Below are 57,671 nucleotides of genomic sequence, written 5' to 3'. Positions count from 1 at the left end.
TGACGACGTGGGTCAGCAGGTCGTCCAGCGTGTCGCCCAGCAGGGGCGGGTCGAGGGCGCCGGTGGTCAGCAGCAGCAGCGCGCCGGCGACGAGGCAGGCGCCGGCGAGCCGGGTGCGGGTGAGCGGTCGGTCGGGATGTGCGGACACGGCTCCTCCTCGGAAGGTCGGGGGCGGCCGGACGGCGGGCCCCGACCGGGACGCTAGGCAGCCGCGGGCGGCCGGGCGTCGCCCGCGCGGCGGAGCGGCCTCCCCCGCGTGGGGGAGGAGCGCGCCGCCTCCCCCGTCCGGGGGACGCCGCAGGACGGATGACGCGACGCCGGGAGCGGCCTACCGTGCTGTGCGTGTCCGGCCGGGTGCTGCAGCGGTGGGACGTCGCCCTGCCCCTCCTGCTCGCCGCCGCGGCGCAGGTGGAGCTGCACCTGCCTCACAGCACGGAGGCCGCGCCCGCCACGGCGGGTCACGCCGCGCTGCTCGCGGTGGTGGTGCTGCCGCTGATGGCCCAGCGCCGGGCTCCGCTCCTCGCTCCGGCGGCGGCCGCCGCGGCGTGGGCCGTGGAGCCGCTGTTCTTCCCCGTCGCCAACACCTTCGCCGTGCCCCTGGCCGTGCTGGGGCTGGCGCCGCTCGCGGCGGCGCGGTGGGCGCCCACGACGGCCCGCGCCTGGGCGGCCTCGGTCCTCGTCGTCGCGCTGCTCGCCCTGCAGGGAGCGACGCACGGGGTCTACGGCGTCGGGGGCAGCGTCGCCAACGCCGTCTTCGGCTCGGCCCTGGCGGTCGTCGGAGGGGTCTGGCGGCGCCACGCCGAGCAGCGCCGTCAGGCGGAGGAACGGGCCGCGGCCGAGCGGGTCGCGCGGGAGGAGGCGGACCGGGCGCTGGCCGCCGAACGCGCGCGCATCGCCCGCGAGCTGCACGACGTCGTCGGGCACGGCCTCAGCGTGGTGGTGCTCCAGGCCCGCGGCGCCCGGCGCGTCCTCGACGCCGACCCCGACCGGGCCCGGGAGGCCCTCGACGAGGTGGAGCGGATCGCCTCGCGGTCGCTGCACGAGATGCGGCTCCTCATGGGGGTGCTGCGGCTGCCCGCCGGCGCTCCGGTGCCCCAGCCGGGCCTCGCGGACCTGCCCGAACTGGTCGGGGGAGTCCGTGCGGCGGGCACCCCGGTGGTCCTGCGGCTGCCCGCGCCGCTGCCCGACCTGCCCGCCGCGGTGGGGGTCTCCTGCTACCGGATCGTGCAGGAGGCGCTGACCAACGCGCTGCGGCACGCACCCGGCGGCGCGGTGCGGGTCGACGTGTGCTGCGCCGGTGGCTCCGTCGTGCTGGAGGTGCTCACCGCGGCGCCCGCCGCCTCCGCCGGAGCGCCCGTCGACCACGGCGGCTCCGGGCTGCTCGGGGTCCGGGAGCGGGTCGAGCTCTTCGGTGGGCGCCTCCACGCCGGCCCCCTGCCCGACGGCGGCCACCGCCTGCACGCCTCGCTGCCCCTGCCGTGCCCCGGGCAGGTGGACGGGCCGGCCCCCGCGCAGGCCCGCGACGGCGCCGGGCGGGTGGTGCGGTGAGCCTGCGCATCCTCGTGGTGGACGACGAGCGGCTCGTCCGGGCCGGATTCCGCATGATCCTGGGCTCCGAGCCGGGACTGGAGGTCGTCGGCGAGGCCGCCGACGGTGCGGAGGCGGTGGCCGCGGCGCGGGCCCTGCGGCCCGACGTCGTGCTCATGGACGTGCGGATGCCGCGCGTGGACGGCATCGAGGCCACCCGCCGGATCGTGCGGCTGGACCCGGCACCGGCCGTGCTGGTGGTCACGACGTTCGACCAGGACGAGCACGTCTACGCCGCCCTGCGCGCGGGCGCCGGCGGGTTCCTCCTCAAGGACGCTCCCGAGGCGCAGCTCGTCGCGGCGCTGCGCACGGTCGCCGAGGGGGTCTCCCTGCTCGCGCCCTCCGTGACGCGCCGGCTGGTGGAGTCCCTGGCTCCCCCCGCCGCCACGGGCCCACCCGTCGTCGCGGCGGGCGCGTTGCACGACCTGACCCCGCGCGAGCTCGACGTGCTGCGCCTGCTGGCGGCCGGGCTGACCAACAGCGGCATCGCGGGGCGGCTCGGCGTCGGCGACGCGACCGTCAAGACGCACGTGTCGCGGGTGCTGGCCAAGCTCGGCCTCGTCAGCCGGTCCCAGGCGGTCGTCGCGGCCTACGAGAGCGGGCTCGTGCGCCCGGGCGGCGGCGGGGAGGCGACCGGCGGGCCCGGGGGCCACGACGGCGCCCGTTGCTGAGTCGCGCTGTCGCGGTCGCGGTCAGGAGCGCGGGGGAGCCCCGGGCGGCGCCTGCCGTTCGAGCCCGTGCCAGCGGCTCTCGTCGGAGGCGCGGCGCAGCGCGAACACCTCGGGGACGGAGAGCTGCCCGATCCCGTAGCGGCCGGCGGCGGGGGCGACGAGGGCGTACTGGTCGGAGGCGACGAGGTAGCGGCCCGTGGTGGCGCGTTCGGTCTGCAGCGGCGGGCGCTCGCGCTCGACCTCCCACTCGTCGGGCTTCACGTAGAACCGGACGTCGGCGGTGGGCGGCGCGAGCTCGCGCAGGGCGGAACCGAGGGCGGCGTGGTCGCGGTGGCCGTCGGTCCAGGTCATCGTCCGGAACCGGCCCGCGGGGAACAGGCCGATCCAGGTGGCGACGACGGCGCGGGCGAGTTCGGGGCTGAGGCCGCCGTCGGGGCAGTGGGCGAAGAACACCTGCGTCTCGGGAACCCCGAGCGCGGCGCAGGCGGCGAGGAACTCGCGGTCGCGGGCGGCGGAGAACTCCTCCACGGACAGGCCGGTGAGGTGCCGCGCCGCGGAGGCGTGCCCGTCGGTGACGAGGACGACGATGACGTGCGCGCCGGCGTTGACGTGCTCCTCGATGGCGGGCCCCATGGTGAGGGTCTCGTCGTCGGCGTGCGGGACGAGGAAGACGGCGGGCTCGCGCACGCCCGCGGGGGCGGCCATGGACTGCGTCCGCAGGATGATCGGCACGGCGGCACCGTAGCGGGCGGCGGGGACGGGAGCGCCTCGGCGCCGGTGACGGCCGCTGTCCTACCGCCGTCCCGCAGCCCGGGTGTGCTCGAAGATCAGGCTGGTCTCGGTGAGGGCGACGTCGGGGTCGCGGGAGAGGTGCTGGGCGACGAAGACCCGCAGGTCCTCGGTGCTGCCGACGGCGACGTGCACGAGGTAGTCGTTGGCGCCGGCGACGAAGTACACGTCGAGGACCTCGGGCTGGCGGCTGATGCGCTCCACGAAGGGGCCCATGCTGCCGCGGGCGTGCGCGGCGAGCTTGATGGAGATCATCGCCTGGAGGTCGCGGCCGAGGGCGCGGGGCTCGATGTCGGCGTGGAAGCCGCGGATGACGCCGCCGGCGCGCAGCGCGCGCACCCGGCCGAGGCACGTGGAGGGGGCGATCCCGACCCGCTCGGCGAGGGCGTTGTTGGGGATGCGGGCGTCCACGGCCAGCTCGTGCAGGATCGCGCGGTCGACGTCGTCCAGCACCGGCCGAACGTTCTTCGGCTGCGGGGGCTCGGAGGTGCCGCGTCCCGAACTTTCAGATGCCACAGGCCGACTGTAGCGAATCTCGTTCGCGGCTCTTGCGGTGCCTTGGGCAGATCTTCATCCTGAGCAGGAGTGCCAGGTCGTACATCGGAGTGCGCCCCTGGGCGCCGCAGCTGAGGAGAGCGCCGTGAAGGTCGGAGTCCCCACCGAGGTCAAGAACCGCGAGTACCGCGTCGCCCTGACGCCGTCCGGGGTGCACGAGCTGGTCGAGCAGGGGCACGAGGTCCTCGTGCAGGCCGGTGCCGGCCTCGGCAGCTCCCTGCCGGACGAGGAGTACGTCGCCGCCGGTGCCCGGATCGTCGCCGAGGCCGACGACGTCTGGGGCGAGGCCGAGCTGCTGCTGAAGGTCAAGGAGCCCGTCGCCGAGGAGCACCACCGCCTGCGCAAGGGCCAGGTCCTCTTCACCTACCTGCACCTGGCGGCCTCCCGCGAGTGCACCGACGCGCTGCTCGCCTCCGGCACCACGGCCATCGCTTACGAGACCGTGCAGCTGCCCGACCGCTCCCTGCCGCTGCTGGCCCCCATGAGCGAGGTCGCCGGCCGGCTCGCGCCGCAGGTCGGCGCCTACCACCTGATGCGCGCCGGCGGCGGGCGCGGCGTCCTCATGGGCGGCGTCCCCGGGGTGCGGGGCGCGAACGTCGTCGTCATCGGCGGTGGCGTCTCGGGGCAGAACGCCGCGCAGATCGCCCTCGGCATGGGCGCCGAGGTCACCCTGCTGGACCTGTCCATCCCGAAGCTGCGCGAGGTCGACGCCCGCTTCGGCGGGGCGGTGCGCACCGTCACCTCCAACGCCTTCGAACTGCGCAGCGCGGTGCTGGCCGCCGACCTCGTCATCGGCGCCGTGCTGGTGCCCGGCGCCCGCGCGCCCAAGCTCGTGACGAACGAGCTGGTGTCGCAGATGCGCGCGGGCTCGGTGCTCGTCGACATCGCCATCGACCAGGGTGGTTGCTTCGAGGCGTCGAAGCCCACCACCCACGACGACCCCACGTTCCCCGTGCACGAGAGCGTCTTCTACTGCGTGGCGAACATGCCCGGCGCGGTGCCGAACACCTCCACCTACGCGCTGACCAACGCGACCCTGCCCTACGTCGTGAAGCTGGCGCGGCAGGGCTGGCGGGAGGCCCTGCGGGCCGACGCCGCCCTGGCGCACGGGCTGTCCACCCACGAGGGGCAGCTCACCAGCCCCGAGGTCGGCGAGGCGCACGGCCTCGACGTCGTCGACGTGGCCTCCCTGCTGGCCTGAGCCCCTCCGCGACGCGGCGGGACCACCGCGAAACGCACCGCAGCCGCCCGGGACGGTCCTCGGGCGGCTGCGGTGCTTCGGGAACGCGTGCTCGACGTTCCGGTCAGGGGAGCAGGAGGCGGACCTCCTGCGTGGTGGAGCCGTTGCCCAGCGTCCAGGTGCCCTCGTCGGTCGGCGTCAGCGTCCACGAGCGCGCGGCCAGGGCCACCTTCTGCGGCTTGGCGAGCACGATCTCCGCGCCGCGGTCGTGGCCGCGGTTGTGCGCCTTCGTCGACAGCTGCAGGCCGTTGGCGGTGTTGGTCACCGTGTACGTCGCGGTGCCGGGGACGACGTCGAAGCGCCACTCCTGGCAGTTGCGGTCCGCGCTCTGCTCGAAGCCGACCTTCGTGTGGCCCTTGCCGCCGTCGGTGCAGCCCGCGGCGGCGAGGACGCCCTGCAGGTCGGTGGTGCTGCCGAGGAGGACGTCCCCGACGGGCTGGAAGCGGAACTGCTGGGCCGCGGTGCCGGCGGGGGTGCTGATCTCGACGTTGGCGCCGTCCACCGTCCAGGCGCGCTCCCCGGGCAGGACGCTGTGGATGCTCGTCCAGCCCTCGCCGGCGGTCTCGAAGTCCCAGCGCTGGCAGTCGTTGTTCGGCAGGAACCCGACCCAGCCCCACTGCGCGACGTTGCCGCCGTCGACGTTGTCGCACGCGGCGACCTCGGCGACCTTGTTGCTGTAGCGGTTGAGGATGCGCGAGCCCTCGCCGCGGTCGTCGACCTGCCACTGCTGGCAGGTGCTGCCGCTGTCCGCGGCCAGGTCGATGTTCGCGCCCTCGAACCCGCAGCCGTCGTTCTCGACGACGGTGCTGCCGCCGCGGGGGAGGATCTGCACATAGGCGGAACCGTGCCCGGCGGAGCGGCTCGGGTTGATCGGGTCGCCCAGGGACGGCCAGCCGTCCTCCCAGGTGATCGGGCGGACGTTCAGCCGCGGGGTGCCGCCGTCGGTGGTGTCGTAGTAGTGGTTGGCGAAGTACGTCGTGCCACCGTCGGTGAAGGTGTCCCCGTGGCCGGTGCCGGCGAACTCGTTGTACCCGCGCAGCAGCTCCGTGCCGCCACCAGCGAGCAGGGACACACCCTCGCGGTCCACGTACGGGCCGGTGATCTCCTTGGAGCGGCCGACGATGACGCGGTAGTCGCTGTCGACGCCGCGGCAGCAGAAGTCGAACGAGGCGAAGAGGTAGTAGTAGTCGCCGTGGCGGAGGATCGAGGGGCCCTCCACCGCGTTCGGCGGGAACTGGCGGTTCACCAGGTCGTAGGTGGTGGTGTCCTCGGTGGACAGCATGCCGGTGGCCGCGTCGAGGCGGCGCATCTTCAGGCCCGTCCAGAAGGATCCCCACGTCAGCCAGGTGCGGCCCTCGGCGTCGGTGACGACGTCGGGGTCGATCGCGTTGTGCTCCTGCGGGTCCCCGGGGGCCGGCTTCGACTGCAGGACCAGCCCGCGGTCGGTCCAGCCGAAGTCGGGGCTCGACGGGTCGAGCGTCTTCGTGGTCGCCAGGCCGATGACGGAGTGGTTCTGCCCGAACGCCGCGGAGACGGCGTAGTAGAGGCGCCACTCTCCGTGGGAGTAGCTGAGGTCGGGCGCCCACAGGTCGGTGATGGGCCGGTTCACGGCGCTGCCCAGGATGGGCAGCACCCACGAGGGGAGGGTCGAGAACACCGGGTCGAGCTCGGTCCAGTTCACCAGGTCGCGGGAGCGCTTGACCGGCAGGTAGGTGTCGGCGCGTCCGGCGTCGCCGGTGATGACCATGTAGTACCAGTCGCCCTCCTTCACGATCGTGGGATCGTGGGCGATGGTGTCGGCCGGCCGGGGGGCGACCGCGGTGGGTGCCGGTGCGGCCGACCCCACGGGCACGGGGGGCGCGGCGACGGCGGGCACCGCTGCGAGCGTGCCGGCGGCCAGCGCGGCCCCGGCGAGCGCGGGCACCCAGGCCCTGGTGAGCGCAGACTTGATCACGGGCGCACCTCTCTGGTGAACGCGTCCACCACTCTGGGGACAGCGTGCCGCGCCGAGCCCGAGAGGGGCGCGGAGCGGCGCTGGGAGGAGTGTGCATCGTTGAATACAACGATGCAATAGGCAAGCGCTGGACGATCTCCACTCGGGATCCGGGGACGGGGACGTCCGGCCGGGCGGCAGCCGCGCGTCGCCCGGCCGGACGTCCCCGCCCGCGGATGCGGACGGGGACGTCGTGCCGGTCAGGCGGGCAGCGCCGCCGGGGTGGGCCGCTCGCCACGGGCCGGCGCTGCCGGCGTGCGGAAGCCGCGCAGGACGAGGAAGCCGGCCAGGGCGATCTCCCAGGCGAACACCGGGACCGCCGCGAGGGCCCCGGGGGTGGAGACCTGCGGGTACAGGCCGAGCAGCACGGCGATCGCCGACGTGAAGATGAGCGTCCCGCCGGCCAGGCCGAGGAGCGCGATGGGCCGGGGGACGAGCCCGGAGCGGCGCATCAGCAGAGCGATCAGCACCGTGTTCGCGCCGAGGACGAAGTTGGGGCCCAGCAGGAACGTCCAGTCGTGGACGGCGATCAGCGCGCGGACGGCGGTCGGGTCGACGGCGTCGGCGCCGGGCTGCCGGTGCAATGTGACGACCGCGAGCAGGCTCGCGATGCCGACGGTGATGACGGCCGCCTCGAGGGTGCGCAGCGCGACGTACCCGAGGGCGAGGCCCTCGCCGTGGCGCTTGACGACGGGGAAGAGCGCCACGGCGGTGCCGATGACGGTGAGGGCGAGCAGGACCTCCAGCAGCGCGCCCAGGAGGACGCGCAGCTCGCCGCCGGTCGTGAGGCCGTGCTCGTCGCCGAGTGCGGAGGTGTAGAGCGCGAGGGCGCCGATCGAGGTGACGTGCGTGGCGAAGTACAGGACGCCGACGGTGGTGGCAGTCCTCCTGGGCGGGGTCATGGAAAGCCTTCCGGCGCATCGGTGTACGGCGTACACCAGGGATGCGGGAACCGTAGGTGTACTCTGTACACCTGTCAAGGCGCGGCACCTCGGGAGGCGGACCGGTGGCCCAGCGGGACGGTGCGGGCAGGGCTCCGCTGAGCAGGGACCGAGTGCTGCGCGCGGCGGTGGTGCTCGCCGACCGCGCCGGCCTCGAGGCCCTGAGCATGCGCAGCCTGGCTCAGGAGCTGGGCGTGGTGCCGATGGCGCTGTACAAGCACGTGGCGAACAAGGAGCAGCTCCTCGACGGCATGGTGGACGCCGTCGTCGCCGAGATCGAGCCCCCCGCCGACGACGCCGACTGGCGCACGGTCGTCCGTGGGTGCGTCCTCTCGGCCCGGCGCGCACTCCTGCGCCACCCCTGGGCCGTCCGCGTCATCGAGACCCGCTCCTCCCCGACCCCGGGCGTCCTCGCCCACCTCGACTCCGTCGTCGGCACCTTCCGTGCGGGCGGCTTCTCGGTCGACCTCACCCACCACGTCATGCACGCCCTCGGCAGTCGCGTCTGGGGCTTCACGCAGGAGGTCTTCCCCAGTCCGCCGCCACCGGACCCGGAGGCCCGGACGGCCGCGCTGCGGGAGCTGTCCGGCCGCTACCCCCACATCGCCGAGATCGTGCTGCGTGGCGGCGGCCACGAGGACGCCTCCGTCGTCGGGCGCGGTTGTGACGACCAGTTCGAGTTCGAGTTCGCTCTCGACCTGCTGCTCGACGGCTTCGAGCGGCTGCGCGCGCAGGGATGGAGCTCGGCTGCGCGCAGTGCCGGGGAATCTCGCGCGCAGGGCGCCTGAGCGCCTGCTGCTCCGTCGCCCGCGCGGAGCGGGAACCTGACCCGCGCGGGTCCCTTGTCGCCCCGAAACGCTCTCGATAGCGTTGTCAGACGGCGCGAAAACGATATCAAGGACGCTGACGTCCGCCGTGCACGCCGCCGGGCACCACCTCGACGCGCCCGCCGCGCGACCCCCAGCCATCCGAGCACCGACGGCGTTGAACGGAGAACCATGCCCACCACGCGTGTTCCGCGGTTCCTGGCGCCACTTCCCGGAACCATTCTCCTCGTCGCCCAGCGCCAGATCATCGCCCGAGCCACCTCCGGAGCCGTCACGTGAGCGCCGGCACGGCCGTGGCAGGCGGGGTGCTGCGCCTCGCGCACGCCGGCCTGGAGGTGGTCCTCGCCCACGACCCGGACGGGCCCGTGCGCATCGCCCGGCTCGGGGTTCCGGGCGCCGCCGCGGAACTGCCCGGGGACCAGCCGGCCGTCGAGGTCGTCACGGTCGACGCCGGGCGGGCCCCCGCGACGAACCGGCTCGCGGGCGGTGCGGTCAGCCGCCGGATGCGCTACGCGGGCCACCGCCTCGAGCGCACCGGAGACGTGCAGGCCCTCGTCGTGGAGCAGGTGGAGCAGGGCGGTTCGCTGCGCACGCAGCTGCGGCTCGAACTGCACGACGGCGCCGCCGCCGTCCGCGCCCGGGTGACGACGAGCGTCGACGCCGGTGCGGACGCCCCCCGCCAGCTGCTGGCCGTGGCGCCCCTGGCCCTCGGTGTGGCCCTCGGCCCGGCGGCCTGCGGGGACCCGCGCGACCTCCTCGTCTCCCTCGCCGAGAGCCAATGGGTCGGTGAGGGGCGCTGGCGCACCCTGCCGCTGCGGGAGGCGCTGCCCGACCTGCGGCTGGAGAGGCACGAGACGGGCGCGCGCGGCTGCCTCTCCCAGGCCTCGCAGGGACTCTGGTCGACCGGCCGGGCGCTGCCCGTCGGCGTGCTGGCCACGGCAGCGCCCGGCGACGGCGCCTGGGCCTGGCAGGTGGAGAGCACCGCGGGGTGGCGCTGGGAGGTGGGGGAGCACCACAGCGGTGCCTACCTGGCGGCGTCGGGGCCCACGGACGTCGACCACGGCTGGAGCGTCGGGCTCGAACCCGGGAAGTCGCACACCACCCCGGCGGTGGCGCTGGCCGTTGGGGCCGACCTGGAGGGCGCCGCCGCGGCGCTCACCGACCTGCGTCGCGCGACCCGGCGCCCGCACCCCGACGCCGCCGCGCTGCGGGTCGTCTTCAACGACTACATGAACACCCTCATGGGCGATCCCACCACCGAGCGCCTGCTGCCGCTGATCGACGCAGCGGCTGAGGCCGGGGCGGAGGTGTTCTGCATCGATGCCGGCTGGTACGACGACACCGACGGCTGGTGGTCGAGCGTGGGGGCCTGGGAGCCGTCCACGACCCGGTTCCCCGGCGGGCTGCAGGCGGTGCTCGACCGCATCCGCGACCGCGGCCTCGTCGCCGGCCTCTGGCTGGAACCGGAGGTGGTGGGGGTGGACAGCCCCGTGGCGGACCGGCTGCCCGCGGACGCGTTCCTCGGCCGCCGCGGCCAGCGGGTCGTCGAGCACGGCCGGTACCACCTCGACCTGCGCCACCCGTCCGCACGGGCGCACCTGGACGCGACCGTCGACCGGCTCGTCGCCATGGGCGTGGGCTACCTCAAGCTCGACCACAACATCAACCCCGTCGCCGGGACCGACGTGGGCGCCGACAGCCCCGCCGAGGGGCTCGCGGGACATGCTGCGGCGCACCGGGACTGGCTGACGGGAGTCCTCGACCGCCACCCGGGCCTCGTCCTGGAGAACTGCGCCTCGGGCGCCATGCGCGCCGACCCCGAACTGCTGTCGCTGCTGCAGCTGCAGTCGACGAGCGACCAGCAGGACCCGTCGGCGTATCCGCCCATCGCGGCGTCGGCGCCGCTGGCGATGCTGCCCGAGGTCGCCGCGAACTGGGCCTACCCGCAGCCCGCGATGTCCGAGGAGGAGGCGGCGTTCACCCTCTGCACCGGCCTGCTCGGGCGGCTGTACCTCTCCGGGCACGTCGACGAGATGAGCACCGCGCAGCGCAGCCTCGTCGCCGAGGCCGTCGCGGCGCACAAGCGGATCCGCGCGGACGTCGCGGCCGGGCACCCGCGCTGGCCCCTCGGGCTGGAGCAGTGGAGCGCGCCGTGGGTCGCGCTCGCCGTCGACGGCGGCGAGGCCACCCACCTCACCCTGTGGCGGCGGCCCGTGGCCGGCGCTGCGGCGCCCGCCGTGGTGGAGGTTCCGCTGCCGCAGCACGCCGGGCAGGACCTCGTGGTCACGACGACGTTCCCGACGCGGCTGGCGCCGTGGCGCACCCGCTGGGACGCGGAGCGGGCCGTGCTCGTCGTGGAGGTGGAACCGGGTGTGGAGGTGGAGGGGCCGGCGGCGCGCACGCTGCGGCTCACCCGGGGCCGGCCCGTGCAGCGGGTCCTCGTCGACGCGGGGCGGCGGACGGGGGCGGTGCACGGCGGGGCGACCGGGATGCTCTACGGGCTCGTCGAACCGGGCGTCCCGACGCCGGCGCTGCTGGCGGGCGCCCGCCCGCGCACCGTCGCGCAGAAGTCCCCCGGAGGGGCGCAGCACCCGGGCGGGGACGCGGCCGTGCTCGCGGAGGGCTTCGCCGCCGCCGGTGGCGAGGACGTCTACGTCTACGTGCAGGACGCCCTGGCGTGCTGGCCCTACGAGGACGTCGGCATCGACGCCTACCTGCCGGTGCTGCGCGACGCCGTCGCCGCGGTCGCCGGCCGGGAGGACCGGCACCGGTTCGTCTGGGTCCCCTTCAACGAGGGGGACTGGATCTGGTACCCGGACTGGTCCTCGCAGGGGCGCGACCGGTTCCTCGCGCACTGGGACGCTGCGGTGGCGCAGATCCGCGCCGTGGACCCGCAGGCCCGGATCGCGGGGCCGAACGAGGCCGCGTACCACCCGGGCCGGATGCGCGACTTCCTCCGCCACGCCCGCGACAGCGGAACCCTGCCCGACGTCGTGACCTGGCACGAACTGCAGCCGTCCTCGCTGGAGACCTACCGGAGCCACCACGAGCACCTGCGGGAACTGGAGCGCGAGTTCGGGCTGGAACCGCGGCCCGTCTGCATCGACGAGTACGGCAACAGGCGCGACATGTCCGTGCCGTCGCAGCTGCTGCAGTGGGTGGAGGCGTTCGAGTCGACGAAGGTGGACGCCGACCTGGCGTTCTGGACGCTCGCCGGGAACCTCGACGACCACGCCGTGGGTGCGGCCGCGCCCAACGGCGGCTGGTGGCTGCTGCACTGGTACGCCTCCCTGCGCGGGGAGACGCTGGAGGTGCGGGTTCCGCACCCGGGTGTGCGGGACTCCCTGCGGGCGCTGGCCGCCCTGGACCGCGCGGAGGGTTCGGCCGTCGTGCTGCTCGGCGGCACCGCCGACGACGTGGAACTGCGGGTGGAGGGCCTGCCGCCGGGGCGGCGCTACCGGGCACGCACGAGCGTCGTGACCTGGAGCGGGTACCAGGGGATCTCGGAGGGGCCGTGCATCACGGGGGACGCCGTGGTCACCGCCACCGACGGCTGCCTCGACCTGCGCGTGGACGGCGGTGACCCCACCGCCGTGAACCGGGTCGACCTGCTGCCCGCGGAACTGCTGCCCGCGGAACCGCCACCCGGCCCCTGGCAGGTGACCGTCGGCGTCGACCCGGCCCGCACCGTCGACGCCGAACTGGTGCGGCACGGTGACGACCCGCAGCACTACCACGGCACGGGGACGAGTTCCGTGCTCCGCCTGCCGCTGCCCACGAGCCGGGTGGACTTCGAGGTGACCGTCCCCGCCGAGGGGGAGTACCTCCTCGGGATCGGCTACGGCACGGACGCCCGCCCGGGCACGGTCGCGCTCGCGGTCGACGACGGCCCGGTGCGGGAGGTCCCCCTCGCCCCCACGCTGGAGCGGCGCTACACCGCCCGCGCCGACGTGCCCGTGCGGCTGGCAGCCGGCCGGCACCGCGTCAGCGTCGCGGCGTCGGGCCCGTCGGGGCACCTCGCGGGCAGCGACGTGGCCGTCGACCACCTGCGTGTGCGGGCCGTGACGGCGGCTGTGCGGCACGAGGCGGTCCTCGCCCGGCGGGGGGCGGGGTGCTGCGCCCGGGACGGCGGCGGTGTGGTCGTGCCCGCCGGGGAGCGGGTGACCTTCTTCGCCGTCGCCGCGCGCACCGGCGCGCACCGGCTCTCGCTGCGGGCCGACGCGCCCGCGGATGCCGCCGTCGAGCTGCGCGTCGACGGCCGCCCCGTGCCCCTGTCCACCACCGGCGGCGGCGCGGTCGCCGACGTCGCCCTCGGGTTCGGCGTCGCGCAGGTGGACGTCGTCGCCCGGGGCGGCCCGGTGCTGGTGCACCACCTGCTCGTCGCCGCCCTGGCGGAGGAACCCGGCGACGTGCGGGTGCTCGACGCGCCGGGCCTCCGGCTGCGCGGGGCGGCGCACCTGACCGACGGGCCGGTGCCCGCCGTGGCGGGGTTCGGCGCGGGCGGTGCGGCGGTGGTCCCGCTCGACGGCACGGCGCGCGGCCCCCACCTCGTCACCCTCCTCGTGAGCAACGCGCACCGGCTGACGGGGCACGACTACAACACCGACGCCGTGGTCCAGCACCTGCGCGTCGGGCAGGTGGGGGCCGAGGTCGAGGTGCCGGTCCACCACACGGTCCACTGGGACGGCTTCCAGGAGGTGAGCGCCGTCGTCGACCTCGACCCCTCCCGCGGCCCCCTGCTCGTGGCCGGGCGCCCCGCCGAGGACGGCCCCGGGGCGCGGCTGGCCGGGGTGCGGCTGCGGGCCTCCTCGCCCGCGCGCACGGAGCAGCGGGTGCACCGGTGACGCCGCCGCGCGGATCGGTGACGATGCGGGGATGAGCGAGCAGCTGGTCGTCCCGCGCGAGGAGCTCCCGGCCGGGGCGGGGGAGGCCGACGAGCGCCCCCGCGGCCGGCAGGTGAGCATCCGCGACGTGGCGCGGGCGGCAGGGGTGTCGGTGCCCACCGTCTCCCGGGTGCTCACCGGGGCCGCCCGGGTCAGCCCGGAGCGCCGCGACCGGGTGCTGCGCGCCATCGAGTCGCTGAACTACCGGCCCAGCAGCACCGCGCGGGCGCTCGTCAGCGGCCGGGGCGACCAGGTCGCGGTCATGACGTCCGAGACCGCGGTCCACGGCTACTCCACGACGCTGAAGGGCGTGGAGACGGCCGCCCGCGCAGCCGGTCACCCGGTCGTCATCTCCGTCGTGGAGAGCAGCGACCCGGACGAGCTGGAGCGGGCGGTGCAGGTGGTGCTGTCGCTGCCGCTGGCGGGTGTCGTCGTGCTCAGGTTCGACGCGGTCGGCGTGGCCGTGCTGGAGGCGCTGCCGCCGGACGTGCCGGTCGTCGCGGTCTCCGGCGAGGTCGACGGCCGGTGGTCGCAGGCGGTGCTCGACGAGGAGTCCGCCGGCGCGGAGCTGACCCGGCACCTCCTCGGCCTCGGGCACCGGACCGTGCACCACGTGGCGGTTCCGCCGTCGCGCGGCGAGGACGGCCGGACCACCGGGTGGCGCACCGCGCTGGAGGAGGCCGGCGCCCCCGTCCCGCCGGTGCTGGTCGCGGACTCCTTCGAGGCCACCTCCGGTGTCGGACCGGGCCGTCGCCTCGCCGCCGACCCCGACGTGACGGCCGTCTTCTGCGGCAACGACGAGGTCGCCATGGGCGTGATCGCGGGCCTGGAGGGTGCGGGGCGGCAGGTGCCCGGGGACATCAGCGTGGTGGGTTTCGACGACCACCCGCTCGCCGGGATCTGGCGGCCCGGCCTCACCACGGTCCACCAGGACTTCCAGGCCCTGGGGGAGCAGGCGTTCGCCCTCCTGCAGGCCCAGCTCGACGGCGACCCGCGCCCCGCGCTGTCCTCGACGCGCCCGCACGTGGTGCTGCGCGCCAGCGCCGCCGCCCGTCCCGGTGCCGGGGACCCCCGGGCGATGACCGGGCGGTCGCAGCACCTCGGCGTGCACATCGCCCGGCCGGCCGCGGAGGTCTACGCGTTCGCCTCCGACCCCGCCAACCTTCCCCGGTGGGCGCCCGGCCTCGGTGGCCCGGTGGTGCAGGAAGAAGGGAGCTGGTTCGTCGAGACGCCCGCGGGCCGGGCGCGGGTGACCTTCGTCCCCCGCAACGAGCACGGCGTGCTCGACCACGACGTGGTGACGGCCCCCGGCGAGACGGTGCACGTGCCGCTGCGGGTCCTCGCCGACGGTGAGTGCTGCGAGGTCGTCCTCACGCTGCGCCGCTCCCCGGGAACCGGCGACGCGGAGTTCGAGCGGGACGCCGCGCTCGTGGCCCAGGACCTGGCGCTCCTCAAGGAGGTGGTGGAGGGCCCGGCGGCGTGAGGCCGCCGTCCCCCTACCCCTCCAGGGCCTCCACGAGCAGCACCGCGACGTCGTCGGTGAGGGTGCCGCCGACGTGCGCCCGCACCTTCTCCAGCAGCCCCTCCAGGTCCGCGTCCAGCGCCTCCGCCGGCGCGCCCCCCGACGGCACGAGCGCCGAGGCCGCGCGCAGCACGTCGAAGAACCTGCCCTCGGCGTCGCGCGCCTCCACGAGCCCGTCGGTGTGCAGCAGCAGCCGCTCGCCGGCGCGCAGGACCGTCGACTCCACCACCGGCTCCACGCCCAGCCCCAGCGGCGGGCAGGAGTGGTTCCCGACCTCCTCCGGCGTCCGCCCCGCCACCAGTCGCAGCGGCGCGGGGTGACCGCAGCGGACGATGTCCAGGCGCCCCGACGGGTGCAGCTCGCACAGCACCGCCGTGACGAAGTCCTCCTCCGCCAGCCGGGGGGTGATGGCGGCCTCCAGGTGCCGGGCCACCTCCTCCAGCGGGACGTCGACCCGCGGTGCGGAGAGCCGGAAGGCGGACAGGACCGCGGCGGCGACGTGCACGGCGGGCAGCCCCTTGCCGCGGGCGTCGCCCACGATGAGCCGCACCCCGCCGTCGGCGGCGACCACGTCGAAGAGGTCACCGCCCACGAGGGCGTCCGCGCTGGCGGAGACGTAGCGCGACGCCAGGGCGACGTGGCCGACCCGGGCCGGCACGGGCGGCTGGATGGCGGCCTGCGCCACCGTCGCGACCTCTGTGACGGCCCGGATGTGCGCCTCCCGCCGCACCCGCACGTGCGCGCTGAAGACGGCGAAGGCGGACAGGGCCGCGCCGCCGGCCACCCGGATCCCGCCGAAGCCCGTCCACAGGTCGCCGGTGGCGGCGCTGAGCTGGGTGACCGCCAGCACCACCGCGGCGGCGACGGCGGCGGTGCCGCGCCACGTCAGGACCAGGGACGCGGCGAGCGGGGCGAGCGCCAGCCACGGCACGACCACGAGGCGGCCCCCCACCGCGGCCTGGCAGGCCCACAGCACCAGCACCCAGGCGAGGGCGAGGAGCAGGGCCGTGCCGCGGCGCACGGACGCCCGCCGCTGCTTCCGGCCCCGGGCTCCGTCCACCCGCGCAGTATGCGTCACGCCGCAGCGCCCGGGCCGGTCACGGCGCGGGGTCCTCCCGCAGCTCCGCGACGAGGCTGTCCACGACCGCGACGAGGTCCCCGCCGGTCGCCGCGGCCACGGCCCGCTGCCGCTGGTAGCTGGCGCCCCGGCGGGGGATGTCCGCCACGGCGGCCAGCTCACCCGCGCAGCCCAGCCGCCGGGCCACGGGGTCCAGGCGCTCCAGCAGGTCGTCCAGGTCGTCGGTGACCAGCCGCTCGCGGCCCGCCGCGTCGAGGATGATCTCCGCCTCCAGGCCGTAGCGGGCGGAGCGCCACTTGTTCTCCTGCACGTGCCACGGCGGCATCGTGGGCAGTTCCTCCCCGGCGTCGAGGCGCGCGTCGAGGTCCACCACCAGGCAGTGCACGAGGGCGGCCAGCGCACCCAGCTCCCGGACGGTGGGCACGCCGTCGCACACCCGCGTCTCCAGGGTCCCCAGGACCGGTGAGGGGCGGATGTCCCAGCGGACGTCGCTGAGGGCGTCGATGACGCCGGTGGCGCACAGGTCGCCGATGTAGGACTCGAACTCCGGCCAGGAGCCGAACTGGAAGGGCAGGCCCGCGGTGGGCAGCTGCTGGAACATCAGCGCCCGGTTGCTGGCGTAGCCGGTGTCGGTGCCCGTCCAGAACGGCGAGGACGCGGACAGCGCCTGCAGGTGCGGGTAGTGGTTGAGCAGGGTGTTCAGGATGGGCAGCACCTTGTGCACCGAGCCGACGCCGACGTGGACGTGCACGCCCCAGATGAGCATCTGCCTGCCCCACCACTGGGTGCGGTTGATCAGCTCGGCGTAGCGGGGGTTCTCGGTGACCTGCTGCGCGCTCCAGCGCGCGAAGGGGTGCGTGCCGGCGCTCAGGAGGTCGATGCCCAGGGGGTCGGTGACGCGCCTGACGTCCCGCAGGCTGGCGCGCAGGTCCTCCACCGCCTCCGGCACGGACTCGCAGATGCCCGTGACGACCTCCACGGTGTTGCGCAGCAGTTCCTTGTGGATGCGCGGGTGGTCCTCGCCGTCCTCGTTGCGCAGGGCGGCCAGCACCTCCCCGGCCCGGCTGGTGAGGTCGCGGGTCGTGCGGTCGACGAGCGCGAACTCCCACTCCACCCCCAGGGTGGGGCGGGGGGACGGGGTGAAGTCGACGCGCACCGTCCGAGCCAACCACAGCGCAGCCCGCCGTGCGCCCTGCGCGACCACCTCCGCGATCCGCCTCGTGAGCAACCCCAGCGCACCCGCTCGCGCCGTGGTCGCCGGGCCGCCGGGGGCGTAGCGTCCGGGCATGGCTGGGGTCTCGGAGCGCGAGGTGGACGTCGTCGTCATCGGGGCCGGGGCGGTGGGGGAGAACCTCGCCGACCGGGCCGGCCGGGGAGGTCTGGACGTCGTGCTGGTGGAGCGCGAACTCGTCGGCGGGGAGTGCTCCTACTGGGCGTGCATGCCGTCGAAGGCGCTGCTGCTGCCGGGGCACGCCCTGGCGGCGGCCCGCAGGCTGCCCGGCGCGGCGGCGGCGGTGACCGGCGGTCTCGACGCCGGCGCGGTGCTCGGTCGCCGCGACACCTTCGCGAGCGGCTGGGACGACTCCTCGCAGGCGGAGTGGGTGGCCTCGGCGGGGATCGGGCTGCTGCGCGGCTCGGCCCGACTCACCGGTGAGCGCCGGGTGGAGGTCGACGGCGACGACGGCGGCACGACCGTCCTGACCGCCCGGCACGCGGTGGCGGTCTGCACGGGGTCGGTGCCCTCCCTGCCCGACGTCGAGGGCCTGGCGGGCACGCCGCACTGGACGAGCCGGGAGGCCACCAGCGCGCAGGAGGTCCCCGCCTCCCTGGCCGTGGTCGGCGGGGGCGTGGTGGCGGTGGAGCTGGCGCAGGCGTGGCAGCGGCTCGGTGCCCGGGTGAGCGTGCTGGCCCGCAGCGGCCTGCTCGGCGGTGCGGAGCCCTTCGCGGGCGAGCTCGTGGGGGAGGCGCTGGCCGCCGACGGCGTGGACGTGCGCACGGGCACCTCCCCGCGCAGCGTTCGGCAGGACGGCGACGGGGTGGTCCTCGACCTCGGCGACGGTGCGACGCTGCGCGCGGAGCGCCTGCTCGTGGCCACCGGCCGCACCCCGGCCGTGGACGGGCTCGGGCTGGAGTCCGTGGGCCTGACCGGTGACGGGCCGCTGGAGGTGGACGACTCCGGGCGCGTGACGGGCGTGCCGGGCGGCTGGCTCTACGCCGCCGGTGACGTGACGGGGCGCGCCCCGCTGACGCACCAGGGCAAGTACGCCGCCCGGGCCGCCGGCGACGCGATCGCCGCCCGCGCCCGCGGAGACCTGGGCGGGGAGGTCGCGGCGTGGTCGAGGTTCGCCGCGACCGCCGACCACCGCGCCGTGCCGCAGGTGGTGTTCACCGACCCCGAGGTGGCGTGGGTGGGCCTGACGGCGGCGCAGGCCGGCGAGCGGGGCCTCGACGTGCGGGCGGTGGACGTCGACCTCGCCGGTGTCGCCGGGGCCGGCCTGCTGGCGGACGGGTACGCGGGGCGGGCCCGCCTCGTCGTCGACGAGTCGCGCCGGGTCGTCGTGGGAGCCACCTTCGCCGGGCAGGGCGTCGCGGAGCTGCTGCACTCCGCGACGATCGCCGTGGTGGGGGAGGTTCCGCTGGACCGGCTCTGGCACGCGGTCCCGAGCTACCCGACGGTGAGCGAGGTCTGGCTGCGGCTGCTGGAGGGGTACGGGTTGTGACGACGACCGCGACGACGACCGCTGCGACGGCGGGCGAGGAGGGCCTCGGGGTGGCGGAGGCGGCGCAGCTGTGCGGCCTCACCGCGCACACCCTGCGCTACTACGAGCGCGACGGGCTGCTGGTCGCCCCGGTGCGGCGCACCGCCTCCGGGCACCGCTCCTACACGGCGGCGGACCTGCGCTGGATCACGATGGTGACGAGGCTGCGCGCCACGGGGATGCCGATCCGGGAGATCCGCACCTACGCCGAGCTGTGCCGCCGCGGCGGCCACGAGGAGGAGCGGCTGGCGATCCTGCACGCCCACCGCGAGCGCGTCCGCGCGCAGCTCGCCGAGGTGCAGGGCCACCTCGGCGCCATCGACCGCAAGATCGACCTCTACGAGCAGCACCTGGCGGCCCGGTGAGCCCCGTGCGAGGACGTCGCGCCGCGGGGCTGGGGCGGGGACGTTCCGCCGCGACTCGCCCGCGTGTCGCCTGCCGGACGTCCCCGCGCCGGGAGGTCGCGCACGTGGGCGGGGACGTTCCGCCGCGACTCGCCCGCGTGTCGCCTGCCGGACGTCCCCGCGCCGGGGCGGCCCACCTTGACTTCGAGCGCGCTCGAAGCGGGAGCGTGCGGGCATGACGACGACCGGACCCACCCGAACCACCGTCCCCACCGCCCGCCGCCGCGTCCTCGGCACCGGCGCCGCCGCCCTGGAGGTCTCCGCCCTCGGGCTCGGCTGCATGGGCATGTCGGAGTTCTACGGCCCCGGCGACGAGCAGGAGTCGCTCGCCACGATCGGTGCCGCCCTCGACGCCGGCATCACGTTCCTCGACACCGCCGACATGTACGGCCCCTTCACCAACGAGGAACTCGTCGGCCGTGCCGTCGCCTCCCGCCGCGACGAGGTGCAGTTGGCCACCAAGTTCGGCAACGAGCGGTTCCCCGACGGCACCCGCCGCGTCAACGGCCGCCCCGAGTACGTGCGCTCCGCGTGCGACGCCAGCCTGCGCCGGCTCGGCGTCGACGTCATCGACCTCTACTACCAGCACCGCGTCGACACGACCGTGCCCGTGGAGGAGACGTGGGGCGCGATGGCGGAACTCGTCGCGGCGGGCAAGGTCCGCCACCTCGGCATCAGCGAGGCCGCCCCGGAGACGATCCGCCGCGCCCACGCCGTCCACCCCGTCACCGCCCTGCAGACGGAGTGGTCGCTGTGGAGCCGCGACGTGGAGGTCGACGGCGTGCTGGACGCCGTGCGGGAGCTGGGCATCGGGTTCGTGCCGTACTCCCCGCTGGGGCGGGGTTTCCTCACCGGCGCGATCCGCAGCGTCGACGACCTCGCGCCGGACGACTTCCGCCGGCACAACCCGCGGTTCCAGGGGGAGAACATGCAGCGCAACCTCCGGCTCGTGGAGGAGGTGCGCTCCCTCGCGGCGCGCAAGGGCGTCACGGCCTCCCAGGTCGCGCTGGCGTGGCTGCTGGCCAAGGGTGGTGACGTCGTGCCGATCCCCGGCACGAAGCGGCGCACCCGCCTGGTGGAGAACGTCGCGGCGCTGGACGTGGACCTGACCGCCGAGGAGGTCCGCCACCTCGACGACGTGCTGCCCGCGGGCGCCACCGCCGGCGACCGCTACCCCGACATGAGCCCCCTGCGGCGCTGACCCGAGGAGGAGACCGACCTGGACGGCCTGGTGCGGGTGCGCGGCGCCCGGGAGAACAACCTGTGCGACGTGGACGTCGACATCCCGCGCGACGCGTTCGTGGCGTTCACGGGGGTGTCGGGTTCGGGGAAGTCCTCCCTGGCGTTCGGAACCCTCTACGCGGAGGCGCAGCGACGCTACTTCGAGTCCGTGGCGCCCTACGCCCGCCGCCTGCTGCAGCAGGTCCCCGCCCCGCACGTCGACTCGGTCACGGGCCTGCCCCCGGCGGTGGCGCTGCAGCAGAACCGCGCCGCGCCGTCCTCGCGCTCCTCCGTCGGCACCGTCACGACGCTGTCGAACTCTCTGCGGATGCTGTTCTCCCGCGCGGGGGACTACCCGGCGGGGGCGCGGCGGCTGGACTCCGACGCGTTCTCCCCCAACACCACCGCGGGGGCGTGCCCGGGCTGCTCCGGCGTCGGCGCGGTGTTCGGGGTGAGCGAGGCGTCGCTGGTGCCGGACCCGTCCCTGAGCATCCGCGAGGGGGCGGTGGCCGCCTGGCCGGGCGCCTGGCAGGGCAAGAACCTGCGCGACATCCTCGCGGTGCTCGGCCACGACGTCGACCGGCCCTGGCGCGAACTGCCGCAGGAGGAGCGCGACTGGATCCTCTTCACCGAGGAGCGTCCCGTCGTGACCGTCCACCCGGTGCGGGAGGCGGGGCGGATCCAGCGCCCGTACCAGGGGATGTACCAGAGCGCGCGGCACTACGTGCTGACGGCGTTCGCCGGCTCTTCCTCCGCCGCGACCCGCAACCGGGTGCGGCGGTTCCTGGACGCGCGGACCTGCCCGGAGTGCGCGGGGCGGCGGCTGGGGCGCGAGGCGCTGGCGGTGACGTTCGCCGGCCGCGACATCGCGGAGCTCTCCGCGCTGCCCCTGGCCGGCCTGGTGGCGGTGCTGGCGGGCTCGGGCCGGGAGGGCGGCGACGACGCGGCGGGGCTGGTGGTGCGCGACCTGCTGGCCCGCACGCGGGTGCTGCTGGACCTGGGGCTGGGGTACCTGGCGCTGGACCGGGCCGCGCCGACGCTGTCGGCGGGGGAGCTGCAGCGGCTGCGGCTGGCGACGCAGCTGCGTTCGGGCCTGTTCGGCGTCGTCTACGTCCTCGACGAGCCCTCCGCGGGGCTGCACCCGGCGGACACCGAGGCGCTGGTGGGGGTGTTGGAGGGGCTGCGCGAGGCGGGGAACACGGTGTTCGCGGTGGAGCACGACATGGCCGTGGTCCGCCGCGCCGACTGGCTGGTCGACGTCGGCCCGTGCGCCGGGGCCGGTGGCGGACGCGTCCTGCACAGCGGTCCCGTGGCGGGCGTGCACGACGTCGCGGAGTCCCGCACGCGCCACCACCTCGACCCCGCTCCGCCTCCCGGGCGGCGCCCCCGCCCGCCGGTGGGCTGGATCCGGCTGCGCGGCGTCACCCACCACACGGTGCGGGGGCTCGACGTGGACGTCCCCACCGGCGTCCTCACCGCCGTCACCGGGGTGTCGGGGGCGGGGAAGTCGACGCTGCTGCAGGCGCTGGCCGACGTCGCCGCCCGCCACCTGGGCGTCGCGGCGGAACCGGAGCCGGAGGAGGACCCGCCCGGCGACGAGCCCGGGGGCGAGCCCGGAGACGAGCCCGGCGCCGCCGCGGAGGGGCCTGCGAGCCCGGTCGGCGCGGTCGACCAGCGCCCCGTGGTGGCCGCCGCCGAGGGCCTGGAGGCCCTGGCGCGGCTGGTGCGGGTGGACCAGCGCCCCCTCGGGCGCACCCCCCGCTCCAACCTCGCCACCTACACGGGGATCTTCGACGCGGTGCGCAGGGTGTTCGCCGCCACCGAGGAGGCGAGGCGGCGGCGCTGGGGTGCGAGCCGCTTCTCCTTCAACGTGGCTGCGGGGCGCTGCCCGACCTGCCGGGGGGAGGGGTTCGTCGCGGTCCGGCTGCTGTTCCTGCCGGGCACGTACGCCCCGTGCCCGGACTGCGGGGGTTCCCGCTACGCGCCGGAGACGCTGGAGGTGCTGCACCGCGGCCGCAGCGTCGCCGACGTGCTCGCGCTGTCCGTGGACGAGGCGCTGGAGGCCCTCGACGACGTGCCCGCGGCGGTGCGGGGGCTGCGGGCGCTGCAGCGGGTCGGCCTCGGCTACCTGCGGCTGGGGCAGCCGGCGACGGAGCTGTCCGGCGGGGAGGCGCAGCGGGTGAAGCTCGCGACGGAGCTGCAGCGCAGCGGGCGCGGCCGGACGCTGTACCTGCTGGACGAGCCCACCACGGGCCTGCACCCGGCGGACGTGGAGCTGCTGCTGGGGCTGCTGCAGGAGCTGGTGGACGCCGGCGGCACCGTGGTCGTCGCCGAGCACGACCTGGACGTCGTGGCCGCCGCCGACCACGTCCTCGACCTCGGTCCCGGTGCGGGTGACGCCGGGGGGCGGCTGGTGGCGGCGGGCGCTCCGCGGGAGGTGGCGGCCACGGCGGACGCCCCGGGAACGGGCCCGACGGCACACCACCTGGCCCGGTTCCTCGGCGGCTGAGCGACCGGGGGCGCGGGGACGGCTGACACTCCTGCTGCACCGAGGGGACGGCGCGCTGGTCGGCGCCGGGCTCGGAGCGGCGTGTCGCGTCCCCGGTGCAGCAGGAGTGTCAGCGGGGCCGTCAGAACTCCCCGGGCCCGTCCGCCGCGAGGTCGCGGACCTCTGCGCCGCCGAGGGCGCGCACGTGCTGGAGGTAGATGCCGCGCCCGGGCGGCTGCAGCAGCCCGTCGTGCACGGGCACCGCGATGCGGGGGGCGACCGCGCGGACGAACTCCACCGTCTCCTTCAGCGCCGCCCACGGCGCGTTGAGCGGGACCGCGAGGACGTCCACGCCCTCGGGCGCCGTGCCGTAGGAGTCGCCAGGGTGCAGCAGCGTGGTGCCCGCCGCGTCGCGCACGAGGAGGCCGACGTTGCCGACGCCGGGCAGGTCCTCGTGGATGACGGCGTGCTGGCCGCCGACGGCCTCCACCCGGGTGCCGCCGAGCTCCACGACCTGCCCGGGGCGCAGGATCTGCGCGCCGACCCCCGCCCCGGACAGGTTCGCCGCGGTCTGCAGCTCCGCGTGGACGCCCGCCCGCGGGTTGCGCTCCAGCAGCGCCGCCAGGCGCTCGGCGTCGACGTGGTCGGGGTGCTGGTGGGTGACGAGGACGGCGTCGAGGCCGGTGAGGTCCTCGAAGCCGGTGGAGAAGACGCCGGGGTCGATGAGGACGCGTGCGCCGTCGGTCTCGACGAGCAGGCAGGCGTGGCCGAGGTGGGTGATGCGCATGGGGCGATCCTGGCGCGCGGCCGGGCGCGGCGCAGCGGGGCGGTGCGGCGGTGCCGGACGCCCGCGGCGCCCGGGCGCGGCACCCGCCTCGTCCGCAGCGTCTTCCGAGGCGGACGGGGGCCCCCTGTGACGCAGGTAACCTGGGAGGTGCCGGTGCAGCGCGCCAGCACCCTCGCGGCTCCGTCCGCGGGGATCCCTGCAGAAGTCCCTTCGAGACCACAGGAGCGTCGCGCATGGGCCGCGTCGTCATCGACGTCATGCCGAAACCGGAGATCCTCGACCCGCAGGGCAAGGCCGTGGTCGGCGCCCTGCCCCGTCTGGGCTTCACCGGCTTCACCGGCGTCCGCCAGGGCAAGCGCTTCGAGCTGGAGGTCGAGGGTGAGGTCACCGACGAGGTGCTCGCCGAGGCCCGCAAGGCCGCCGAGACCCTGCTGTCCAACCCCGTGATCGAGGACGTGGTGTCCGTGCGGGCCGCGGACGGCGCCGCGGGGGCCGGCGCGTGAGGATCGGCGTCGTCACCTTCCCCGGCTCCCTGGACGACGGCGACGCCCGGCGCGCCGTCCGCCTCGCCGGTGGGGAGCCCGTGGCCCTCTGGCACGCCGACGCGGACCTGCACGGCGTCGACGCGGTCGTCCTGCCCGGCGGCTTCTCCTACGGCGACTACCTGCGGTGCGGGGCGATCGCGCGCTTCTCGCCGGTGATGTCCGAGGTGATCGCGGGCGCCCAGCGCGGCCTTCCCGTCCTCGGCATCTGCAACGGCTTCCAGGTGCTGTGCGAGTCGCACCTGCTGCCCGGGGCGCTCGTGCGCAACGACCACCAGAAGTTCGTCTGCAAGGACCAGCGGCTGCGCGTGGAGTCCGCCTCGACGCTGTGGACGTCGGCCTTCGAGGCGGGCCAGGAGATCGTCGTCCCGCTGAAGAACGGCGAGGGCGGCTTCGTGGCCGACGAGGACACCCTCGACCGGCTGGAGGGGGAGGGCCGGGTGGTCTTCCGCTACCTCGGCGGCAACCCCAACGGCTCGCTGCGCGACATCGCGGGCATCGCCAACGAGCGCGGCAACGTGGTCGGCCTCATGCCGCACCCGGAGCACGCGGTGGAGGTCGGCTACGGCCCCGGCACCGACGGCCTGGAGCTGTTCACCTCGGTGATCGCCTCCGCGCTGGTCTCGGCGGTGGGCGCGTGAGCACCGACACCCCCGCGCGTCCGTCCGGCGCGGCCCTCGACACCGTCGAGCGCGCCGCCGCCACCCCGGAGCACGAGCTGCCCTGGGAGGCCCTCGGCCTCAAGGCCGACGAGTACGAGCGCATCCGCGAGATCCTCGGCCGCCGCCCGACCGGCGCCGAGCTCGCCATGTACTCGGTCATGTGGAGCGAGCACTGCTCCTACAAGTCCTCCAAGGTGCACCTGCGGACCTTCGGGCGGCACACCACCGACGAGATGAAGAAGCACCTCATGGTGGGCATCGGCGAGAACGCCGGCGTCGTCGACATCGGCCAGGGCTGGGCCGTCACCTTCAAGGTGGAGAGCCACAACCACCCCTCCTTCATCGAGCCCTACCAGGGCGCGGCCACCGGCGTGGGCGGCATCATCCGCGACATCATGGCGATGGGCGCGCGGCCGGTCGCGGTGATGGACTCCCTGCGCTTCGGCACGATCGACCACCCCGACACCGCCCGCGTGGTGCCCGGCGTCGTCTCCGGTGTGGGCGGCTACGGCAACTGCATCGGCCTGCCCAACATCGGCGGCGAGGTGTTCTTCGACCCCAGCTACCAGGGCAACCCGCTCGTCAATGCGCTCTGCGTGGGCGCGATGAAGCACGAGGACGTCCACCTCGCCAACGCCCGCGGGGTGGGCAACCTCATCGTGCTGTTCGGTGCCCGCACGGGCGGCGACGGCATCGGCGGGGTGTCGGTGCTGGCCAGCGAGACGTTCGAGGACACGGGCCCGTCCAAGCGCCCCGCGGTGCAGGTCGGCGACCCGTTCCAGGAGAAGGTCCTCATCGAGTGCTGCCTGGACCTGTTCTCCGCCGGTCTGGTGGAGGGCATCCAGGACCTCGGTGGCGCGGGGCTGTCCTGCGCGACGAGCGAGCTGGCCAGCGCCGGCGACGGCGGCATGCTGATCCACCTCGACCGGGTGCCGCTGCGCGACTCCTCGCTGTCGCCGGAGGAGATCCTCATGAGCGAGTCGCAGGAGCGGATGATGGCGGTCGTCACCCCCGCCAACGTCGACGCGTTCCTCGCGGTCACCGCGAAGTGGGACGTCGAGGCGGCGGTGCTGGGCGAGGTCACCGACGGCGACCGGCTCCTCGTGCAGTGGCACGGCGAGACCGTGGTGGACGTGCCGCCGCGGACCGTCGCCCACGAGGGTCCGGTCTACGAGCGGCCCTACGCCCGCCCCGCCTCCCAGGACGCGCTGCAGGCCGACGCCCCGACGGCCGAGCGGCTCCCGCGCCCGGCCACGGGGGAGGAGCTGCGCGCCACCCTGCTGCGGATGACCGCCTCCCCGAACCTGTGCAGCCGGGCGTGGATCACCGACCAGTACGACCGCTACGTCCTGGGCAACACGACGCTGGCGACCCCGGACGACGCGGGTGTGGTGCGCGTCGACGAGGAGACCGGCCTCGGCGTGGCGCTGTCGCTGGACGGCAACGGGCGCTTCACGAAGCTCGACCCGGCCACCGGTGCGCAGCTGTCCCTGGCGGAGGCGTACCGCAACGTCGCCACCGCCGGGGCGCGCCCGCTCGCGGTGACGGACTGCCTGAACTTCGGGTCGCCGGAGGACCCGGGCGTGATGTGGCAGTTCGCGGAGGCCGTGCAGGGCCTGGCCGAGGGCTGCGAGGCCCTGGGCGTGCCCGTCACGGGCGGCAACGTCTCGCTCTACAACCAGACCGGTGACCGCGGCCTGGACTCCGCCGTGCTGCCGACCCCCGTCATCGGGGTGCTCGGCGTCCTCGACGACGTCTCCCGCCGCACGCCCTCGGGCTGGCGGGAGCCCGGGCAGGTGCTGTACCTGCTGGGGACGACGCGCGACGAGCTGGGCGGGTCGGAGTGGGCGTGGGTGGAGCACCGCCACCTGGGCGGGCTGCCGCCGGCGCTGGACCTGGAGCACGAGAAGCTCCTCGCGGACGTGCTGGTGAACTGCTCCCGCGACGGCCTGGTGGACGCCGCGCACGACCTGTCCGAGGGCGGGCTGGCGCAGGCGCTCGTGGAGGGCTCGCTGCGCTTCGGCGCCGGCGCGCGGGTGTGGCTGGACGAGCTGTGCGAGCGCGACGGGATCGACCCGTTCGTGGCGCTGTTCTCCGAGTCGGCGGGCCGGGTGCTGGTGGCCGTGCCGCGCGAGGAGGAGGTGCGGTTCAACGACATGTGCACCGCACGGGGCCTGGCGCACCTGCGCATCGGCGTGACCGAGGAGGTGTCGCAGGAGACCCGGCTGGACGTCCAGGGGCTGTTCGCGGTTCCGCTGGCGGAGCTGCGCGAGGCGCACACGGCGACGCTGCCGGCCCACTTCGGGGGCTGAGCACCCGCGGCGCACGGGGGGCGGGGACCGCGACGGTCCCCGCCCCCCGCCGTTCCGCACCGGTGCGCGACGATGGGGGCAACCGCACCGACCGAGGAGGACGATCGTGGCCGTCGACGATGACGGGCGTCCCGCAGGGACCCCGCCCGAGCCGCCGAGCGAGGAGCTGCTGGAGTTCCTCCTCGCAGCCCTCGCCCAGGCCACCGACTGCGTCGTCCCCCGCCGGGGGCTGCCGCTGCCGTTCGCGGTGCTCGAGCAACCGGACGGGCGCCACCTGCACCGCTTCGCGGGGGAGATGGTCAGGGCGCAGGAGACCGCGCGCGGCTGGATCCGCGAGCAGCCGGACGTGCGGATGGCCTGCGTCGCCTGGGACGGCTACCTGACCCTGGAGGGTGTGCGCACCGACGCCGTCTTCGTCGACGGCTGCGACGACGGCGACGGGGACGGCTACGTCTTCGTCCAGCGCTACGTCCCGGCCGAGGGCTCCCGCGGGCCGATGGTGGCGCTGGGGAGGCCGGGGCTCGTCCGCCGCTCCGAGCGGCTGTTCGACCGGTGAGCGGGCGCGGGCGCCCCCGCGCCGGGTGCGCCCGGGTCAGCGGTCGACGAGGGTGACCTCGAAGGCGTAGCGGCTGGCGCGGTAGACGTGCCGGCCCCACTCCACGGCGCGGCCGGAGTCGTCGTGCGTGGTGCGCTCCATGGTGAGCAGCGGTGAGCCGCGGCGCTCCCCGAGCAGGTGGCACTCCTCCGCGGTGCCGCGGCGGGCGCCGATGCGCTGCTTGGCCACGCGCATCCCGACGCCGCGGCTGCGCAGCAGCTGGTACAGCCCGCGCAGGGCCAGGTCGGCGGGGCTGAGGTCGCAGAACTCCGGCGGCAGGTAGTTGTCGAGCACCGCCAGGGGTTCCTCGCGGGAGTAGCGCAGCCGGCGCACGTGGAGGACGTCGGTGCCGGGCGCGAGGGCCAGCGTCACGGCGACCTCGTCGGGGGCGGGTTCGATCCGGTGCAGCAGCACCTCGGTGCGCGGTGCCTGCCCGGAGCGGGTGAGGTCGTCGAAGAGGCTGGTGAGCTCCACGGGGCGGGTGACCTGCCCGTGCACGACCTGGGTCCCGACGCCGCGCTTGCGCACCAGCAGGCCCTTGTCGACGAGCTGCTGGATGGCGCGGCGCATGGTGGGGCGGGACAGGCCGAGCTGGTCGGCGAGGCTGATCTCGTTCTCCAGCCGGGCTCCGGGGGCGAGCTGCCCGGACTGGATCGCGGCCTCGATGGAGCGCGCGACCTGGAAGTACAGGGGCACGGGGCTGGACCGGTCGAGGTCCACGAAGAGCTCGCTCACACCGTCTCCTCCGCCCGGGTCGCCGCGGCGTCGTCGCCGAGGGGCTGCACGGCCGAGAGCATAGTTCGTGGACGTGCTCACGTCAGCATGCCTATTTGTCCTGACATTCTCTTGACAGCGGCGGTGGCGTGGAGGATCGTCTCGCCCTGCCCCGCGCGCGGCGGGGCGGGCGGGCGACGCTGCCGCCGCCCACCGGAGAGCGCCGAGGAGGGCCCGTGCAGACCGCCGAGCGGAGGAACCCGGGAACAGCGAGCGCGGAGGGCGCGCGGCCGGCGGGGCGCATCGCCGGCGCCCCCATCTCCTGGGGGGTGTGCGAGGTCCCCGGCTGGGGGTACCAGCTCCCCGCGGCGACGGTGCTGTCGCAGATGGCCGCCCTCGGGTTGCGCGCCACGGAGTTCGGGCCCGACGGCTTCCTGCCCGCCGACCCGCTCCGGCGCGCGGACGTGCTGGCCGGGCACGGCCTGGCCGCCGTCGGCGGTTTCGTGCCCGTGGTGCTGCACCGGGCCGACGCCGACCCCCTGCCCGCGCTGGAGGGCGTCCTCGACGGGTTCGTCGCCTCCGGGGCGGACGTGCTCGTCGTCGCCGCCGCCACGGGGCTCGACGGCTACGACACCCGCCCCGAACTCGGCGAGGACGAGTGGGACCTGCTGCTGCGCAGGCTGGACCGCATCACCGAGCGCGCCGCCGAGCGGGGGCTCACCGCCGTCCTGCACCCCCACGTCGGCACCCTCGTGGAGTCCGGGGAGGACGTCGAGCGCGTCCTCGACGGCGGTTCCGCGGCCCTGTGCCTGGACACCGGCCACCTGCTCATCGGGGGCGCGGACCCGCTCGCGATCGCACGGCGGGCGCCGGAGCGCATCGCCCACGTCCACCTCAAGGACGTCGACGCGTCGTGGATCGCCCGCGTGCGGGCGGGGGAGCTGACCTACTCCGAGGCCGTCGCGGCGGGCATGTACCGCCCGCTGGGCGCCGGCGACGCCGACGTGGCCGGGATCGTCGCCGCGCTGGAGGGCGCCGGCTACGGCGGTTGGTACGTCCTGGAGCAGGACACCGTCCTCGCCGCCCCGGCAGGGGAGGAGGACCCCTCGGCGCCGGTCGTGGCCGACGTGCGCGCGAGCATCGAGCACCTGCTGGGGCCGGCGTGAACGACGGCGGCGTCGCGGCGCCGTACGACGTGCTGACGATGGGCCGGGTCGGCGTGGACCTGTACCCGTTGCAGGACGGGGTCGGCCTGGAGGACGTGGAGACGTTCGGGAAGTACCTCGGGGGCAGCGCCACCAACGTCGCCGTCGCGGCCGCACGCCACGGCCGGCGCTCCGCGGTCGTCACCCGCACCGGCCCGGACGCCTTCGGCCGCTTCGTGCACAAGGCGCTGCGTGGGCTCGGCGTGGACGACCGCCATGTCCACGAGGTGCCCGGGCTGCTGACGCCCATCACGTTCTGCGAGATGCACCCGCCGGACCACTTCCCGCTGCTGTTCTACCGCCTGCCCACGGCGCCGGACCTGCAGATCCGCGCGGACGAGCTGGACCTGGACGCCGTCCGCTCCGCAGGGGTGTTCTGGACGACCGTGACCGGGCTGTCGGAGGAACCGAGCCGCTCCGCGCACCACGCGGCCTGGCGGGCGCGGGGGCGCCGGCCGCTGACGGTGCTCGACCTCGACTACCGCCCGATGTTCTGGAAGGACCCGGCCGAGGCCGGGGAGCAGGTGCGGCGCGCGCTGCCGCACGTCACCGTCGCGGTCGGCAACCGCGAGGAGTGCGAGGTGGCGGTGGGGGAGAGCGACCCGCACCGCGCTGCGCGTGCCCTGCTGGACGCCGGGGTCGAGGTGGCCGTCGTCAAGCAGGGGCCGGAGGGGGTCCTCGGGATGAGCCGCGGGACGACGGTGCGGGTTCCCCCGACCCCCGTCGCGGTCGTCAACGGCCTGGGGGCCGGCGACGGGTTCGGCGGCGCCCTCTGCCACGGCCTGCTGGCCGGCTGGGAGCTGGGGCGGGCCCTGGAGTTCGCCAACGCCGCCGGGGCCATCGTCGCCACCCGCCGGGAGTGCTCCACCGCCATGCCCACGACCGCCGAGGTCGAGGCGCTGCTGCGGGAGGTGGCCGGTGCCTGAGGCGGCGCGGTTCCCCGGCCCGCCCCGCCCGCCGGCCCGCGACTACGCGGAGGTCACCGAGGTGCGGGCACGGCGCCCGCAGGCCGTCGCCGAGGCCGCCCGCCGCAGGCGGCGCCGCCCGCTGCTCGGGCCGGACGGCCGCCTGATGATCATCGCTGCGGACCACCCGGCGCGCGGTGCGCTCGGCGTGCGGGACCGCCCGATGGCGATGGGCAGCCGCCGGGAACTGCTCGACCGGCTGCGCGCGGCCCTGGCCCGGCCGGGCGTCGACGGGTTCCTCGGCACACCCGACCTCGTCGAGGACCTGCTGCTGCTCGGTGCGCTGGAGGGCAAGGTCGTCCTCGGGTCGATGAACCGCGGCGGGCTGCAGGGCGCCGCGTTCGAGCTCGACGACCGCTTCACCGGCTACGACGCCCCCTCCCTCGCGGCGGCCGGCCTGGAGGGCGGCAAGCTGCTCGCCCGCATCGCCCTCGACGACGCGGGCAGCCTCGCGACCCTCACGGCCGCGGCCGACGCCGTCAGCGCACTCGCCGAGCGCGGCCTGATGGCGATGGTCGAGCCCTTCTGGTCGCGGCGGGAGGGGAGCAGGGTCCGCAACGACCTCGACCCCGACTCGGTCATCCGGTCGGTGGCCGTGGCGCAGGGGCTCGGGCGCACGTCCGCGCACACCTGGCTGAAGCTGCCCGTCGTCGAGGAGATGGAGCGCGTCATGGACGCCACGACCCTGCCGACGCTGCTGCTGGGCGGGGACCCCACCTCCTCCCCGGAGGAGGTCTTCGCCTCCTGGCGGACGGCGCTCGCGCTGCCCGCCGTGCGGGGCCTGGTCGTCGGGCGGACCCTGCTCTACCCGGCCGACGACGACGTCGAGGCGGCCGTGGACACCGCGGTGTCGCTGGTCCGCCCGGCCCCGGCGACCCGCTGAACAGCGAAACGGCACGAGGAGGTCACGGATGGGTTCGCAGCACCACCTGCCCGCCGGCAGCGCGGCGGGCGACGGGTTCGACGTGGTCGTCACCCCGGAGAGCGCGGGCTGGGGCTTCTCCAGCCTGCGGACGCTCACGCTCGCGGCGGGGGAGGAGTTCCGCTTCCCCTCCGGCGAGCACGAGGTGCTGGTGCTGCCGCTGGGCGGGGGCTGCACCGTGGAGGTCGACGGGGAGGTGCTGGAGCTCGCCGGCCGCCCGGGCGTCTTCGACGGGGTCAGCGACTTCGCCTACGTCCCGCGCGACAGTTCGGTCCTGGTGCGCAGCGCCGGTGGCGGGCGCTTCGCCCTGCCCGGGGCGCGGGCGTCGCGGCGGCTGCCGTTCCGCTACGGCCCGGCGTCGGCGGTTCCGGTGGAGCTGCGCGGTGCCGGCACGTGCAGCCGCCAGGTGAACAACTTCGCCACCCCCGAGGCGTTCGAGACGGACAAGCTCATCGCCTGCGAGGTGCTGACCCCCGGCGGGAACTGGTCCTCCTACCCGCCGCACCGCCACGACCGCACCAGTGCGCAGGAGGCGGAGCTGGAGGAGGTCTACTACTTCGAGTTCCGCTCCGGGGCTCCCGAGGGCGCCCCGAGCGTTCCCGGCGGGGTGGGGTACCAGCGCGTCTACGGCGACGGGGACCGGCCGATCGACGTGCTGGCGGAGGTCCGCTCCGGTGACGTGGTGCTCATCCCGCACGGCTGGCACGGCCCCTCCATGGCGGTTCCCGGCTACGACATGTACTACCTCAACGTGATGGCCGGGCCGGAGCCGGAGCGGTCCTGGCGGATCTGCGACGACCCCGCCCACGGCTGGGTGCGCGCCACCTGGGCCGGCGCGCAGGTCGACCCGCGCCTGCCGTTCTGCGGGCCCCGGCCGCAGGCCCGCACGAGCTGAGCGCCGCACCCGATCCCCGAGGAGAGGACCCGACGATGAGCACCCCGACCACCCGCGTGGCCACCGGCGGCACGGTCCGCCTCACCGTGGCGCAGGCCACCGTGCGGTTCCTGCAGGCGCAGTCCTCCGAGCGCGACGGCGAGCGGCAGCCGTTCTTCGGCGGGGTGTTCGGCATCTTCGGCCACGGCAACGTCGCCGGGATCGGCCAGGCGCTGCTGGAGGCGGAGCTGGGGGTGGACGCCGGTGACGGGTGGGTGCCGCCCGCGCCGCTGCCGTACATGACGGGGCGCAACGAGCAGGCGATGGTGCACGCCGCGGTGGGCTACGCCCGCCAGCGCGACCGGCTGCAGGCGCTGGCGGTGACCGCCTCCGTCGGGCCGGGCTCGACGAACATGCTCACCGGCGCCGCGCTGGCGACGATCAACCGGCTCCCGGTCCTGCTGCTGCCCGGTGACGTCTTCGCCACCCGCGTCGCCACGCCGGTGCTGCAGGAGCTGGAGCAGCCCTCCGGCTGCGACGTCTCCGTCAACGACGCGTTCCGGCCGCTGTCGCGCTTCTTCGACCGGGTCTGGCGCCCGGAGCAGCTGCCGGCGGCCCTGCTGGGGGCGATGCGGGTGCTGACCGACCCGGCCGAGACGGGTGCGGCCGTCATCGCGCTGCCGCAGGACGTGCAGGCCGAGGCCCACGACTGGCCGGTGGAGCTGTTCCGGGAGCGGACGTGGCGGATCGCGCGGCCCGCGCCGGAGGCGGCGCTGGTGGAGGAGGTCGCCGCCCTCGTCCGGCAGGCGCGCTCGCCGCTCGTGGTCGCCGGCGGGGGAGTGGTGTACTCCCGCGCCACGGAGGAGCTGCGGCGCTTCTGCGAGGCGACGGGCGTCCCCGTGGCGCAGTCGCAGGCGGGCAAGGGCTCGCTGCCCCACGACCATCCGCTGTGCCTGGGCGCGGTGGGGGCGACGGGCACGACGGCCGCGAACGAGATCGCCGCCGAGGCGGACCTGGTGATCGGCATCGGCACGCGCTGGTCGGACTTCACCACGGCGTCGCGCACGGCGTTCCAGAACCCGGACGTGCGGTTCGTGAACATCAACGTCGCGGGCCTGGACTCGGTCAAGCACGCGGGCCTGCCGGTTCTCGCGGACGCGCGGGAGGCGCTCACCGTGCTCACGGCGGCCCTGGAGGGTTTCTCCCTGCCGCCGGAGCACCGCGAGCGCTGCCACCGGCTGAACGAGGAGTGGGACGCCGCGGTGGAGCGCTGCTACTCCTCCGGCATCGGCGAGGAGACGGGGCTGCTCGCCCAGGGGGAGGTGCTGGGGGCGATCGAGGAGGTGGCGGATCCGCGCGACGTCGTGGTGTGCGCGGCGGGTTCCCTGCCCGGCGACCTGCACGCGATGTGGCGCGTGCGGGACCCGAAGGGGTACCACGTCGAGTACGGCTTCTCCTGCATGGGTTACGAGATCCCCGGCGGGATCGGGGTGCGGATGGCCGCACCGGACCGGGACGTCTTCGTCACAGTGGGGGACGGCTCCTACCTGATGATGCCCACGGAGCTCGTCACCGCCGTGCAGGAGGGCGTGAAGATCATCGTCGTCCTGTTCCAGAACCACGGCTTCGCCTCGATCGGGGCGCTGTCGGAGTCCGTGGGTTCCCAGCGCTTCGGGACGCGGTACCGCTACCGCGACGCCGCCGGCCGCCTGGAGGGGCCACCGCTGCCGGTGGACCTCGCGGCGAACGCGGCCAGCCTCGGCGTGCGGGTGCTGCGGGCGGGCACCCGCACGGAGCTCGTGGCGGCGTTGCGGGAGGCGAAGGCGGCGACGGAGACCACCGTCGTGCACGTGGAGACCGACCCGCACTCGCAGGCCCCGCGCGGCGGCGGCTGGTGGGACGTGCCCGTCGCGGAGGTCTCGCACGTGGACTCCACCCGGGCGGCGCGGGCGGAGTACGAGGCCGGCAGGGCCCGTCAGCGGCCCCTGCTGTGACGTCCTCCGGGGCTCCGCGGACAGCACCCGGGGGACGTCACAATGTACTGACAATCTCTTGACAGGGCAGAGGGGCAGGGCCAGAGTTCGTCCCCACCGCGGCGCCCGGCGACGGGCTGCGGCTCGCGCAGCACCCATGAGGGACCGACGTCCCCCGACGAGAGGATGAGGATCGATGAGGACTCGCTCGCGCAGGACCGTGGCCGCCACCTTCGTCGCGCTGGCGGCCCTCACGCTCTCCAGCTGCAGCAGCAGCGGCGGCAGGCAGGAGGACGAGGCGCCCGCCGGGGGCGCCGCCGGCAAGGCCGACACCCCCACCATGAAGATCGCCATGATCACCCACGCGGCGCCCGGCGACACCTTCTGGGACATCGTCCGCAAGGGTGCGGAGGCGGCCGCCGCCAAGGACAACGTCGACCTCAACTACCAGGGCGCCCCCGAGGCCGGCGACCAGGTCAACCTCGTCCAGCAGGCCATCGACGCCGACGTCGACGGCATCGCCGTCACCCTCGCCAAGGCCGAGGCGATGGCCCCCGTCGTCAAGGCCGCCACCGAGGCGGGCATCCCCGTCGTCGCCTTCAACGGCGGGTTCGAGGAGTGGCAGGAGGCCGGTGCCCTCGGCTACTTCGGCCAGGACGAACGGACCGCCGGGGAGGCGGCCGGTCAGCGGCTCACCACCGAGGGCGCGAAGAAGGCGCTCTGCGTCATCCACGAGCAGGGGCACGTCGGCCTGGAGGCCCGCTGCGCCGGCGTGGCCGAGACCTTCGGGGGCCAGACCGAGAACCTCTACGTCACCGGCACCGACATGCCGGCCGTGCAGCAGGCCATCACCTCCAAGCTGCAGCAGGACCCGGCGATCGACCGCGTCGTCACCCTCGGCGCCCCCTACGCGCTGACCGCGGTGAAGTCCGTCGCCGACGCCGGCAGCAGCGCCCAGATCGGCACGTTCGACACCAACGCCGACCTCATGGCGGCGATCGAGGGCGGCGACATCCAGTGGGCGATCGACCAGCAGCCCTACCTCCAGGGCTACCTGGCCGTCGACTCCCTCTGGCTCTACAACACCAACGGCAACACCATCGGCGGCGGGCAGGCCACCCAGACCGGCCCGGCCTTCGTCGACGCGAGCAACGTCGACCGCGTCGCCGAGTTCGCGGCGGGCGGCACCCGGTGAGCCAGGCCGTCCAGGCGGCGCCCGCTCCACCCGGCAGCGTCGACGACCGGGTGCGGCGCAGGAGCCTCCTCGCCAGCGTCCTGTCCCGTCCCGAGGTCGGATCCCTCGTCGGCGCCGTCGCGGTGTTCGCGCTGTTCTTCGCGGTGGCGCCCACGTTCCGCCAGGCGGCCTCGTTCGCCACCGTCCTCTACGCGGGCTCGACGATCGGCATCATGGCGCTCGCCGTGGCGCTGCTCATGATCGGCGGTGAGTTCGACCTGTCCGCCGGGGTGGCGGTGACCACCTCGGCGCTGTTCGCCTCGACGTTCGCCTACCAGCTCAACCTCAACCTCTGGGTGGGCGTCGCCGCGGCGCTGGTGGTGTCCCTGGGGATCGGCGCCTTCAACGGCTGGCTCCTCATGCGCACGGGGCTGCCCAGCTTCCTCATCACCCTCGGCACGTTCTTCATCCTCCAGGGCGTCAACCTCGGCGTCACGAAGCTGCTCACCGGCAACGTCTCCTCCACGAGCGTCTCCGACATGGACGGCTTCGAGCAGGCCCGGGCGGTGTTCGCCTCGACGGTCCCGATCGGCGGCGTCTCCGTCAAGATCACCGTGTTCTGGTGGCTCCTCTTCGTCGCGATCGGCACCTGGGTGCTGCTGCGCACGAAGACCGGCAACTGGATCTTCGCGGCCGGCGGGGACAAGGCGGCCGCCCGCGCCGTCGGCGTCCCCGTCCGCGCCACCAAGATCGGCCTGTTCATGACCGTCGGGTTCATGGCCTGGTTCGTCGGGATGCACCAGCTCTTCTCCTTCAACGCCATCCAGTCCGGAGGCGGCGTCGGGCAGGAGTTCATCTACATCATCGCCGCCGTCGTCGGCGGGTGCCTGCTCACCGGCGGCTACGGCTCCGCGGTCGGCTCCGCCATCGGCGCACTGATCTTCGGGATGACGAGCCTCGGCATCGTCTACGCCGGCTGGGACGCCAACTGGTTCAAGGCGTTCCTCGGCGTGATGCTGCTGCTGGCGACCATCGTCAACATGATCGTCAAGAACCAGGCCGCGAAGAGGTGACCGCCGTGAGCACTCCGGAGCTGGACGCGGGGGCGGGGCACTCCCCGAACCAGGAGATCCTGCGCCTGGAGGACGTCGGGAAGAGCTACGGCAACGTGCACGCCCTGCGGGGGGTGTCGCTGTCGGTGCGGCAGGGGGAGATCACCTGCGTCCTCGGCGACAACGGGGCCGGGAAGTCCACCCTCATCAAGATCATCGCGGGGCTCCACCAGCACACCGAGGGCAGGTTCACGGTGAACGGGGAGGCGGTCCGCTTCGGCTCCCCCCGCGAGGCCCTCGACCGCGGCATCGCCACCGTGTACCAGGACCTCGCCCTCGTCCCGCTGATGTCCATCTGGCGCAACTTCTTCCTCGGCTCGGAACTCACCAGGGGCTCCGGTCCCCTCCGGCGCCTGGACGTGGAGCGCATGAAGCGCGTCACCGAGGAGGAACTGGTCAAGATGGGGATCTCGGTCCCCGACCTCGACCGCCACGTCGGGGCCCTGTCCGGCGGCCAGCGCCAGTGCATCGCGATCGCGCGCGCCATCCACTTCGGCGCGAAGGCGCTCGTCCTCGACGAGCCCACCGCCGCCCTCGGGGTCAAGCAGTCCGGCGTCGTCCTGAAGTACATCGCCAAGGCGCGCGACGCCGGCCTCGGGGTCGTCTTCATCACCCACAACCCCCACCACGCCCACCTCGTCGGCAACCACTTCGTGATCCTCAACCGCGGCAGGGTGTCCCTCGACGCCGGCCGCGGCGACGTCTCCCTCGACCGGCTGACGAACGAGATGGCCGGCGGCGCGGAGCTGGAGGCGCTGAGCCACGAGCTGAGCAGGCCCGGCAGCACCCCCGAACCCGCCGCGGCGGGACGCACCACCACCGAGAACTGACGAGGGAAGGACCGGGAGCCCCATGAGCACGGCGACCACCACGGCGACCGCCACGGCCACGGCGGCCGCGAGCCGCGGCGGCGACCTGCGCGTCGCCGTCCTCGGGGTGGGGGTGATGGGGCAGGACCACGCCCGGCGCCTGTCCACCCGCACCGCCGGAGCCCGGCTCGTCGCCGTCAGCGACGTCGACGCCGCGCGCACCCGTGCCGTCGCGGACGAGTTCGGCGTCCGGGCGGTCCACGACCCGTTCGCGGCCATCACCGACCCCGACGTGGACGCCGTCGTCATCGCCACCCCCGGGTTCGCGCACGAGGAGCAGGTCCTCGCCTGCCTGGAGCACGGGGTCCCGGTGCTCTGCGAGAAGCCGCTGACCACCTCGGCGGAGACCTCCCTGCGCATCGTCCGCGCCGAGCGCGAGCTCGGGCAGCAGCTCGTGCAGGTCGGCTTCATGCGCCGCTTCGACGCCGAGTACCAGCAGCTGCGCGCCCTCGTCGCCTCCGGGGAGCTCGGCCGTCCGCTGTTCCTGCACTGCATCCACCGCAACGCGAGCATCCCGCCCCACTTCACCAGCGAGATGCTCGTCCTCGACTCGGTGGTGCACGAGGTCGACGCCGCCCGGTACCTCCTCGGCGAGGAGATCACCGCCGTCACGGTCCTGCGCCCGCGGGCGAGCTCCGAGGCGCCCGAGGGGCTGCAGGACCCGCAGTTCGTCCTCCTGGAGACGGCCGGCGGGGCGCTGGTCGACGTGGAGGTCTTCGTCAACGCCCGCTACGGCTACGAGGTCCGCACCGAACTGGTCGCCGAGCGCGGCACCGCGCAGATCGGCCTCGGCGTCGACCTCGTCCGCCGCTCCGCAGCAGGCTGGGGCGGCAGCATCCCCAGGGACTTCCGCGAGCGCTTCGGCGCGGCCTACGACACTGAGGTCCAGCGGTGGGTCGACGCGGTGCGCCGCGGCACCGTCGACGGCCCGAGCGCCTGGGACGGCTACGCCGCCGCGGCCGTCTGTGCCGCCGGGGTGGAGTCCCTGCGCACCGGCCGCCGCGTGGAGGTCGACCTGTCCTGAGCCGCCCACGGGTGGCGGGACCTCCGGCGTTCGCGCCTCGCGCGGGCCGGGACCGGCGCCGGGCCGGGCGGGGTGCGACGATCGGGGCGTGCCCCCGCGTCGCCGCACCGACCCCACCGCCGGCCTGGCCGGCCTGCAGCGGGCGCTGGCCCCCGACGCCGCCCGCACCGACGTCGCCACCGCCGTGCGCTTCACCCTGGAGGAGCTCGCGGCCCGGGCACCCGGGGGCAGCGTGGAGGTCCGGGTGCCGCCCTTCGGTGCGGTGCAGTGCGTCGAGGGGCCCCGGCACACCCGGGGCACGCCGCCCAACGTCGTGGAGACCGACCCCCGCACGTGGCTGGAGCTCGCCGTGGGCGCGCTGACCTTCGCCGACGCGCAGGCCGCCGGGCGGGTCTCGGCCAGCGGCGCCCGCGCCGACCTGGGCGACCTGCTGCCGCTGCTGCCCGCTCCGGAGCCGCCGGTGGGCGGTTCGGGGACCGGCGCGGCGTCCCCTACGGTCGGGGCATGAGCGACGGACCCACCCCCCGCAGCGAGGACGGCACCCCGGGGCAGCCCCCGTCGCCGTCGGCGGTGGGCCGGCCGGTGCACGTGCGCCGCGCGCCCCGCTACCGGGCCTTCGTGCTGACCGGGCTGGCCGCGGCCGTGGCCGTCGCCGCCGTCATCGCGCTGCTCACGCCGGCCAGCGGCGGGTACAGCAGGCTCGCCCTGCTCGGCTACCTCGGAGTGACGCTCGGGCTCGTCGGGGGAGTCCTCGGCGGGCTCGTCGCGGTGCTGGTCGACCGGCGCGCCGACCGGCGGCGCTGACCCGCCGCCCCGCGCCCGGGGCCCTCCCCGCGGCGCCGTGGCCGCGGCGGTGCTCCGAAGGGGGTGCGAGTGCGCCCTGCGACTCGCGGGACCCCTCGGCTGTGCGACACTCGTGCCGTGGCCCGTGGCGACGGACGACTGAACCACGACCTCCTCCCAGGTGAGAAGGGTCCCCAGGACGCTTGCGGCGTCTTCGGGGTCTGGGCTCCCGGCGAGGACGTCTCCAAACTCACCTACTACGGCCTCTACGCCCTGCAGCACCGGGGGCAGGAGGCGGCCGGCATCGCCGTCAGCAACGGCCGCCAGATCCTCGTCTACAAGGACACCGGGCTCGTGGCCCAGGTGTTCGACGAGCGCGCTCTGGAGGCCCTGCAGGGGCACGTGGCCGTCGGGCACGCCCGGTACTCCACGACGGGCGGCAGCACCTGGGAGAACGCCCAGCCCACGCTGGGCGCCACCGCCGGCGGCACGATCGCGCTCGCCCACAACGGCAACCTCACGAACTCCTTCGCGCTGCGCGAGCTGCTCACCGAGCGCCACCCCGAGCACTCCGGTGGCGAGCTGAAGCAGGGCAACACCACGGACACCGCCATCGTCACCGCCCTGATGGCCGGCGACCCGGACCACACCCTCGAGGCGACGGCCCTAGAGGTGCTGCCACTGCTGGAGGGCGCCTTCAGCTTCGTCTTCATGGACGAGCACACCCTCTACGCCGCCCGCGACCCGCAGGGCATCCGCCCCCTCGTGCTCGGGCGCCTCGAGCGCGGCTGGGTCGTGGCCAGCGAGACCGCGGCCCTCGACATCGTCGGCGCCAGCCTGGTGCGCGAGATCGAGCCCGGTGAGCTGGTGGCCGTCGACGCCGACGGGCTGCGCTCCACCCGCTTCGCGGAGGCGAAGCCCAAGGGCTGCGTCTTCGAGTACGTCTACCTCGCCCGGCCCGACACCACGATCAGCGGCCGCGTCGTGCAGGAGGCCCGCGTCGACATGGGCCGCGCCCTCGCGCGCGAGCACCCCGTCGACGCCGACCTCGTCATCCCCACGCCGGAGTCCGGCACCCCCGCGGCGATCGGCTACGCCGAGCAGTCCGGCATCCCCTACGGCCAGGGCCTCGTGAAGAACGCCTACGTGGGCCGCACCTTCATCCAGCCGAGCCAGACGATCCGCCAGCTCGGCATCCGGCTGAAGCTGAACCCGCTGAAGAGCGTCGTCCACGGCAAGCGCCTCGTCGTCGTCGACGACTCCATCGTGCGCGGCAACACCCAGCGGGCCCTCATCCGGATGCTGCGGGAGGCCGGGGCGGCGGAGGTGCACGTGCGCATCTCCTCCCCGCCGGTGACGTGGCCCTGCTTCTACGGCATCGACTTCGCCACCCGGGCGGAACTCATCGCGACCGGCCTGGGGGTGCAGGACGTCTGCACCAGCATCGGCGCGGACTCCCTCGGCTACATCTCCATGGAGGGCATGATCCAGGCCACGCGCCAGCCCGAGGAGCGGCTCTGCACCGCGTGCTTCTCCGGCAGCTACCCCATCCCGCTGCCCGACGTGGAGCGCCTCGGCAAGCACGCCCTGGAGCGCCCGACCCTGCCGATCACTCCCGTGGGACCCCGCCCGTGAGCGCTGCGCAGACGCAGGGCACGACGTACGCGTCGGCCGGCGTGGACGTGGAGGCCGGCGACCGCGCCGTGGAGCTGATGAAGGCGTCGGTGGCCCGCACCCACGGCCCCGAGGTCGTCGGCGGCTTCGGCGGCTTTGCGGGCCTCTTCGACGCCAGCGCGCTGCTCGGCTACCGCCGCCCGCTGCTGGCGACGAGCACCGACGGCGTCGGCACGAAGGTCGCGATCGCGCAGGCCCTGGACCGGCACGACACCATCGGCGCGGACCTCGTCGGGATGGTCGTCGACGACATCGTCGTCTGCGGGGCGCGCCCGCTCTTCATGACCGACTACATCGCCTGCGGCCGTGTGGTCCCGGAGCGGATGGCCGCGATCGTCGCGGGCATCGCGCGGGCCTGCGCCGAGGCGGGTACCGCCCTCGTCGGCGGGGAGACGGCCGAGCACCCCGGCCTGCTGGGGCCCGACGAGTACGACGTGGCCGGTGCCGTCACGGGCGTCGTGGAGGCCGACGCGGTCCTGGGCGCCGAGCGGGTCCGGGAGGGCGACGTGCTCGTCGCGCTGGCCTCCTCGGGGCTGCACTCCAACGGCTACTCCCTCGTGCGGCGCGTCGTGGCCGACGCGGGCTGGCAGCTGCAGCGCCACGTCGACGACTTCGGCCGGACGCTGGGCGAGGAGCTGCTGGAGCCGACGCGGATCTACGCGCGCCCGGTGCTCGACGCCGTCGCGGCGCTCGGCCACGGCGAGGACGGCGTGCACTCGCTCACCCACGTCACGGGCGGCGGGCTGGCGGCGAACCTGGCGCGGTGCCTGCCGACGGGTCTCACGGCGGTCGTGCAGCGCGGGACGTGGACGCCCGGGGCGGTCTTCGCGATGGTCCGCGACCTCGGGCGCGTGCCCGCGGCGGACCTGGAGCGGACCCTCAACCTGGGCGTCGGCATGGTGGCCGTGGTCGCACCGGAGTCCGCGGACGCGCTGCGTCGCCTCTTCGACACCGCGGGGATCCCGGCGTGGGTGTGCGGCGAGGTGCGTGCCCGGCGGGACGAGGACGGGCGCAGCAACGCCAAGGGTGTAGACGGCGGAGTGGCCCTCCTCGAAGGTGAGCACCAGGGCTGGTGACCTTCGGGGAGGGCCTCGGCCCCAGCGTGCGTGAGCGGGTGGAGGGGACGGCGGGTCAAGCCCGTCGCTTCGCCGCCCACGCCTCGTAGTCGTCGTCGACCTCGTCGTCGTCCACCGCGTAGCGGGTGGAGTCGAACTCGTCCTCGTCGTCGGCTGACTCGTCCTCCTCGGCACCCTCGGCGTCAGCCTCGGGGCGCGTGGAAGCGCTGTAACGGTCAGGCCCGTGCAGTTCGCGCTGGAGCGCCTCGTAGTCGGTCTCCGGGCTGAAGTACTTCAGCTGACGGGCGACCTTCGTCTGCTTGGCCTTCGCACGGCCGCGCCCCATGGCGTCGACCCCCTCGCACGTCGACCCGGGGTCGGCGCATGCGGACCCCGGAGTTCCTGGTCATCTCTCCGTGACCCAACGGTACAGGCTCGCCGAGCCTTCCGGCATTCTGGTCCCCGCTGAGACACCCGGACGCCCCAACCGCCCTCCGGCGGGGCTCCGGACGGGCCTCCGGTGGGCGCCCGGGAACGGATCGCCGCCGTCCGGGACGGCCGTCGGCGCCCAGTGGTTGGCTGCAGTCGTGCCGACCGTCGCGGGGATCGACTCCTCCACCCAGTCCTGCAAGGTCGTCGTGCGCGACGCCGTCACCGGGGAACTGCTGCGCGCCGGCCGGGCCGCCCACCCCGAGGGCAGCGAGGTGGACCCGCACCGGTGGTGGCGGGCGCTGGAGGAGGCCCTCGCCGACGCGGGCGGCCTCGCCGACGTCGACGCCGTCGCGGTCGGCGCCCAGCAGCACGGCATGGTCGCGCTGGACGACGCCGGGGAGGTCGTGCGCCCGGCGCTGCTGTGGAACGACGGCCGCTCGGCGGGGGCGGCCGAGGACCTGGTGCGTGAGCTGGGCGGTCCCGGGGAGTGGGCGCGGGCCGTCGGCTCCGTGCCGGTGGCCTCCTTCACCGTCGCGAAGCTGCGCTGGCTGGCCGAGCACGAGCCGGACCGGGCGGCGCGGGTGGCCCGGGTGTGCCTCCCGCACGACTGGCTGACCTGGCACCTCGGTGGCCGGGAGCGGCTGACCACCGACCGCGGCGACGCCAGCGGCACCGGCTACTTCAGCGCCGCGACGGGGGAGTACCGCCGCGACCTCCTGCGGCTGGCGATGGGGGCGGACGGCGCCGAGGTGGAGCTGCCGCAGGTGCTCGGGCCCGCAGAGCAGGCCGGGCGGCTCCGGGTGGGTGGGCGGGAGGTGGTGCTCGGCCCCGGCACCGGCGACAACATGGCCGCCGCCCTCGGGGTCGGTGCCGTCCCCGGCGACGTCGTCGTCTCCGTCGGCACCAGCGGGGTCGTCAGCGCCCTCAGCCCGACCCCGTCCGCGGACCCGTCGGGAGCCGTCGCGGGCTTCGCGGACGCCACGGGCCGCTACCTGCCCCTCGTCTGCACGCTCAACGCCGCCCGCGTGCTGGACGCGGCCGCGCGCCTGCTCGGGGTGGACCACGAGGAGCTGTCCCGCCTCGCCCTCTCCGCCCCCGCCGGCGCGGAGGGGCTCGTGCTGGTGCCCTACCTGGAGGGCGAGCGCACGCCGGTGCGCCCGGACAGCACCGGCGCGCTGCACGGGCTGACCCCCGCGACGTCCACGCCCACCCACCTGGCCCGCGCGGCGGTGGAGGGGCTGCTGTGCGGGCTGGCCGACGGGCTGGACGCCCTGCTGGCGCAGGGGGTGGAGGTCCGCCGGGTGCTGCTGGTCGGCGGCGGGGCCCGCTCGGAGGCGGTGCGCCGCCTGGCCCCGGCGCTGCTCGGGCGCCCGGTGCTCGTCCCGCCGCCGGGGGAGTACGTGGCCGACGGGGCGGCCCGGCAGGCGGCGTGGGCGCTCCTCGGCGGCGAGGAGCCGCCGCCCTGGGAGCCCGGAGCGGCCGGGACCCATGAGGCCGAGCCGCAGCCCGAGGTGCGGGAGCGCTACGCGCAGGTGCGCGACCTCACGGCGCCGCGGCAGTAGGGCCCCGGCCGGACCCGGACAGTAGGCTGCCCGGACCAGTCGTCCGGCAGCCCGCCACCGCGCCGGGCCGGGCGCCCACAGGAGGACCCGCAGTGACCCGCGTCACCATCGCCGAGATCGCCCGCCGCTCCGGCGTCTCCAAGGGGGCCGTGTCCTACGTCCTCAACAACCGCCCCGGTGTCTCCGACGCCACCCGCGCCCGCGTCCTCAAGGTCGCCGAGGAACTGCAGTGGGTGCCGAACCGGGCCGCCCGCATCCTCTCCGGATCGCGCACCGACACCTTCGGCCTCGTCGTCACCCGAACCGCCAGCACCCTCGGGCACGAGCCGTTCTACATGGAGTTCATGTCGGGCCTGGAGAGCGTCCTCAGCACCCGCGACTGCGCGCTGCTCCTGCAGGTCGTGCCCAGCCCCGACGCCGCCGCGGCCACGTACTCCCGCTGGTGGTCGGAGCGGCGGGTGGACGGCATGGTCATCGTGGACGTCCGCGTGGACGACCCCCGCATCCCCCGGCTGCAGGCGGACGGCGTGCCCTCCGTGGTCGTCGCCGACCCCTCGCTGGCCGGTGGGCTCACCTGCGTCTGGACCGACGACGCCAGCGGGATCCGCGAGGCCGTGCAGCACCTCGTGGACCTGGGGCACCGCCGCATCGCCCGCGTCGCGGGCCTGCCCGACCTCGGCCACGTCCGCATCCGCGACGAGGCCCTCGCGGCCGCCGCGGCGGAGCACCGCATCGAGGCGCGCATCGTGCACACCGACTTCTCCGGCGACGACGGCGCGCGCGCCACCCACGACCTGCTGACCGGTGCCGACCCCGTCACGGCGATCGTCTACGACAACGACCTCATGGCCGTGGCCGGGTTGTCCGTCGCCACCGGCCTCGGCCGGCGGGTGCCGGAGGACGTCAGCCTCGTCGCCTGGGACGACTCGGCGCTCTGCCGGGTGACCCACCCCCGCATCACGGCCGTGGGGCACGACGTGGCCGCCTACGGCGCCGCGGTGGCCGGGCGGCTCTTCGGCCTGCTGGAGGGGGAGGCCCCGGCGGCCCACCTCGCCGCCACCCCGACCCTGCGTGCCCGGGGCAGTTCGGCCCCTCCGGCGCTCGGCTGAGGGCCGGCCGGACGGCCCGGCGAAGAACTTCCCTCAGATGTGTAACACCTCCGGGCGAGGCCGCGATGGAGCCGGTGAGTCCGGGGGGACTCGTGCCGTCGTCCGGGGGGACCGGCGGCGCGCAGGGGGTTCACAGGGGGGTGGCACGTCGCGTCTGGCGGCAGGCGGGGGGTCTGCCGCCAGACGCAGTGCAGCTACCCGGGCGCGCAACGATCACGTGCGCGCGGCGGGCCCGCTGACGCGGAACGGCCCCGGACCGCACCTCGTGTGCGGTCCGGGGCCGTTCGTGCGTCCGCTCCCGGACCGGTGGGCTCCCGGCAACGGGACCGCCGGGTGGCGTTGCTCGCGCTCGAGCCCGTGCGGGCACCGGCCGACGGGATCGTGATGTCGTCGGATCGACGAGGCACCCCACCGGGCGGGGCCGGGTCGTGCTCGACACCGGCGAGGACGGTGCCGAGGGCAGGGTCGACGCCCCACCGCTCCTGGTGCCGCACGCCCCACCCGGCCGCGAGGTGCGCTGAAGCCTGCGGCGGGGGCCGCGTGGGGGTCGGCTGACACTCCTGCTGCACCGAGGCGGCGACACGCCGGTGCGGAACGCTCCCGGTGCGGTCCGTCGCAACCTGGGGGCAGCAGGAGTGTCAGGGTCGGACGGCTCCGCCCACGGGTGATGCCCGCTCAGGGCCTCCGCCGGGGAGGTCGAGCATCAAGCGCGGCACTGCCGAGGGGGACCGCGCTTCTGACGCGTCGCGCGGGGGCGACCAGCGGTGATGACCCCGGCCAAGCTGAGCACGGCCCGGGCGATGTCGGCCGACGGCAGTCGGAGCGGTTGACGCGGCCCCGTGGGTCGCCCCGCCCCGATCGGATCACGCAGGTGAGTCGACTGAGGCTCCCCTGCGAGGGGCGGCCATCGAGGGCGCTCCGCAATGCAACGTTTACCCGTGGTGGGTCGGGGGAAGTCTGCCCGGAGCGCGGGCCGCCGGAGACGTGGAGCGGGCCCGCAACCCGAGCGCACGAGGGTGGGTGCATCCGGTGGGTCACGACGAAGACAGCAGCCCCTCCGCGCCGGCCGGTCCACCTGGAGCCGGTGAGGAGCAGACGGGGCGCGGAGATGCGGCGAGCCAGGCTGCTCGCCTCGGTGTCGGGCTGCTGCTGGCGGCCCTCTCCGACGACGCCGACGCCCAGAGCGTCCTGATCGCCGACGTCCCGCCGCGGCAGGGGGCCCTCAGCGCGGTGTTCTGCGCGCAGTTCGCCGCCAGCGTCCTCGATGAGCTGCCCCCGGCACAGCGGGCGGCGGCGCAGACGCGGTTGCGGACAGCCGCGCTGCTGTTGCAGACCGACCCTCCCGTGGGGGACTTCTCTGCTGCGCCGACTCCACCGGGCCGGTCACCTGCAGGTCACGTCGGGCAGCAACCGCCCCGCCCGCCTCGCCAGACCCACAGGTAGCGCCCCCGCCGCGAGACTTCTGCGGATCGCTGACGTGCAGTGAGCTGGCGGGTGCACGCTGTGGAAACGGCTTGAACTCCGTGCAGACGGGTGGCGGTGGGCATGAGGCAGGTGGGCTCGGCGCGGGTGCGGGTCGGTGTGCCCGCGGTTCTCCTGGCGTGGGCGGTCTTCGCCGGCGTCCTGCTGCTGGTTCCGAATCGCTCCGGGGCCTCCAGCGTGGCCGGTAGCACCGGCCTGTTCCTCGCGGCGGTGGTCTTCACGGTCGTGGCGTGGCAGCGAGCTGCCTGGCACCACGCGGCGGAAGCCGGCCGCTGGCCGGGGCGGGGGTGGCGGCTGCTGGCAGCAGGCGGCGCTGCCTTCGCTGCGGGGCAGTGCGCCTGGGCCTATCAGCAGGTACGGGGCTGGCCGGTGCCCTTCCCGTCCTGGGCGGAGGCCCTGTTCCTGCTGGAGTTCCCCCTGATCGCAGCAGGCGTCCTGTGCCTGGCGGATCAGTCGATGCGCGCGGTGTCGCGGGTACGGATCATCGTGGACGGTCTGCTCCTGGTCACCGCCCTGCTGATCCTGTTCTGGGACGTGGCGCTGCGGCCGGCCTACCTGGAACAGGCCGGCGCAGGCCGGGTGGCGCTGCTGGTGGGGTTGGCCTTTCCGCTGGCGCACGTGGTGGTGCTCTCCCTGATCGGTGCGGTGGCGGTCCACAGCAGCGCGCGGAGCCGGGACTTCGCCTTCCTCGCCGCCGGTTTGCTCACCTCGGCGCTGGCCTATGCGGTCTTCGGGTGGCTGGCCGCCCGGCAGAGCTACTTCACCGGCCACCTCGTCGACTCCCTCTGGGTCCTGAGCTTCGGCCTGATGTGCCTGGCGGCGTGGAGCCCGCAGTCCGTCGCGGTGCGGGCCCAGGGCGGGACCGCGCTCCACGAGGAGGCCGGCGCGCAGGAGGTGGCCGCTCGCCGCCTGGGGTGGGGGGTGCGGGCGGGGGCGGCGCCGGCGGTCGTGCCGGTGCTGCTGGCCGCGGGCGCGGTGGCGCTGCTGGCGGTGCAGTTGCTGTGGTGGGGGGATCTGGACCTCGCGCACACCGGGCTGGGCGTCTGTCTCGGGATCATGCTGCTGGGCCGGCAGTGGCTCTCCCTGCGCGAGCACGCACTGCTCAGCCGGAGCCTGGAGCAGCGGGTTGCCGAGCGCACCGCGGAGCTGACCGCGCGCACCGCCGACCTGGCCGCCCGCTCCAAGGAGCTGACCGCGAGCCGGCAGCGGTACCAGTCGGTGCTGGACAGCGTCCACGAGGTGATCTTCCAGGCCGACCTGCACGGGGCGATCACCTTCGTCAGCCGCGCCTGGCAGGAGCTGACCGGGGCACCCGTCGACCAGGCCCTGGGACGGCCGCTGGCCGCTCTGGTCGACCCGAAGGACGCCTCCGCCGTCAACGAGGCGGTAGGGCGGGCGCTGATGTCCTCCACCCCGGTGCAGGTGCAGCTGCGCCTGCTCCACCGCGACGAGGCCCCCTGTTGGGCGGAGGTCGGCGTCCAGGTGCTCAACGACGAGCACGGCGCCCCGGTGGGCCTGGCGGGGACCCTGCGCGACATCAGCGACCGCCACCGCGCGGAGGAGGCACTGCGGCACAGCGAACGGCGCTGGCGGCTGCTGCTGGAGTCCACCAGCGAGGGCATCTTCGGCCTGGACCTGGACGGGCGCTGCACGTTCGTCAACACCGCCGCAGCGGCGATGGTGGGCCTGGACCCGGTGGAGCTGGTGGGACGCAACGTGCACGAACTCGTGCACCACAGCCACGCCGACGGCAGCCCGTACCCGCTCTCGGAGTGCCCGGTCCTGCCTGCGGTGCGGGCCGGGCGCGGCTGCCACCTGAGCGAGGAACTGCTCCACCGCGCTGATGGCAGCAGCTTCCTCGCAGAGGTCAACGCCCGTCCCGTCTACGGCGACGGCCAGGTGGAGGCTGCGGTGAAGACAGTCGTCGACATCACCAGCCGTCACGCCGCCCAGCAGGAGGTGCGCCACCGCGCCTTGCACGACCCGCTCACCGACCTGCCCAACCGTGCGCTGCTGAGCGATCGACTGGAGCAGGCCATCGCCGGCACCTCCCGCAGCGGCGAGCCGACCGCGTTGATGGTGCTGGACCTGGACGGCTTCAAGGACGTCAACGACCGCTTCGGCCACCAGGCCGGGGACGAACTGCTGCGGGAGATCGCCACCCGTCTCAGCGCCTCGGGGCTGCTCCGCGCCTCCGACACCGTCGCCCGCCTCGGCGGCGATGAGTTCGCCCTCGTCCTGCCCGGCCTGCGCGACACCACCGACGCCGCCGCGGTCGCACGCAAGGTCCTCGACACGATCGGGGAGCCGATCCTGACCGGCACCGGGACGCTGCAGGTGGGGTGCAGCCTCGGCATCGCCATCGCCCCCGACGACGCCCGCGATGCCTTCACGCTGCTGCAGCGAGCGGATGTGGCGATGTACCTGGCCAAGAGCGGCGGGGGAGGGATCGCCCGCTACCACGCAGAGCACGACCGGGCCCGCCTGCACCGGCTCGAGCTGGCCGACGACCTGCGCGCTGCCGTGGACGCGGCCCAGCTGTACCTGAACTACCAGCCCGTCATCGACCTGCGCACCGGCGACGTGGACCACGTCGAGGCGCTGTGCCGCTGGCAGCATCCCCGCCGGGGCAACGTCTCAGCCCAGACCTTCATCGACATCGCCGAGCAGGCCGGGCTCATCGGCGACCTCACCCGCCACGTCCTCGTCCTGGCGCACCAGCAGAGCCAGGCCTGGCGCAGCGCGGGGCTGCACGTGCCCATCGCGGTCAACATCTCTGCCACCACCCTGCACGACGCCGAGCTGCTGCAGGCCGCCTACGACTGGCACCACAGCGACCCGCCGGCCGGTCCCTTGGAGATCGAGGTCACCGAGAGCGCCGTCATGACCCACCCCGCCTTGGCCATCGAGCAACTGCAACGGCTGACCAACCTCGGAGTCCGGGTCTCCATCGACGACTTCGGCACCGGCTACTCCTCCTTGGCGCACCTGCGTGACATGCCCGTGCACGCCGTCAAGATCGACCGGAGCTTCCTCGTCGGCACTCACCAGGACCCCTCCGTCGAGCACCCCGCCGAGCGCTCCGTCGAGCATGGCGGGCAGCATCCGGGGGATCGGCGACGGCAGCGGGACCACGCCCTCGTGGAATCGATCATCCAGCTCGGACACACCCTGGACCTGACCGTCATCGCCGAGGGCGTGGAGAACGCCCAGACCGCCCAGCGACTGCGAGAGCTCGGCTGCGACGAAGCCCAGGGCTTCCACTTCGGCCGCCCCCAACTCGCGCAGCAGCTCACCGCCGCCCTCCGCCCCCTGCGGGCAGAACCCACCCCACCCGCCTGACCCGCGCGTCCGCACGGGCGGCAGCCGGCGACACCGCCCCCAGCCCCGAACGGCAAGGGGCAGCCGCGCAGCAGCCACGCGTCGAAGACGCAGGTGACGTCCTTCGTCCGGTGGTCGCGACGCTTCGTCGAGTGCCCGCGAACACACTCGATCGTCGCTGGGTGAGCAGGTGCGGAGGCGTTCACCGCTACCGGAGGCGGCGGCCCTCCTCGCCGCGGGGATCGAGGCTCCGGAGGTCCTCGTGCAGCGCGTCCACACTCCGGCCGGTGAGCTGATCGTCCCCTTCCTCGTCCTGCCGGGTCTGGCTCAGGACCCCTCCGGGCTCACCCGGTGGCGTCCCGCCGGGCACCTCGGCCCCAGCCTGGCCAGGCCCGGACCGTAGGTCCAGCGGACAAGGAGCCGACGTGCGGATGGGGTCTCGCTCGACCGCGCCCCCTGTAGCCGCTGGTGTGCGACCAGCCGGGTGAGGCAGGGGCGGGCGGTTCAGGTCTTCGCGGGGAGTGCCGATCCATCGAGTGTCGATCGCTCGAATCTCGATACGCCCCGGGAGCCCCGCATGGCACTCTCCCTCGCCCGCCGCCCCGCTCGGCGTCGGGACATCCCAGTGCAGCCGCTGCGGATCAGCCTGCTCATCGGGGTGTTCAGCGTGTTCGGGATCTTGTCGTTGCTCGTCGGGGTGGGCGCCGCGGTGATCGCCACTGGGCAGTCCGGGACGCCGATGCACCTGCCGGTCCGCCTGGCCGGCTCTCCGACCTTCTGGGTGCAGCATGTCGCCCCCCAGCCGGTGCAGGCCCTGGCCCTGGACAACGCCGACACCGCCCTCTACGAGGGCGACGGCCAGGACGCCTCCGCCGGGATCACCGCCGGTGCAGGTGGCTTGCGGGCGGAGGTGGCGTTCCTGGACCACCCCGTGGATGCGGGTGTGGCGCTGGCTGCACATTCCGGCGCCGCCGTGGCGGGGCTGAGCGTGTTCATCCTGGTGGCGCTGCTGGTGCCGCTGGTGCGCACCACCGCCGCCCGGGAGCCCTTTGCCCCCGGCAACGCCGCCCGCCTGGCCGCTGCCGCCGGCGTGCTGGTGCTGGCCTCGATCGCAGCGTCGGTCCTGCCCTACCTGGGTGCGCAGCGGCTGCTTCAGATGCCCTTCATCACCGAGAAGGTGTGGGTGGCGGACCTGCAACCGGTGCTGTGGCCGCTGCCGGCTGCGGTGCTCCTACTCGTCCTGGCCGCCGCCGTGCACGCGGGCGCCCGCCTGCGCGAAGACACCGAGGGCCTGGTCTGAGCCCGATGGCAGCACCCACCACCCCCGCTGCTCCTACACGCGAGCCCGTGACGCAGGCGGGAGCCGACGTCGACAGCGGGGCGGAAGCGCCGCACCGCATCCGCTGCCACCTCGACGTCCTGCTGAAGCAGCGCGGGATGACCATGGCCCAGCTCGCCGCCCGCGCCGGGATCACCGTGGCCAACCTCGCGGTGCTGAAGAACGGCCGGGCCCGCGCGATCCGCTTCTCCACCCTCAGCGCCCTGTGCGACGCCCTGGACTGCACGCCTGGGGACCTGCTCAGCCTCGACAGCTGACCCACCACCGCCCGTGACCGCTTCGCCCAGTGCGCCCGCCCCTGCCTCTGCTCCACCTCCGCAGACCCTCTGGAGTTTCCCTGTGGCTGACACCTCGCTCGGCTCCGACCCTGACCTCGCCCCGCACTTGGGCGCCGGCAGCCGCCGCCACCAGATCAGGATCGTCCTGGCCGCCGGCGCGCTGGCCCTGACTGCGGCGTCCGTTGCCACCCACGCCGCACTGGCCGACGACGGCCAGCCCAAACCGCAACCGTTGGCGCCCACTACGGCCTTCGCGGTCCTGGCCGCACCGCAGCAGCCCAGCGACGTCATCGACAGCCCGCACCTGCGCTACCTGGTCCGCCCCGACACCACCCGCTTCCTCGGCGAGACCCCCATCGGCCCGGCCTACCTCGGAGTCGGGATCACCGGCGACGCCTGCCTGGTGACCCTCAGGGCTCAAGGCGCCGAGATCGTCCCTGACACCGGCTGCACGCCGTGGCCCTCGGACTCCTCCACCGCCGTCATGAGCGGCGACGGACCTCGTGACGAAGACGTGCTCCTCGTCCCCGACGGCTACCAGCACGACGAAGCCTGGCGTGGCATCCACCGCAACCTCCTCATCAAGGTCATCTGACCGAGCCGACCACCACGCAAACGCACGACTCTGCCGAATTGAGGGCGTTCGTGCAGGAGATGACTGCCACCCTGTACCCATGGCTCAGCACCGGCGCCAGTACACCCGGCAGCAGGAGGTCGCCCGCTGGGCCGGGACGCTGCTGCTCGCGGTGATGCTCGGCGTCGGCGCTTGGTTCAGTGTCGCCAGTGCAGTCAGAGGAGACGCCGGCCCTCTGCTCGCCGGACTGCTTGTCGGTGCTACTCCGATCCTTCTCGAGGCATGGCGCAGTCGCCGCTCGCCACAGCCACCAAGGGACTAGCCGACGGGCGCCAAGGAAAGGGCACTGGACAGCGACTGGAGCCCGATGGCCTTCCAGTCGCCATGGAGCCGGACCCACCGTGGAGGCAAGTCCGCACGCCCGCCCATGCCGCGGGGACTGTCTGATCAACGGTGTAAGTGATCGGGCCTGACGCGCCGAGCCGGCTGGCTTGGCGGGAAGGACCCCGCATGACCGACATGATCACGCCCATGACCGAGGAGCAGGCTCAGGAGCAGGAGACGCAGCGGCCGGCCGGGCCGCTGGGCGCTGCGCAGCAGCGCCGGCTGGCTGAGGAGCTGGTGGAGACCGCCAGGGCGCAGGGCATCGAGCTGGTCGGGCCCGGTGGGCTGCTGACCGGGCTGACGAAGACGGTGCTCGAGACGGCCCTGGAGGCGGAGCTGAGCGAGCACCTCGGCTATGACAAGCACGAGCCAGCCGGGCGCAACCGCGCCAACAGCCGCAACGGGACCCGGACCAAGACGGTGCTGACCGATGTCGGCCCGGTGCAGATCGAGGTGCCGCGGGACCGAGAGGGGACCTTCGAGCCGGTCATCGTGCGCAAGCGGCAGCGCCGCCTGGACAGCATCGACGAGGTCGTCCTCTCGTTGACCGCCCGCGGCCTGACCACCGGTGAGGTGTCCGCGCATCTGGCAGAGGTCTACGGAGCCCAGGTGTCCAAGGACACCGTCTCGCGCATTCCCCCACGCTTCGCGCGGGAGGTGCCCCCACCGACAAGGTGATCGCGGAGATGACCGAGTGGCAGCAACGTCCCCTGGACCGGGTCTACCCGGTCGTGTTCATCGACGCCATCAACGTGAAGGTCCGCGACGGCCAGGTGACCAACCGCCCCATCTACGTGGCCATCGGCGTCACCCTCGCCGGGGAGAGGGACATCCTGGGGCTGTGGGCCGGTGACGGCGGCGAGGGCGCGAAGTTCTGGCTCTCGGTGCTCACCGAAGTGAAGAACCGCGGAGTGCAGGACGTGTGCATCCTCGTCTGCGACGGCCTGCGCGGCCTGCCCGATGCCATCGCCGCGGTCTGGGAGCAGACGGTGGTGCAGACCTGCATCATCCATCTGATCAGGAACACGTTCCGCTACGCATCACGGGCGGACTGGGACCGCATGTCCAAGGACCTGCGCCCCGTCTACACGGCCCCGAGCGACGCCGCGGCGGAGGCGCGGTTCGACGACTTTGCCGAGGTCTGGGGCACCAAGTACCCGGCCATCGTGCGGCTGTGGCGCAACGCCTGGAGCGAGTTCATCCCGTTCCTCGCCTACGACGTGGAGATCCGCCGCGTCATCTGCTCGACCAACGCCATCGAGTCCCTCAACGCCCGCTACCGCCGCGCCGTCCGTGCTCGGGGGCACTTTCCGACCGAGCAGGCGGCAATCAAGTGCCTGTACCTCGCGACCAGGGCGCTGGACCCCACTGGCCGGGGCAGGGCACGCTGGGCTGCCCGCTGGAAGCCCGCCCTCAACGCCTTCGCCATCACCTTCGAAGGACGCATCACCCACTAACCGCCCGGCCAGTTACACCGAAGATCGGACAGTCCCATGCCGCGGGGTGGAGCGCGATCATGATGCGCTTCGCACGCACCGTCGCCGATGTCTGGCCGGTCCCTGTCAGGTGAAGAGATCGCTGGCGGCCAGCATTCGTACGGCCTCTAGAGGTGGCCGCCCGGTGTAGACCTCGATGTTGTAGCCGGCCTCAGGTCGTCGCAGCACCCAGGCGAGCCTGGTGAGGCCACCTGGCCTGTGTTGAACACCGACGTGGTGACCGCGCAGGTCGACGACCGTGGAGTCTCCCGACGCGGGGGCTCGACGAGTCCTGGGCGCTTCATCCGGCCAGGGGGCGCCGGAGCCGTAGACCATCGTCAGGGTGGTCATGCCGTGGTGGTAGCCCTCGTCTTCCGTCAGGTTCAACGACTGCTCGTCAGGGACGTAGGCGACGCGGACAGCGTTACCCCCGCTGGGGTGCACCTCGGAGGGACGCTCAACCTCGTCGCACCCCAGCGTGGCGTAGAGCTCGTGCAGTCCCTCCTGCCGCAGCACGGAAAGGGTCGGCATCGTGAAGCCGAGCCGTTCCCGCACGACGTCGGGTCGCTGCCACGTGTAGCTCGAGGCCATGGGTTGATGGCTGGGTACCCGTCCGCCACGCCCACCGTCACCGGGCTGTAGGGAGCGAAGCAGCAGCTCCAGTCCAGGCGGCAAGGGCAGGCCGGTCACCGTCCCGAAGTCAACGCCTATCGGCTCGTCACCCTGCATGACACCACCATGGGACATCGGCCCCCACCTGTGCGGTTCGTACACCGCCCAGATGTGCGCTCACGCCGCTGGTGGGGCGCGATCATGAGCGGCTGGTGACGTCCGACCATGTCTTCGGACTCACGCCGTCGCACGAGGGGTGAGGTGCGCGGCGCCGCCCGGTGGCAGCATGAGTCGGCCGATCCGATCGGGAAGCCCGCGGATGGAGGTCGACGGTGAGTCGGTTGCACGTGCGCCTGCTCGCCAACGCCTACCACCGCGCCTTCCCCGCCATGGTCGCGGAGCTACGGCGCTACGTGCCCGACGTCGACCTTACGGAGCCGGAGTGGCTGCCCCTCCTGGATGCGATGGGAGACGGTGATGTCGACCTGGGATGGCCTCGCTGGTCCGAGGCCGGCCGAGTACGGGTGCCACTGACCCGGCTGCGGGTGGATGAGGGGCCACTCGATGAGCACGTCGAGCAGTTGGGCTCCTTCATCGCAGGCTTCCCCGGCTGGCTGGTGCAGCTCCTCGCACCACACTCCGGGATCGACGTCCGGGCGATGCCACTGCCCATGACGTCCTCGCAGCTGATCGCGCTGCTGCCGCACGTGCTGCGCCGTGACATCGCCGTGGAGCAGGCGTGCACCTGGCCGGACACCACACAGGCAGCGCTGGACCTCACCGATCTCGACGCTTGTTGTGACGGGGTGGACGGCTACCTGGTGGAACTCTTCAGCGGACTGCAGCCGGCTCCTGCGCCCGGGCCCTGGCAGGGGCAGGTGGCGTGGGAGGCGATCAGGACCGCGTTGCCGCTCGGAGCAGTGGTCACTGCCAGGGTCATCGCCACTCGCCGCGACGGAGCGCACGTCGAGGTGGACGACTGCCCCGAAGCCGTCGCCGTCTTGGACGTCGAGGCCGGCGACGCTGCAGTACCGGCCCTGGCGCGCGGCTGTCGCGTCGAGGCCCGGGTCATGGACCACCGCAGGGACAACCGGCAGGTGCGGCTGCGCCTGACCAGGCTCCTGCCACCCACCTGAGTCGACACCCAGCACCCGGCGCCTGACGCGCTCCACCCGCAACGGCGACCGCCCCGAACATCCGCCCACGCCGCTGATGGGCCGCGATCATGGTGGTCACTGGACGCGCTCTGCGCTGGGGCGGGCTGCTGCTATGGCTCGTCTTCCAGCCGCCTGAGGTAGCGGGCCAGGATTCGAGCGGAGGAGTAGGGGCCATCGTCGGACATATCATCCTGAGCCTCGTCGAAGCAGACTTGGTACTCCAGCTCCCCTTGGGGTGAGTCGATCACCTCGACGATGTTGGGCACGTCCCAGGAGTCGATCGTGCCGGTGAACTCCTGACGCCAGGGCCCTGACCACTGTGGGTCCTGCACGACGCGGACGCGGGTGCCCGCCGGCCAGGCGCCTTCCGGCCATGCCTGTCCCGAGCGCCAATCAGGGTCGCCCGAGGGCTCACTCTGCTCTTTGGAAGGCCCGCCCCGCATGCGCTAATCATCGAACACCTCACCCGGGAGGCGAACATCCGCAAACGCCGCCCTGTGGGTGCGGTCGGAGCTCATCGCGGTTGTGTCAGCGGTTCGCGAGAGCTGACGTTAGGCCCGCCAGCGGGCGCGCAGGACGCCGTCGGTGTCGGGGACGGCTGCCTGCATCAGATGCCCGTCGAGGAGCGCACCGCCCACCTCCTGCCAGGCGGCGGCGACGGCCCCGCCGGACAGGGCAGCGACGTCGGTGTCCTCATCGTTGAGGAAGCGGTGATGCACCGACCCGTCGCGCAGCGCCCAGACGAGCCTGCCCATGTCCCCGTCGGCCAGGGCGCTGACGGCCCCGTCGGTGACCGTCGCGACATCGGGAAGCAGCGCCGGCCAGACGGTGACCAACGACCGCGGGCGGATGCGGGGCTGCAGGGCGGCGCTGGGCAGCTCTGCTGACCGCAGCCGGTAGTGGGTGACGCCCCAGTTCCCGGGCAGCGGTTGGGTCTCTACCAGCACCTCCCCGCGGTCCAGGGCCAGGTCGTCCACCCGGCGCCAGAACCGCTCGTCGGCCCGTTCCTGCACGTAGGGCCCCTCATCCTCACCGGAGCAGGGTTCCTCGCGTTCCACGGACAGCCCCTGGGCCCTGGCTCGCTCGACAGCGTGAGTGCAGGGAAAGGTGCTGCTGACGTGGAGGTCCTGGTCCCAGCCGACGCTGACGATGAGGCGGTCCTCGGCCTCCAAGGTGGCTGCCAGGGCGCCGTCGCGCAGCCGCTGCCGAACCAGCTCCACCGCCTGGTCGAGACTGACCTCCACCCCGTCGAACAGGTTCTCCAGGTCAGGCCCAAACATGCCCGTGAGCACCCGCCAGGTCGCTTCGCCACCCGGGTACGGACCCGTCACCCGTGGAGAGCGCACCTGCAGATGGCTGACACCGGCCTCGACGGCGAAGGCGGCCACCGCCTGCAAGGAGGCGGCCTCCAACGGACCCCGGTCGTTCACCGGCGGCAGCGCGGGGCCGCGCCGAGCCTGGCGGTGGCTCCGCGGCGGGTCGCCAGGGCTGATCACGTAGGCGTACGGCAAGCACATCCCGGTCGGTCCTCCACAGTCTTCAACAACCGGGCTGCTTCCACCCTGCGCCACCGCAACATCACTCAAAGCCACTCTAAGTTCGTCAGTACCCGCGCTGGAGCCGTCATCACTCGCACGGCGGACCCGACCCCTGAACCGCCCCGGCGAGTCCGGAGACTTCCTACTCTGAGGCTCCGACCGGTGTCGGGGTCTGGTGGTGAGCGTAGTGAGCCTGCTCGGCCTCGAC

Annotated in this window: 49 protein-coding genes and 1 pseudogene (1 of these 50 running past the window's edge); 37 read left to right on the top strand and 13 right to left on the bottom strand. The window is 74.5% G+C overall.

From position 1 onward, the window contains the following. Positions 1-148: the 5' portion of a hypothetical protein gene (locus CLV92_RS03180; RefSeq protein WP_104431372.1), read on the bottom strand. It extends 557 nt beyond the left edge of the window; the window shows 148 of its 705 coding nt (coding positions 1-148); it begins with the start codon at positions 146-148; its stop codon lies beyond the left edge, outside the window. A 194-nt stretch (positions 149-342) separates the two neighbouring features. Between CLV92_RS03180 and CLV92_RS03175 the strand changes: the two genes are divergently transcribed. Together CLV92_RS03175 and CLV92_RS03170 are read left to right on the top strand one after the other, a co-directional pair. After that, positions 343-1,548, top strand: coding sequence for a sensor histidine kinase (locus CLV92_RS03175; protein WP_158257110.1), 1,206 nt, complete (start codon positions 343-345; stop codon positions 1,546-1,548). Next, positions 1,545-2,258: a response regulator gene (locus tag CLV92_RS03170; protein WP_104431370.1), complete on the top strand. Its 714-nt coding sequence runs from the start codon at positions 1,545-1,547 to the stop codon at positions 2,256-2,258. Before CLV92_RS03175 ends, CLV92_RS03170 begins: the two co-directional genes overlap by 4 nt. 21 nt (positions 2,259-2,279) lie before the next feature. Here the strand turns inward: CLV92_RS03170 and CLV92_RS03165 are convergent, their stop codons facing one another. Together CLV92_RS03165 and CLV92_RS03160 are read right to left on the bottom strand one after the other, a co-directional pair. Beyond that, positions 2,280-2,990, bottom strand: a complete 711-nt coding sequence (locus CLV92_RS03165; RefSeq protein ID WP_104431369.1) for a PIG-L family deacetylase — start codon at positions 2,988-2,990, stop codon at positions 2,280-2,282. A gap of 60 nt (positions 2,991-3,050) precedes the next feature. Then, positions 3,051-3,563: an Lrp/AsnC family transcriptional regulator gene (locus CLV92_RS03160; RefSeq protein WP_104431368.1), complete on the bottom strand. Its 513-nt coding sequence runs from the start codon at positions 3,561-3,563 to the stop codon at positions 3,051-3,053. A 124-nt stretch (positions 3,564-3,687) separates the two neighbouring features. On the opposite strand from CLV92_RS03160, the gene ald reads away from it, so the two are divergent. After that, positions 3,688-4,803 (top strand): alanine dehydrogenase, encoded by a 1,116-nt coding sequence (gene ald / locus CLV92_RS03155; RefSeq protein WP_104431367.1) that lies wholly within the window; start codon positions 3,688-3,690, stop codon positions 4,801-4,803. 103 nt (positions 4,804-4,906) lie between these two features. Here ald and CLV92_RS03150 read toward each other — a convergent pair whose 3' ends face one another. Together CLV92_RS03150 and CLV92_RS03145 are read right to left on the bottom strand one after the other, a co-directional pair. Further along, positions 4,907-6,796, bottom strand: coding sequence for a family 43 glycosylhydrolase (locus CLV92_RS03150; RefSeq protein ID WP_104431366.1), 1,890 nt, complete (start codon positions 6,794-6,796; stop codon positions 4,907-4,909). A gap of 239 nt (positions 6,797-7,035) precedes the next feature. Continuing rightward, a complete protein-coding gene (locus CLV92_RS03145; RefSeq protein ID WP_104431365.1) occupies positions 7,036-7,737 on the bottom strand; it encodes a DUF4386 domain-containing protein in 702 nt (233 codons plus the stop codon). Positions 7,738-7,841: 104 nt separating this feature from the next. Here CLV92_RS03145 and CLV92_RS03140 point away from each other — a divergent pair, with 104 nt between their 5' ends. The 3 genes from CLV92_RS03140 to CLV92_RS03130 all read left to right on the top strand — a co-directional run bounded on the left by CLV92_RS03140 (position 7,842) and on the right by CLV92_RS03130 (position 14,969). Continuing rightward, the gene (locus CLV92_RS03140) at positions 7,842-8,564 is read left to right on the top strand and encodes a TetR/AcrR family transcriptional regulator C-terminal domain-containing protein (protein ID WP_104431364.1); all 723 of its coding nucleotides are present in this window, start codon (positions 7,842-7,844) and stop codon (positions 8,562-8,564) included. 314 nt (positions 8,565-8,878) lie between these two features. Continuing rightward, positions 8,879-13,447, top strand: a complete 4,569-nt coding sequence (locus tag CLV92_RS21865) for an alpha-galactosidase (protein ID WP_211290826.1) — start codon at positions 8,879-8,881, stop codon at positions 13,445-13,447. Positions 13,448-13,478: 31 nt separating this feature from the next. Continuing rightward, positions 13,479-14,969 carry a LacI family DNA-binding transcriptional regulator gene (locus tag CLV92_RS03130; protein ID WP_104431363.1) on the top strand — a complete coding sequence of 497 codons (1,491 nt, stop codon included), beginning with the start codon at positions 13,479-13,481 and terminating at the stop codon, positions 14,967-14,969. 13 nt (positions 14,970-14,982) lie between these two features. Here the strand turns inward: CLV92_RS03130 and CLV92_RS03125 are convergent, their stop codons facing one another. Beyond that, entirely contained in the window at positions 14,983-16,068 is a 1,086-nt protein-coding gene (locus CLV92_RS03125) for a PP2C family protein-serine/threonine phosphatase (protein ID WP_104431362.1), read from the bottom strand. Positions 16,069-16,105: 37 nt separating this feature from the next. Next, complete coding sequence (locus tag CLV92_RS03120; RefSeq protein ID WP_104431632.1) at positions 16,106-17,374, bottom strand: glutamate--cysteine ligase; 1,269 nt, start codon at positions 17,372-17,374, stop codon at positions 16,106-16,108. On the opposite strand from CLV92_RS03120, the gene CLV92_RS03115 reads away from it, so the two are divergent. The 4 genes from CLV92_RS03115 (at position 17,373) to CLV92_RS22745 (ending at position 22,979) form a co-directional block, all read left to right on the top strand. Beyond that, entirely contained in the window at positions 17,373-18,806 is a 1,434-nt protein-coding gene (locus CLV92_RS03115; RefSeq protein WP_104431361.1) for a dihydrolipoyl dehydrogenase family protein, read from the top strand. The two genes, CLV92_RS03120 and CLV92_RS03115, sit on opposite strands and share 2 nt — an antisense overlap. Further along, positions 18,803-19,210: a MerR family transcriptional regulator gene (locus tag CLV92_RS03110; RefSeq protein ID WP_211290825.1), complete on the top strand. Its 408-nt coding sequence runs from the start codon at positions 18,803-18,805 to the stop codon at positions 19,208-19,210. Before CLV92_RS03115 ends, CLV92_RS03110 begins: the two co-directional genes overlap by 4 nt. A 214-nt stretch (positions 19,211-19,424) precedes the next feature. Further along, a complete protein-coding gene (locus CLV92_RS03105; RefSeq protein ID WP_104431360.1) occupies positions 19,425-20,450 on the top strand; it encodes an aldo/keto reductase in 1,026 nt (341 codons plus the stop codon). Between the two features lie 30 nt (positions 20,451-20,480). Beyond that, positions 20,481-22,979 carry an excinuclease ABC subunit UvrA gene (locus CLV92_RS22745; protein WP_281256889.1) on the top strand — a complete coding sequence of 833 codons (2,499 nt, stop codon included), beginning with the start codon at positions 20,481-20,483 and terminating at the stop codon, positions 22,977-22,979. Between the two features lie 121 nt (positions 22,980-23,100). On the opposite strand, the gene CLV92_RS03095 is transcribed toward CLV92_RS22745, so the two are convergent. Continuing rightward, the gene (locus tag CLV92_RS03095; RefSeq protein WP_104431358.1) at positions 23,101-23,745 is read right to left on the bottom strand and encodes an MBL fold metallo-hydrolase; all 645 of its coding nucleotides are present in this window, start codon (positions 23,743-23,745) and stop codon (positions 23,101-23,103) included. A 233-nt stretch (positions 23,746-23,978) separates the two neighbouring features. Here CLV92_RS03095 and purS point away from each other — a divergent pair, with 233 nt between their 5' ends. The 4 genes from purS (at position 23,979) to CLV92_RS03075 (ending at position 27,817) form a co-directional block, all read left to right on the top strand. Further along, on the top strand, positions 23,979-24,248 hold the full coding sequence (gene purS, locus CLV92_RS03090) for a phosphoribosylformylglycinamidine synthase subunit PurS (protein ID WP_104431357.1): 270 nt from the start codon (positions 23,979-23,981) through the stop codon (positions 24,246-24,248). Continuing rightward, positions 24,245-24,928 (top strand): phosphoribosylformylglycinamidine synthase subunit PurQ, encoded by a 684-nt coding sequence (gene purQ, locus CLV92_RS03085; RefSeq protein WP_104431356.1) that lies wholly within the window; start codon positions 24,245-24,247, stop codon positions 24,926-24,928. The genes purS and purQ overlap by 4 nt, the downstream gene beginning before the upstream one ends. Next, positions 24,925-27,261: a phosphoribosylformylglycinamidine synthase subunit PurL gene (gene purL / locus CLV92_RS03080; protein WP_104431355.1), complete on the top strand. Its 2,337-nt coding sequence runs from the start codon at positions 24,925-24,927 to the stop codon at positions 27,259-27,261. Before purQ ends, purL begins: the two co-directional genes overlap by 4 nt. Before the next feature lie 106 nt (positions 27,262-27,367). Next, positions 27,368-27,817: a hypothetical protein gene (locus tag CLV92_RS03075; RefSeq protein ID WP_104431354.1), complete on the top strand. Its 450-nt coding sequence runs from the start codon at positions 27,368-27,370 to the stop codon at positions 27,815-27,817. A 36-nt stretch (positions 27,818-27,853) separates the two neighbouring features. Here the strand turns inward: CLV92_RS03075 and CLV92_RS03070 are convergent, their stop codons facing one another. Then, positions 27,854-28,591: a GntR family transcriptional regulator gene (locus CLV92_RS03070; protein WP_104431353.1), complete on the bottom strand. Its 738-nt coding sequence runs from the start codon at positions 28,589-28,591 to the stop codon at positions 27,854-27,856. A 281-nt stretch (positions 28,592-28,872) separates the two neighbouring features. Between CLV92_RS03070 and CLV92_RS03065 the strand changes: the two genes are divergently transcribed. The 13 genes from CLV92_RS03065 (at position 28,873) to purM (ending at position 42,221) form a co-directional block, all read left to right on the top strand. Continuing rightward, complete coding sequence (locus CLV92_RS03065) at positions 28,873-29,736, top strand: TIM barrel protein (protein WP_342762183.1); 864 nt, start codon at positions 28,873-28,875, stop codon at positions 29,734-29,736. A 38-nt stretch (positions 29,737-29,774) separates the two neighbouring features. Then, positions 29,775-30,701 carry a 5-dehydro-2-deoxygluconokinase gene (gene iolC, locus CLV92_RS03060; RefSeq protein WP_104431629.1) on the top strand — a complete coding sequence of 309 codons (927 nt, stop codon included), beginning with the start codon at positions 29,775-29,777 and terminating at the stop codon, positions 30,699-30,701. Next, positions 30,694-31,623 (top strand): Cgl0159 family (beta/alpha)8-fold protein, encoded by a 930-nt coding sequence (locus CLV92_RS03055; RefSeq protein WP_104431352.1) that lies wholly within the window; start codon positions 30,694-30,696, stop codon positions 31,621-31,623. The genes iolC and CLV92_RS03055 overlap by 8 nt, the downstream gene beginning before the upstream one ends. Before the next feature lie 28 nt (positions 31,624-31,651). Continuing rightward, entirely contained in the window at positions 31,652-32,557 is a 906-nt protein-coding gene (iolB, locus tag CLV92_RS03050) for a 5-deoxy-glucuronate isomerase (RefSeq protein ID WP_104431351.1), read from the top strand. A 35-nt stretch (positions 32,558-32,592) separates the two neighbouring features. Beyond that, the gene (gene iolD / locus CLV92_RS03045; protein ID WP_104431350.1) at positions 32,593-34,530 is read left to right on the top strand and encodes a 3D-(3,5/4)-trihydroxycyclohexane-1,2-dione acylhydrolase (decyclizing); all 1,938 of its coding nucleotides are present in this window, start codon (positions 32,593-32,595) and stop codon (positions 34,528-34,530) included. Between the two features lie 175 nt (positions 34,531-34,705). Beyond that, the gene (locus CLV92_RS03040; RefSeq protein ID WP_104431349.1) at positions 34,706-35,704 is read left to right on the top strand and encodes a sugar ABC transporter substrate-binding protein; all 999 of its coding nucleotides are present in this window, start codon (positions 34,706-34,708) and stop codon (positions 35,702-35,704) included. After that, complete coding sequence (locus CLV92_RS03035; protein ID WP_104431348.1) at positions 35,701-36,756, top strand: ABC transporter permease; 1,056 nt, start codon at positions 35,701-35,703, stop codon at positions 36,754-36,756. The genes CLV92_RS03040 and CLV92_RS03035 overlap by 4 nt, the downstream gene beginning before the upstream one ends. 5 nt (positions 36,757-36,761) lie before the next feature. After that, on the top strand, positions 36,762-37,625 hold the full coding sequence (locus tag CLV92_RS03030) for an ATP-binding cassette domain-containing protein (RefSeq protein ID WP_104431347.1): 864 nt from the start codon (positions 36,762-36,764) through the stop codon (positions 37,623-37,625). A 22-nt stretch (positions 37,626-37,647) separates the two neighbouring features. Next, positions 37,648-38,688: a Gfo/Idh/MocA family protein gene (locus CLV92_RS03025; RefSeq protein WP_104431346.1), complete on the top strand. Its 1,041-nt coding sequence runs from the start codon at positions 37,648-37,650 to the stop codon at positions 38,686-38,688. An 88-nt stretch (positions 38,689-38,776) separates the two neighbouring features. Then, positions 38,777-39,196 (top strand): sterol carrier family protein, encoded by a 420-nt coding sequence (locus CLV92_RS03020; RefSeq protein ID WP_104431345.1) that lies wholly within the window; start codon positions 38,777-38,779, stop codon positions 39,194-39,196. Next, positions 39,193-39,492, top strand: coding sequence for a hypothetical protein (locus tag CLV92_RS03015; protein ID WP_104431344.1), 300 nt, complete (start codon positions 39,193-39,195; stop codon positions 39,490-39,492). Before CLV92_RS03020 ends, CLV92_RS03015 begins: the two co-directional genes overlap by 4 nt. A gap of 117 nt (positions 39,493-39,609) precedes the next feature. Further along, complete coding sequence (gene purF, locus CLV92_RS03010) at positions 39,610-41,106, top strand: amidophosphoribosyltransferase (RefSeq protein ID WP_104431343.1); 1,497 nt, start codon at positions 39,610-39,612, stop codon at positions 41,104-41,106. Then, complete coding sequence (purM, locus tag CLV92_RS03005) at positions 41,103-42,221, top strand: phosphoribosylformylglycinamidine cyclo-ligase (protein ID WP_104431342.1); 1,119 nt, start codon at positions 41,103-41,105, stop codon at positions 42,219-42,221. Before purF ends, purM begins: the two co-directional genes overlap by 4 nt. Before the next feature lie 55 nt (positions 42,222-42,276). Here purM and CLV92_RS03000 read toward each other — a convergent pair whose 3' ends face one another. Beyond that, positions 42,277-42,546, bottom strand: a complete 270-nt coding sequence (locus tag CLV92_RS03000; RefSeq protein ID WP_104431341.1) for a DUF3073 domain-containing protein — start codon at positions 42,544-42,546, stop codon at positions 42,277-42,279. Between the two features lie 241 nt (positions 42,547-42,787). Here CLV92_RS03000 and xylB point away from each other — a divergent pair, with 241 nt between their 5' ends. The 9 genes and pseudogenes from xylB (at position 42,788) to CLV92_RS02955 (ending at position 54,138) form a co-directional block, all read left to right on the top strand. Continuing rightward, positions 42,788-44,194, top strand: coding sequence for a xylulokinase (gene xylB, locus CLV92_RS02995; protein WP_104431340.1), 1,407 nt, complete (start codon positions 42,788-42,790; stop codon positions 44,192-44,194). A gap of 92 nt (positions 44,195-44,286) precedes the next feature. Continuing rightward, positions 44,287-45,303, top strand: a complete 1,017-nt coding sequence (locus CLV92_RS02990) for a LacI family DNA-binding transcriptional regulator (RefSeq protein ID WP_104431339.1) — start codon at positions 44,287-44,289, stop codon at positions 45,301-45,303. 1,029 nt (positions 45,304-46,332) lie between these two features. Continuing rightward, a complete protein-coding gene (locus tag CLV92_RS02980) occupies positions 46,333-46,746 on the top strand; it encodes a hypothetical protein (RefSeq protein ID WP_146099395.1) in 414 nt (137 codons plus the stop codon). Positions 46,747-46,848: 102 nt separating this feature from the next. Next, entirely contained in the window at positions 46,849-50,127 is a 3,279-nt protein-coding gene (locus CLV92_RS02975) for a bifunctional diguanylate cyclase/phosphodiesterase (RefSeq protein WP_146099394.1), read from the top strand. A 169-nt stretch (positions 50,128-50,296) separates the two neighbouring features. Continuing rightward, positions 50,297-50,509, top strand: a complete 213-nt coding sequence (locus CLV92_RS20845; protein ID WP_146099393.1) for a hypothetical protein — start codon at positions 50,297-50,299, stop codon at positions 50,507-50,509. Positions 50,510-50,683: 174 nt separating this feature from the next. After that, complete coding sequence (locus CLV92_RS02970) at positions 50,684-51,406, top strand: hypothetical protein (protein ID WP_146099392.1); 723 nt, start codon at positions 50,684-50,686, stop codon at positions 51,404-51,406. A 47-nt stretch (positions 51,407-51,453) separates the two neighbouring features. Continuing rightward, positions 51,454-51,702 carry a helix-turn-helix domain-containing protein gene (locus CLV92_RS02965; protein WP_245886375.1) on the top strand — a complete coding sequence of 83 codons (249 nt, stop codon included), beginning with the start codon at positions 51,454-51,456 and terminating at the stop codon, positions 51,700-51,702. 82 nt (positions 51,703-51,784) lie between these two features. After that, positions 51,785-52,318: a hypothetical protein gene (locus CLV92_RS02960; RefSeq protein ID WP_104431333.1), complete on the top strand. Its 534-nt coding sequence runs from the start codon at positions 51,785-51,787 to the stop codon at positions 52,316-52,318. A 489-nt stretch (positions 52,319-52,807) separates the two neighbouring features. Next, positions 52,808-54,138: pseudogene (locus tag CLV92_RS02955) on the top strand (IS256 family transposase). A gap of 105 nt (positions 54,139-54,243) precedes the next feature. Here CLV92_RS02955 and CLV92_RS02950 read toward each other — a convergent pair. Continuing rightward, positions 54,244-54,747 (bottom strand): hypothetical protein, encoded by a 504-nt coding sequence (locus CLV92_RS02950; RefSeq protein WP_146099391.1) that lies wholly within the window; start codon positions 54,745-54,747, stop codon positions 54,244-54,246. Positions 54,748-55,100: 353 nt separating this feature from the next. Between CLV92_RS02950 and CLV92_RS02945 the strand changes: the two genes are divergently transcribed. Continuing rightward, entirely contained in the window at positions 55,101-55,904 is an 804-nt protein-coding gene (locus CLV92_RS02945) for a hypothetical protein (protein ID WP_104431331.1), read from the top strand. Between the two features lie 131 nt (positions 55,905-56,035). Here CLV92_RS02945 and CLV92_RS02940 read toward each other — a convergent pair whose 3' ends face one another. After that, complete coding sequence (locus tag CLV92_RS02940; RefSeq protein WP_146099390.1) at positions 56,036-56,368, bottom strand: ferrous iron transport protein A; 333 nt, start codon at positions 56,366-56,368, stop codon at positions 56,036-56,038. Between the two features lie 108 nt (positions 56,369-56,476). Then, a complete protein-coding gene (locus CLV92_RS20840; RefSeq protein ID WP_146099389.1) occupies positions 56,477-57,205 on the bottom strand; it encodes a hypothetical protein in 729 nt (242 codons plus the stop codon). Between the last annotated feature and the right edge of the window lie 466 nt (positions 57,206-57,671).

It is taken from the genome of Kineococcus xinjiangensis (assembly GCF_002934625.1).
GTDB classification, from domain to species: Bacteria; Actinomycetota; Actinomycetes; order Actinomycetales; family Kineococcaceae; genus Kineococcus_A; species Kineococcus_A xinjiangensis.
Note: the sequence above shows the minus strand (reverse complement) of the source record. Positions and strands in the feature narration are given on the sequence as shown.

Bases quoted from the DNA above. Each gene is read 5' to 3' on its own strand.
- purS (WP_104431357.1), top strand. From the start codon at position 23,979: ATGGGCCGCGTCGTCATCGACGTCATGCCGAAACCGGAGATCCTCGAC.
- CLV92_RS03015 (WP_104431344.1), top strand. From the start codon at position 39,193: ATGAGCGACGGACCCACCCCCCGCAGCGAGGACGGCACCCCGGGGCAG.
- CLV92_RS03095 (WP_104431358.1), bottom strand. From the start codon at position 23,745: ATGCGCATCACCCACCTCGGCCACGCCTGCCTGCTCGTCGAGACCGAC.
- CLV92_RS02975 (WP_146099394.1), top strand. From the start codon at position 46,849: ATGAGGCAGGTGGGCTCGGCGCGGGTGCGGGTCGGTGTGCCCGCGGTT.
- CLV92_RS03130 (WP_104431363.1), top strand. From the start codon at position 13,479: ATGAGCGAGCAGCTGGTCGTCCCGCGCGAGGAGCTCCCGGCCGGGGCG.
- CLV92_RS02950 (WP_146099391.1), bottom strand. From the start codon at position 54,747: ATGGCCTCGAGCTACACGTGGCAGCGACCCGACGTCGTGCGGGAACGG.
- CLV92_RS02940 (WP_146099390.1), bottom strand. From the start codon at position 56,368: ATGCGGGGCGGGCCTTCCAAAGAGCAGAGTGAGCCCTCGGGCGACCCT.
- CLV92_RS03120 (WP_104431632.1), bottom strand. From the start codon at position 17,374: ATGCCCGGACGCTACGCCCCCGGCGGCCCGGCGACCACGGCGCGAGCG.
- iolD (WP_104431350.1), top strand. From the start codon at position 32,593: ATGAGCACCCCGACCACCCGCGTGGCCACCGGCGGCACGGTCCGCCTC.
- iolC (WP_104431629.1), top strand. From the start codon at position 29,775: ATGGGCCGGGTCGGCGTGGACCTGTACCCGTTGCAGGACGGGGTCGGC.
- iolB (WP_104431351.1), top strand. From the start codon at position 31,652: ATGGGTTCGCAGCACCACCTGCCCGCCGGCAGCGCGGCGGGCGACGGG.
- CLV92_RS03105 (WP_104431360.1), top strand. From the start codon at position 19,425: ATGACGACGACCGGACCCACCCGAACCACCGTCCCCACCGCCCGCCGC.
- CLV92_RS03115 (WP_104431361.1), top strand. From the start codon at position 17,373: ATGGCTGGGGTCTCGGAGCGCGAGGTGGACGTCGTCGTCATCGGGGCC.
- CLV92_RS03040 (WP_104431349.1), top strand. From the start codon at position 34,706: ATGAGGACTCGCTCGCGCAGGACCGTGGCCGCCACCTTCGTCGCGCTG.
- CLV92_RS03025 (WP_104431346.1), top strand. From the start codon at position 37,648: ATGAGCACGGCGACCACCACGGCGACCGCCACGGCCACGGCGGCCGCG.
- CLV92_RS03000 (WP_104431341.1), bottom strand. From the start codon at position 42,546: ATGGGGCGCGGCCGTGCGAAGGCCAAGCAGACGAAGGTCGCCCGTCAG.
- CLV92_RS02970 (WP_146099392.1), top strand. From the start codon at position 50,684: ATGGCACTCTCCCTCGCCCGCCGCCCCGCTCGGCGTCGGGACATCCCA.
- CLV92_RS20840 (WP_146099389.1), bottom strand. From the start codon at position 57,205: ATGTTTGGGCCTGACCTGGAGAACCTGTTCGACGGGGTGGAGGTCAGT.
- CLV92_RS03145 (WP_104431365.1), bottom strand. From the start codon at position 7,737: ATGACCCCGCCCAGGAGGACTGCCACCACCGTCGGCGTCCTGTACTTC.